54 protein-coding genes (2 of these 54 cut by a window edge) are annotated in these 57,671 nt (G+C 61.2%); 38 read left to right on the plus strand and 16 right to left on the minus strand.

Annotation, left to right across the window (positions count from 1 at the left end):
• Positions 1-36: the final stretch of an ABC transporter permease gene (locus tag BS630_RS32825; RefSeq protein ID WP_077980800.1), read on the plus strand. It extends 876 nt beyond the left edge of the window; only the last 36 of its 912 coding nucleotides appear in the window; the start codon falls outside the window, past its left edge; its stop codon occupies positions 34-36.
• Positions 37-77: 41 nt separating this feature from the next.
• Here BS630_RS32825 and BS630_RS32830 read toward each other — a convergent pair whose 3' ends face one another.
• Complete coding sequence (locus tag BS630_RS32830; RefSeq protein WP_077980801.1) at positions 78-611, minus strand: NUDIX hydrolase; 534 nt, start codon at positions 609-611, stop codon at positions 78-80.
• 97 nt (positions 612-708) lie between these two features.
• On the opposite strand from BS630_RS32830, the gene BS630_RS32835 reads away from it, so the two are divergent.
• The 5 genes from BS630_RS32835 (at position 709) to BS630_RS32860 (ending at position 5,897) form a co-directional block, all read left to right on the plus strand.
• The gene (locus tag BS630_RS32835) at positions 709-1,353 is read left to right on the plus strand and encodes a DUF47 domain-containing protein (RefSeq protein ID WP_077980802.1); all 645 of its coding nucleotides are present in this window, start codon (positions 709-711) and stop codon (positions 1,351-1,353) included.
• Entirely contained in the window at positions 1,353-2,357 is a 1,005-nt protein-coding gene (locus BS630_RS32840; RefSeq protein WP_025398337.1) for an inorganic phosphate transporter, read from the plus strand. Before BS630_RS32835 ends, BS630_RS32840 begins: the two co-directional genes overlap by 1 nt.
• Before the next feature lie 468 nt (positions 2,358-2,825).
• Positions 2,826-4,139, plus strand: a complete 1,314-nt coding sequence (locus BS630_RS32850) for a CmpA/NrtA family ABC transporter substrate-binding protein (protein WP_025398336.1) — start codon at positions 2,826-2,828, stop codon at positions 4,137-4,139.
• Positions 4,140-4,194: 55 nt separating this feature from the next.
• Positions 4,195-5,088, plus strand: a complete 894-nt coding sequence (gene ntrB, locus BS630_RS32855; RefSeq protein ID WP_077980803.1) for a nitrate ABC transporter permease — start codon at positions 4,195-4,197, stop codon at positions 5,086-5,088.
• Positions 5,089-5,099: 11 nt separating this feature from the next.
• A complete protein-coding gene (locus BS630_RS32860) occupies positions 5,100-5,897 on the plus strand; it encodes an ABC transporter ATP-binding protein (RefSeq protein ID WP_020047901.1) in 798 nt (265 codons plus the stop codon).
• 83 nt (positions 5,898-5,980) lie between these two features.
• On the opposite strand, the gene BS630_RS32865 is transcribed toward BS630_RS32860, so the two are convergent.
• A complete protein-coding gene (locus BS630_RS32865; RefSeq protein WP_077980804.1) occupies positions 5,981-6,655 on the minus strand; it encodes a GntR family transcriptional regulator in 675 nt (224 codons plus the stop codon).
• A gap of 340 nt (positions 6,656-6,995) precedes the next feature.
• Here BS630_RS32865 and BS630_RS32875 point away from each other — a divergent pair, with 340 nt between their 5' ends.
• Genes BS630_RS32875 through BS630_RS32915 form a run of 9 tightly spaced genes read left to right on the plus strand, consistent with a single transcriptional unit; the run spans position 6,996 to position 15,560 of the window.
• The gene (locus tag BS630_RS32875) at positions 6,996-8,123 is read left to right on the plus strand and encodes a BMP family ABC transporter substrate-binding protein (protein ID WP_077980806.1); all 1,128 of its coding nucleotides are present in this window, start codon (positions 6,996-6,998) and stop codon (positions 8,121-8,123) included.
• A 20-nt stretch (positions 8,124-8,143) separates the two neighbouring features.
• The gene (locus tag BS630_RS32880) at positions 8,144-9,271 is read left to right on the plus strand and encodes an ABC transporter permease (RefSeq protein WP_077980807.1); all 1,128 of its coding nucleotides are present in this window, start codon (positions 8,144-8,146) and stop codon (positions 9,269-9,271) included.
• Positions 9,271-10,197, plus strand: coding sequence for an ABC transporter permease (locus tag BS630_RS32885; protein WP_077980808.1), 927 nt, complete (start codon positions 9,271-9,273; stop codon positions 10,195-10,197). The genes BS630_RS32880 and BS630_RS32885 overlap by 1 nt, the downstream gene beginning before the upstream one ends.
• 12 nt (positions 10,198-10,209) lie before the next feature.
• Entirely contained in the window at positions 10,210-11,226 is a 1,017-nt protein-coding gene (locus tag BS630_RS32890; RefSeq protein WP_077980809.1) for a formamidase, read from the plus strand.
• Between the two features lie 11 nt (positions 11,227-11,237).
• Positions 11,238-11,939, plus strand: a complete 702-nt coding sequence (gene biuH / locus BS630_RS32895) for a biuret amidohydrolase (RefSeq protein WP_077980810.1) — start codon at positions 11,238-11,240, stop codon at positions 11,937-11,939.
• Positions 11,939-12,994, plus strand: coding sequence for a cyanuric acid amidohydrolase (gene atzD / locus BS630_RS32900; protein WP_077980811.1), 1,056 nt, complete (start codon positions 11,939-11,941; stop codon positions 12,992-12,994). Before biuH ends, atzD begins: the two co-directional genes overlap by 1 nt.
• A 1-nt stretch (position 12,995) precedes the next feature.
• Entirely contained in the window at positions 12,996-14,546 is a 1,551-nt protein-coding gene (locus tag BS630_RS32905) for an ABC transporter ATP-binding protein (RefSeq protein ID WP_077980812.1), read from the plus strand.
• Positions 14,546-15,214: a cysteine hydrolase family protein gene (locus BS630_RS32910; RefSeq protein ID WP_077980813.1), complete on the plus strand. Its 669-nt coding sequence runs from the start codon at positions 14,546-14,548 to the stop codon at positions 15,212-15,214. Before BS630_RS32905 ends, BS630_RS32910 begins: the two co-directional genes overlap by 1 nt.
• On the plus strand, positions 15,207-15,560 hold the full coding sequence (locus BS630_RS32915) for a cupin domain-containing protein (protein ID WP_077980814.1): 354 nt from the start codon (positions 15,207-15,209) through the stop codon (positions 15,558-15,560). The genes BS630_RS32910 and BS630_RS32915 overlap by 8 nt, the downstream gene beginning before the upstream one ends.
• Before the next feature lie 51 nt (positions 15,561-15,611).
• Here the strand turns inward: BS630_RS32915 and BS630_RS32920 are convergent, their stop codons facing one another.
• The 4 genes from BS630_RS32920 to BS630_RS32935 form a co-directional block, all read right to left on the minus strand.
• The gene (locus tag BS630_RS32920; protein ID WP_077980815.1) at positions 15,612-16,403 is read right to left on the minus strand and encodes an amino acid ABC transporter ATP-binding protein; all 792 of its coding nucleotides are present in this window, start codon (positions 16,401-16,403) and stop codon (positions 15,612-15,614) included.
• Positions 16,400-17,068, minus strand: coding sequence for an amino acid ABC transporter permease (locus BS630_RS32925; RefSeq protein WP_025398322.1), 669 nt, complete (start codon positions 17,066-17,068; stop codon positions 16,400-16,402). The genes BS630_RS32920 and BS630_RS32925 overlap by 4 nt, the downstream gene beginning before the upstream one ends.
• Positions 17,065-17,706 (minus strand): amino acid ABC transporter permease, encoded by a 642-nt coding sequence (locus BS630_RS32930; protein ID WP_077980816.1) that lies wholly within the window; start codon positions 17,704-17,706, stop codon positions 17,065-17,067. Before BS630_RS32930 ends, BS630_RS32925 begins: the two co-directional genes overlap by 4 nt.
• Positions 17,707-17,804: 98 nt before the next feature.
• A complete protein-coding gene (locus BS630_RS32935) occupies positions 17,805-18,632 on the minus strand; it encodes a transporter substrate-binding domain-containing protein (protein ID WP_025398320.1) in 828 nt (275 codons plus the stop codon).
• 226 nt (positions 18,633-18,858) lie between these two features.
• On the opposite strand from BS630_RS32935, the gene hutC reads away from it, so the two are divergent.
• The 4 genes from hutC (at position 18,859) to BS630_RS32955 (ending at position 22,639) form a co-directional block, all read left to right on the plus strand.
• The gene (hutC, locus tag BS630_RS32940) at positions 18,859-19,566 is read left to right on the plus strand and encodes a histidine utilization transcriptional repressor HutC (protein ID WP_077980817.1); all 708 of its coding nucleotides are present in this window, start codon (positions 18,859-18,861) and stop codon (positions 19,564-19,566) included.
• A 29-nt stretch (positions 19,567-19,595) separates the two neighbouring features.
• Entirely contained in the window at positions 19,596-20,528 is a 933-nt protein-coding gene (locus tag BS630_RS32945) for a LysR family transcriptional regulator (protein WP_077980818.1), read from the plus strand.
• 219 nt (positions 20,529-20,747) lie between these two features.
• Positions 20,748-22,103 carry an LLM class flavin-dependent oxidoreductase gene (locus tag BS630_RS32950; RefSeq protein ID WP_077980819.1) on the plus strand — a complete coding sequence of 452 codons (1,356 nt, stop codon included), beginning with the start codon at positions 20,748-20,750 and terminating at the stop codon, positions 22,101-22,103.
• Positions 22,100-22,639: a flavin reductase family protein gene (locus BS630_RS32955; protein ID WP_025398316.1), complete on the plus strand. Its 540-nt coding sequence runs from the start codon at positions 22,100-22,102 to the stop codon at positions 22,637-22,639. Before BS630_RS32950 ends, BS630_RS32955 begins: the two co-directional genes overlap by 4 nt.
• Here BS630_RS32955 and BS630_RS32960 read toward each other — a convergent pair.
• The gene (locus tag BS630_RS32960; RefSeq protein WP_077980820.1) at positions 22,616-23,779 is read right to left on the minus strand and encodes an aminotransferase; all 1,164 of its coding nucleotides are present in this window, start codon (positions 23,777-23,779) and stop codon (positions 22,616-22,618) included. The genes BS630_RS32955 and BS630_RS32960 overlap by 24 nt on opposite strands.
• Before the next feature lie 96 nt (positions 23,780-23,875).
• Between BS630_RS32960 and speB the strand changes: the two genes are divergently transcribed.
• Positions 23,876-24,931 carry an agmatinase gene (speB, locus tag BS630_RS32965; protein ID WP_077980821.1) on the plus strand — a complete coding sequence of 352 codons (1,056 nt, stop codon included), beginning with the start codon at positions 23,876-23,878 and terminating at the stop codon, positions 24,929-24,931.
• Positions 24,932-25,023: 92 nt separating this feature from the next.
• On the opposite strand, the gene BS630_RS32970 is transcribed toward speB, so the two are convergent.
• A complete protein-coding gene (locus BS630_RS32970) occupies positions 25,024-25,608 on the minus strand; it encodes a cysteine hydrolase family protein (RefSeq protein ID WP_077980966.1) in 585 nt (194 codons plus the stop codon).
• An 80-nt stretch (positions 25,609-25,688) separates the two neighbouring features.
• Entirely contained in the window at positions 25,689-28,082 is a 2,394-nt protein-coding gene (locus BS630_RS32975) for a putative bifunctional diguanylate cyclase/phosphodiesterase (protein ID WP_077980822.1), read from the minus strand.
• Between the two features lie 103 nt (positions 28,083-28,185).
• Between BS630_RS32975 and BS630_RS32980 the strand changes: the two genes are divergently transcribed.
• On the plus strand, positions 28,186-28,992 hold the full coding sequence (locus tag BS630_RS32980) for an ABC transporter substrate-binding protein (RefSeq protein WP_077980823.1): 807 nt from the start codon (positions 28,186-28,188) through the stop codon (positions 28,990-28,992).
• Positions 28,993-29,081: 89 nt separating this feature from the next.
• Here the strand turns inward: BS630_RS32980 and fdhA are convergent, their stop codons facing one another.
• Positions 29,082-30,272 (minus strand): formaldehyde dehydrogenase, glutathione-independent, encoded by a 1,191-nt coding sequence (gene fdhA, locus BS630_RS32985; protein WP_020047878.1) that lies wholly within the window; start codon positions 30,270-30,272, stop codon positions 29,082-29,084.
• Positions 30,273-30,590: 318 nt separating this feature from the next.
• A complete protein-coding gene (locus BS630_RS32990; protein ID WP_077980967.1) occupies positions 30,591-31,496 on the minus strand; it encodes a DMT family transporter in 906 nt (301 codons plus the stop codon).
• Between the two features lie 113 nt (positions 31,497-31,609).
• On the opposite strand from BS630_RS32990, the gene BS630_RS32995 reads away from it, so the two are divergent.
• Complete coding sequence (locus tag BS630_RS32995) at positions 31,610-32,485, plus strand: LysR substrate-binding domain-containing protein (RefSeq protein ID WP_025398309.1); 876 nt, start codon at positions 31,610-31,612, stop codon at positions 32,483-32,485.
• Here the strand turns inward: BS630_RS32995 and BS630_RS33000 are convergent.
• Positions 32,460-33,518 (minus strand): GlxA family transcriptional regulator, encoded by a 1,059-nt coding sequence (locus BS630_RS33000; RefSeq protein ID WP_077980824.1) that lies wholly within the window; start codon positions 33,516-33,518, stop codon positions 32,460-32,462. The genes BS630_RS32995 and BS630_RS33000 overlap by 26 nt on opposite strands.
• Before the next feature lie 40 nt (positions 33,519-33,558).
• Between BS630_RS33000 and bcoG the strand changes: the two genes are divergently transcribed.
• The 10 genes from bcoG (at position 33,559) to BS630_RS33050 (ending at position 47,293) form a co-directional block, all read left to right on the plus strand.
• Positions 33,559-34,461: a 3-dehydrocarnitine:acetyl-CoA trimethylamine transferase BcoG gene (gene bcoG / locus BS630_RS33005; protein ID WP_077980825.1), complete on the plus strand. Its 903-nt coding sequence runs from the start codon at positions 33,559-33,561 to the stop codon at positions 34,459-34,461.
• 7 nt (positions 34,462-34,468) lie between these two features.
• A complete protein-coding gene (locus tag BS630_RS33010) occupies positions 34,469-35,959 on the plus strand; it encodes a carnitine 3-dehydrogenase (protein ID WP_077980826.1) in 1,491 nt (496 codons plus the stop codon).
• A gap of 10 nt (positions 35,960-35,969) precedes the next feature.
• Positions 35,970-37,130, plus strand: a complete 1,161-nt coding sequence (locus tag BS630_RS33015) for an acyl-CoA dehydrogenase family protein (RefSeq protein ID WP_077980827.1) — start codon at positions 35,970-35,972, stop codon at positions 37,128-37,130.
• 4 nt (positions 37,131-37,134) lie between these two features.
• The gene (locus BS630_RS33020) at positions 37,135-39,189 is read left to right on the plus strand and encodes an acetate--CoA ligase family protein (RefSeq protein WP_077980828.1); all 2,055 of its coding nucleotides are present in this window, start codon (positions 37,135-37,137) and stop codon (positions 39,187-39,189) included.
• A 6-nt stretch (positions 39,190-39,195) separates the two neighbouring features.
• Positions 39,196-39,978, plus strand: coding sequence for a carnitinyl-CoA dehydratase (locus BS630_RS33025; protein WP_077980829.1), 783 nt, complete (start codon positions 39,196-39,198; stop codon positions 39,976-39,978).
• 118 nt (positions 39,979-40,096) lie between these two features.
• The gene (locus BS630_RS33030; protein ID WP_077980830.1) at positions 40,097-41,686 is read left to right on the plus strand and encodes an ABC transporter substrate-binding protein; all 1,590 of its coding nucleotides are present in this window, start codon (positions 40,097-40,099) and stop codon (positions 41,684-41,686) included.
• 97 nt (positions 41,687-41,783) lie between these two features.
• On the plus strand, positions 41,784-42,791 hold the full coding sequence (locus tag BS630_RS33035) for an ABC transporter permease (protein ID WP_077980831.1): 1,008 nt from the start codon (positions 41,784-41,786) through the stop codon (positions 42,789-42,791).
• Positions 42,788-43,615: an ABC transporter permease gene (locus tag BS630_RS33040; protein WP_020047866.1), complete on the plus strand. Its 828-nt coding sequence runs from the start codon at positions 42,788-42,790 to the stop codon at positions 43,613-43,615. The genes BS630_RS33035 and BS630_RS33040 overlap by 4 nt, the downstream gene beginning before the upstream one ends.
• Positions 43,608-45,239 (plus strand): ABC transporter ATP-binding protein, encoded by a 1,632-nt coding sequence (locus tag BS630_RS33045; protein WP_077980832.1) that lies wholly within the window; start codon positions 43,608-43,610, stop codon positions 45,237-45,239. Before BS630_RS33040 ends, BS630_RS33045 begins: the two co-directional genes overlap by 8 nt.
• Before the next feature lie 50 nt (positions 45,240-45,289).
• The gene (locus BS630_RS33050; protein WP_077980833.1) at positions 45,290-47,293 is read left to right on the plus strand and encodes a CocE/NonD family hydrolase; all 2,004 of its coding nucleotides are present in this window, start codon (positions 45,290-45,292) and stop codon (positions 47,291-47,293) included.
• A 7-nt stretch (positions 47,294-47,300) separates the two neighbouring features.
• Here the strand turns inward: BS630_RS33050 and BS630_RS33055 are convergent, their stop codons facing one another.
• Positions 47,301-48,212 (minus strand): alpha/beta hydrolase, encoded by a 912-nt coding sequence (locus BS630_RS33055; protein WP_077980834.1) that lies wholly within the window; start codon positions 48,210-48,212, stop codon positions 47,301-47,303.
• Between the two features lie 224 nt (positions 48,213-48,436).
• Here BS630_RS33055 and BS630_RS33060 point away from each other — a divergent pair, with 224 nt between their 5' ends.
• Both BS630_RS33060 and BS630_RS33065 read left to right on the plus strand, forming a co-directional pair.
• A complete protein-coding gene (locus BS630_RS33060) occupies positions 48,437-48,961 on the plus strand; it encodes an RNA polymerase sigma factor (protein WP_025398296.1) in 525 nt (174 codons plus the stop codon).
• Positions 48,958-51,105 (plus strand): vWA domain-containing protein, encoded by a 2,148-nt coding sequence (locus tag BS630_RS33065; RefSeq protein ID WP_077980835.1) that lies wholly within the window; start codon positions 48,958-48,960, stop codon positions 51,103-51,105. Before BS630_RS33060 ends, BS630_RS33065 begins: the two co-directional genes overlap by 4 nt.
• Positions 51,106-51,168: 63 nt before the next feature.
• Here BS630_RS33065 and BS630_RS33070 read toward each other — a convergent pair whose 3' ends face one another.
• The gene (locus BS630_RS33070; RefSeq protein WP_077980836.1) at positions 51,169-52,095 is read right to left on the minus strand and encodes an SMP-30/gluconolactonase/LRE family protein; all 927 of its coding nucleotides are present in this window, start codon (positions 52,093-52,095) and stop codon (positions 51,169-51,171) included.
• 225 nt (positions 52,096-52,320) lie between these two features.
• Here BS630_RS33070 and BS630_RS33075 point away from each other — a divergent pair, with 225 nt between their 5' ends.
• Positions 52,321-53,397, plus strand: a complete 1,077-nt coding sequence (locus BS630_RS33075) for a LacI family DNA-binding transcriptional regulator (protein ID WP_077980837.1) — start codon at positions 52,321-52,323, stop codon at positions 53,395-53,397.
• Positions 53,398-53,505: 108 nt separating this feature from the next.
• On the opposite strand, the gene BS630_RS33080 is transcribed toward BS630_RS33075, so the two are convergent.
• Together BS630_RS33080 and BS630_RS33085 are read right to left on the minus strand one after the other, a co-directional pair.
• A complete protein-coding gene (locus BS630_RS33080) occupies positions 53,506-54,537 on the minus strand; it encodes an L-idonate 5-dehydrogenase (RefSeq protein ID WP_077980838.1) in 1,032 nt (343 codons plus the stop codon).
• A 10-nt stretch (positions 54,538-54,547) separates the two neighbouring features.
• Entirely contained in the window at positions 54,548-55,489 is a 942-nt protein-coding gene (locus BS630_RS33085) for a 2-hydroxyacid dehydrogenase (RefSeq protein ID WP_077980839.1), read from the minus strand.
• A gap of 135 nt (positions 55,490-55,624) precedes the next feature.
• Between BS630_RS33085 and BS630_RS33090 the strand changes: the two genes are divergently transcribed.
• The 3 genes in view from BS630_RS33090 to BS630_RS33100 are tightly spaced (at most 13 nt apart) and all read left to right on the plus strand, a layout consistent with a single transcriptional unit that may run on beyond the window.
• Positions 55,625-56,389, plus strand: a complete 765-nt coding sequence (locus BS630_RS33090; protein ID WP_077980840.1) for an SDR family oxidoreductase — start codon at positions 55,625-55,627, stop codon at positions 56,387-56,389.
• A gap of 13 nt (positions 56,390-56,402) precedes the next feature.
• A complete protein-coding gene (locus BS630_RS33095) occupies positions 56,403-56,960 on the plus strand; it encodes a gluconokinase (RefSeq protein ID WP_077980841.1) in 558 nt (185 codons plus the stop codon).
• Positions 56,950-57,671: the 5' portion of an NAD(P)-dependent oxidoreductase gene (locus BS630_RS33100; protein ID WP_077980842.1), read on the plus strand. Its footprint extends 172 nt past the window's final position; only the first 722 of its 894 coding nucleotides appear in the window; its start codon is at positions 56,950-56,952; its stop codon lies beyond the right edge, outside the window. Before BS630_RS33095 ends, BS630_RS33100 begins: the two co-directional genes overlap by 11 nt.

A 57,671-nucleotide genomic window follows, 5' to 3' on the forward strand; every position in this document is an offset into this window, starting at 1 on the left:
GGCGTCGCTTCGCTCGGCGAACCATTCGAGCGATAAAGACGCGCGGCGCTGTAACGCGTCGGCGAAGAAGCCTGTGGTCAGCCGCGATCGCGTTTCCTGCGGCCGTGCGCCTCAAATTGGACGAGCAGCGACTTGAGTTCTATCTCGCGAACGCGTCTTGCCGCTTCATCCGGGCTGACCCATTCGAGAATACGCTGACCCCGCTCCTTGAAATCGCCGCTGATGTCCGTGACTTCAATCTGAAACATGTCGACGATACAGGGCGCCACATCGCCATTGTCGAGTTCTTTCAGATAAGTATAGCGGCCGACCGGCTTCTTCTTCACCACCCCGCGCACGCCTGCCTCCTCCCAGGCCTCGATTGCTGCTGCTTCGAAAGGCTTTTTCCCTTTCATCGGCCACCCTTTCGGGATGACCCAGCGCCCACTCTCGCGCGATGTGATCACCAGGATTTCGACCTCGGATCCGGCATTGCCGTGGCGGAAGCAAATAGCGCCGTATTGTTGACGGAATGCACCGACGAACAGCGTATCAGGAACAGCGGCGAGCTGCCGCAGCAGCGGCTGGGACTTGTCCGGTCGAGGCTTCCTGCTTTTTTTGCTCGCCGTCATAACGAATGAATTACCGAATTTGATTGTTGCTTCAATTGCCTGGGCGTGTTTATGACAGATTTATGACAATCGGCCGCACGAGGAAGGTTTCCCAGGCATGATGAGCATTTTTCGCAAGCTGATGCCACGGGAAGACAGATTCTTTGAGATGTTTTCCAAGCACTCGAAGACCGTCGTTGCCGCCGCGCACGCCCTCGATCAACTCCTGAAGGGCAATGAGGTTGAGAAAAACTGCGATCGTATCGTCGCATTGGAAAACGAGGCGGACGATGTCACGCGTGAGGTTCTTCTTGCCGTTCGACGAAGCTTCATCACGCCCTTCGACCGGGGTGACATCAAGGACCTCATTCAGTCGATGGATGATGCGATCGATATGATGCACAAGGCAGTCAAGACGATCCGTTTGTTCGAGCAATCGAGCTTCGAACCGCTCATGCAGCAGATGGGCAGCGAAATCGTCAAGGCGGCAAACCTTGTCGCGGAAGCGATACCTCTCCTCGACAGATTGGGAGCAAATGCGCAGCGTCTCACGGCCATCGCGGAGGAAGTCACCCGAGTGGAGGGACGTTCCGATGAGCTCTACGACCAGGGTTTGAAGGATCTGTTCTTGCGTCATGGCGCCAGCGGCAATGCGATGGCCTACATGATCGGAAGCGAAATCTACGGAGAGCTAGAAAAAGTCGTCGACCGCTTCGAGGATGTCGCCAATGAAATCAGCGGCATTCTCATCGAGAACGTCTGATGGATGCCTCCCTCGCTCTGCCGCTGCTGGTCGGCCTGGTCGTTATCGCCCTGTTCTTCGACTTTCTCAATGGTCTGCATGACGCGGCCAATTCGATCGCCACGATCGTCTCCACCCGCGTCCTGCGGCCACAATATGCCGTCGCCTGGGCGGCGTTCTTCAATTTCATCGCATTCCTGTTCTTCGGCCTGCATGTCGCCGAAACACTGGGGACCGGCATCATCGATCCTGCGATCGTTTCGCCTCAACTGATCTTCGCAGCACTCATGGGCGCGATCATCTGGAATATCATCACCTGGATTTTCGGGATTCCGTCGAGCTCGTCGCATGCGCTTGTCGGTGGGCTGGTGGGGGCCGGTCTGGCAAAGGTGGGCTTCAACTCGATCGTCTGGAACGGCCTTCTAAAAACCGTCGGTGCAATTTTCGTGTCGCCAGCCATCGGCTTTCTACTTGCCCTGGTGCTGGTGCTCGCCGTCTCCTGGTTATTCGTCCGGCAAACGCCGTTTGCGGTGGATCGCACATTTCGCGTCATGCAATTCGTGTCCGCTTCGCTCTATTCGCTTGGCCACGGCGGAAACGATGCGCAGAAGACGATGGGCATCATCGCGGTGCTCTTGTTCAGTCAGGGATATCTTGGCCCGACCTTCTACGTGCCTTTCTGGGTGGTCATTACCTGCCAGTCGGCAATGGCTCTCGGGACGCTCTTTGGCGGATGGCGGATCGTTCATACCATGGGGTCGAAGATCACCCGACTCAACCCCATGCAAGGTTTCTGCGCAGAGACAGGCGGAGCGTTGACACTCTTCGGAGCAACGTGGCTCGGTATTCCCGTTTCGACGACGCATACCATCACCGGAGCAATCGTCGGAGTGGGCGCGGCTCGTCGTGTCTCAGCCGTGCGCTGGGGATTGGCAGGGAACATCGTGATAGCCTGGATCGTCACGATGCCGGCAGCTGCGGCAATATCCGCAGCGTTCTACGGCCTCGTATCCTTGCTGCAATGAAATGAGGGGATGGCGAGGCCAATCGCCACGCGCTGACGTTCCCCTCCCGACCTTTCCCGGTGGCAATACGGACGAATAAGGCGGGCAGAATCCGCTCTGCGGTCTGCGTGATCGCGACTTCCATATTGCGTGCACTGCACAAATAGAGCGCTCCCATGGCTGTGATTACGTTAGCAATCGCACAAAACAGAAGCAGAAAATAACAAAGCCTAATAAATAAGCACCCATCAATTCTTCGCATTTCTCCTTTTGCTTCATGCCGTTATCAATAGCTATCGAATTTGGCACAATGCTTGCAGGTTCTGAGAAGCATCGGTCAATGGCGACCGGCGCAGATAGGCGCGGCATAAGCGCCTACAATAGACACCGACGTCGCAAGGTCTTTGCTCCGGGATTCTCCCATCCCTGGACGCAATTTCCGGCGGCGTTTTTTTGTGTCCAAATTCAGCCAGCAGAGGGAACCTGCGCATGACAAAGAATTTGCAGACTGGGATTTCGACAACCGGCATGACCCGCCGCAGCATGCTCAAGACGACCGCAGCGGCTGCCCTCATCGGCGCCGTCAAGGCTGCCTTTCCGTCCGGCGCCTTCGCAGCCGGAGCTGGCCCTGAGGTGAAAGGTGCCAAGCTCGGCTTTATCGCGCTCACGGATTCCGCACCGCTCATCATCGCCAAGGAAAAGGGCTTCTTCGACAAGCATGGCCTTCCGGAAACGGATGTGGCCAAGCAGGCATCCTGGGGTGCGACCCGCGACAATCTCGTGCTGGGCGGTGCAGCAAACGGCATTGACGGTGCCCATATCCTGTCGCCGCTCCCATATCTCATGCATACCGGCAAGGTGACGCAGAACAATAAGCCGGTGCCGATGGCGATCCTCGCCCGGCTCAACCTCGACAGCCAGGGTATTTCCGTCGCCAAGGAATATGCCGAGACGGGCGTGCAGCTGGATTCCTCCAAGCTGAAGGCCGCGTTCGAGAAAAAGAAGGCGGAGGGCAAGGAGATCAAGGCTGCCATGACCTTCCCGGGCGGCACCCATGACCTCTGGATCCGCTACTGGCTCGCTGCCGGCGGCATCGATCCGAACAAAGACGTTTCGACCATCGTCGTGCCGCCGCCGCAGATGGTTGCCAACATGAAAGTCGGCAACATGGACGTCTTCTGTGTGGGCGAACCGTGGAACGAGCAACTCGTCAACCAGGGCATCGGCTTTACCGCAGCCACCACCGGCGAGCTCTGGAAGGGTCATCCTGAAAAGGCGCTCGGACTGCGCGCCGATTGGATCGAAAAGAATCCCAATGCTGCCAAGGCCCTGCTGATGGCCGTCATGGAGGCTCAGCAGTGGTGCGAAAGCATGGACAACAAGGCGGAGATGGCTGACATTCTCGGCAAGCGCCAATGGTTCAACGTTCCGACCAAGGACGTGCTCGGCCGGCTCAAGGGCGACATCAATTATGGCAACGGCCGCGATGTCAAGGCCACCGACCTCTATATGAAGTTCTGGAAAGACGGCGCCTCCTATCCGTTCAAGAGCCACGATAGCTGGTTCATGACGGAAAACATCCGCTGGGGAAATCTGCCGGCGACTACCGACATCAAGGCGCTGGTCAACCAGGTGAACCGCGAAGACATCTGGCGCGAGGCCGCCAAGGATCTTGGCGTCGCGGCGGCCGATATTCCCGCATCGTCTTCTCGCGGTAAGGAGACTTTCTTCGACGGCAAGGTCTTCGACCCTGAAAATCCCTCGGCCTATCTCGACAGCCTTTCGATCAAGGCTGTCTCCTGACCCGCTCCGGCGCGCGACGGCGCGCCGGCCTTTCATTCACGTGAGGAGCACGTTGATGTCCGCCCTGGCAAATAAAGAAAATCCCTCCACGGTCGCCACTGCCACGCCGGCGGCAAAAGTTCTGCCATTTTCCGGCAAACACGGATCGCGGATCGATTTTCGTCGAGCGGCACTGACCGCCCTTCGTAATGTCGTTCCGCCAGTCGTCGTGCTGGCACTCATCCTGCTCGTCTGGCAGGTGCTCTGTTCGTCGGCGGACGCGTCTTTGCCCTCGCCGCATCGGGTCTGGCAGGATAGCTATGACCTGATCGCCTATCCGTTTTTCAACTATGGCTCCCAGGATATCGGGCTCGGCTGGCGCGTGCTCATTTCGCTGCAGCGCGTTCTCTATGGCTTCGGGCTTGCCGCGGTCACCGGCGTCATCATCGGTGCGATCATCGGCCAGTCAGTCTGGGCGATGCGTGGCCTCGATCCGATCTTCCAGGTGCTGCGCACGGTTCCGCCGCTCGCCTGGCTGCCACTGTCGCTCGCAGCCTTCCAGGATTCCAACCCCTCGGCGATCTTCGTGATCTTCATTACGTCGATCTGGCCGGTGATTATCAACACCGCCGTCGGCGTCCGCAATATCCCGCAGGATTACCGCAATGTCGCCGAGGTGCTGCGCCTCAACCAGTTCGAGTTTTTCTGGAAGATCATGCTGCCTTCGGCAGCGCCTTACATCTTCACAGGCCTCAGGATCGGCGTCGGCCTCTCCTGGCTCGCCATCGTCGCGGCCGAAATGCTGACGGGCGGCGTCGGCATCGGCTTCTTCATCTGGGACGCATGGAACTCGTCGCGCCTTCCGGACATCATCGTCGCGCTCGCCTATATCGGCATCGTCGGCTTCGCCCTCGACAAGCTGGTGGTAGCACTCGGCAAACTCATCACCCGCGGCGCCATGGCCAACTGAGGAGCGCACCTATGAACGCCTATCTGAAACTCGACCATATCGACAAACATTTCGATCGGGGCGGCGTGCGCGCCGAGGTCCTGAAGGACATCAACCTGACGATTTCCGCGGGCGAATTCGTCTCGATCATCGGCCATTCGGGCTGCGGCAAGTCCACCCTGCTCAACCTCATCGCCGGCCTGACGCCGGTTTCGGCAGGCGCCGTGCTGCTTGAAAACCGTGAGGTCAACGGACCCGGTCCGGAGCGCGCCGTCGTCTTCCAGAACCACTCGCTGCTGCCCTGGCTGACGGTCTACGAAAACGTCAATCTCGCCGTCTCCAAACTCTTCAACCGAACGAAGACCAAGGCCGAGCGGCATGAGTGGGTGATGGCCAACCTCGACCTCGTGCAGATGGCGCATGCGAGGGATAAGCGGCCTTCGGAAATTTCAGGCGGCATGAAACAGCGCGTCGGCATCGCCCGCGCGCTTGCAATGGAACCGAAAATCCTGCTGCTCGACGAACCCTTCGGTGCGCTCGATGCGCTGACCCGCGCCCATCTTCAGGACGCCGTGATGGAAATCCACGCTCGCCTCGGCAACACGATGGTGATGATCACCCATGATGTCGATGAGGCGGTGCTGCTGTCCGATCGCATCGTGATGATGACCAACGGCCCGGCGGCCCGCATCGGCGAAGTGCTCGATGTGACCATGCCCCGTCCCCGCAATCGCATCGAACTCGCCTCCGACCGGACATATCTCAAATGCCGTGAAGCCGTGCTGAAGTTCCTCTACGAACGCCACCGCTTCATCGAAGCGGCGGAGTAGAGACCGGGACATAACCTCGGCGTTTGCCGGTCGTGGTCTTCTCGCCTTCGTAGCGGCGCCTGATTTCAGGCGTCGCGCCCTCTTTACTCCCCGGGCGTTGCAAAGACCGCGCTGGCATCGCTGACAATTTCCACATGGGAATATGCCGCCTGCCCTGCGGCGGTGGCGTCCGCGCGCATGATCGCGGTGACGATCCGGCCGTGCTCCTCATAGGATTTTGCCAGACGCCCGGGCAGGCGGAACTGCGCCCGCCGAAAAGGCGCAAGCCGCGCCCGTGTCTGAGTCACCATCTCGAAGACATGATCATTATGCGCGCCGCGATAAAGCCGGGTATGAAATTCGGTATTGTGCGCCGAATATTCTTCTTCCGCGCCGGCATGCACGAGCCTCACCGATCCCCGATGCTCCAGCTCTAGCGCGCGCCGTTCATCAACCGTCATACGCTCGGCCGAGAGCCTGGCGCAGATCGCTTCGAGCTCCGCCATCGCCTCGAACATCGAATGCAGATAAGCCTCGGTGACATTGGTCACGACGGCACTGCGGTTCGGCTCGCGCGCAATCAATCCCATGGCACCCAGCTCACGCAGAGCCTCGCGCACCGGCGTGCGCGAAACGTCGAAACGAGCCGCAAGCGACACCTCGTCCAGCTTCGCGCCCGGCAGGAGTTCACCCGTAACGATCATGTCGGCAATCGACCGCACCATCTGTTCGACGGTGGTCCCGGTACGGATCACTTCTCTGCGCCTAGTCTGCTTCACGATACGAATCTGCTCACGTCAACACTCTGCATACAGATGACGTTCGAGACTGGATAAGTCAAATCGGGCGGCGAAGATATTGTTAAATTTTCGCTTTCTGATGCACGAGATACCTCTGATAACTCGACTTTGTGCCAACCACGCAGTCACAATGAATAAGAAATATCTATTGATTACTTTTTGCGCAAGAATTCGATCAATCTGTATGCACTTTGCAATGAGCAAATCTTGCGGCAGCGGATAAACTATAAAAAACAATAGATTAATTTTTGGCACATGCATTGCATGCACTTTTCTGTACCCGTTCACAATCGGCCCAGCGCCGCAAGGAGCATTTCCGATGACCAAACTCCTTTCCATGAACCGCCGCAATTTCCTCCAGGCTTCCGCTGCCGGTGCGCTTGCCGGCGCCATGCCGGGCCTGATCGCCTCCTCCGCCGCAGCCCAGACCGCGTTGACCGTCGGCTTCATCTATGTCGGCCCCAAGGACGACTACGGCTATAACCAAGCGCATGCCGAAGGTGCGGCCGTCATCAAGGCGATGCCGGGTGTGACGCTGGTCGAAGAAGAGAACGTGCCGGAGACCGTCGACGTCCAGAAGACGATGGAATCCATGATCAACCTGGATGGCGCGACCCTGCTCTTTCCGACCTCCTTCGGCTACTTCGACCCACATATGCTGGCCGTGGCCGCCAAACATCCCGACATCCAGTTCCGCCACTGCGGCGGCCTCTGGCAGGAAGGCAAGAACCCAGCCAATACGGGCTCCTATTTCGGCTATATCTTCCAGGGCCAGTATCTGAACGGCATTGCCGCCGGCCATGCGACGAAGAGCAAGAAGATCGGCTTCGTCGCCGCAAAGCCGATCCCGCAGGTTCTGCAGAATATCAACGCCTTCCTGCTTGGCGCGCGCGCAGTCGATCCTGGTATCACCTGCCAGGTGATCTTCACCGGCGAATGGTCGCTCGCCGTCAAGGAGGCCGAAGCCACCAATGCGCTGGTCGACCAGGGCGCCGACGTCATCACCTGCCACGTCGACAGCCCCAAAGTGGTTGTCGAGACGGCTGCCGGCCGCGGCGCCTTCGTCTGCGGCTATCACGCCAACCAGAGCCCGCTTGCTCCCGAAAAATACCTCACCGGCGCCGAATGGGCCTGGGGCAACGTCTACGGCGACTTCGTCAAGAAGGCGCAGGCCGGCGAAAAGCTCGGCAACTTCGTGCGTGGCGGCCTCAAGGACGGCTTCGTGAAGATGAGCGCGCTCGGCCCCGGTGTGTCCGCCGAGGGCCGCAAGGCCTTCGAAGCCACGCAGGCCGACATGATGAAGGGCGGCTTCTCGGTCTTCAAGGGACCGTTGAAGGACAACAAGGGCGACACCGTCGTGGCTGCCGACAAGAGCTACGCCGAAGACGCGATCGAGCTCGAAAGCATGAATTATCTGGTCGAGGGCGTTGTCGGGTCCACGGCGTAAACCGCGAAGGGAGAAGCGCCATGACCATCGAGGCCAATGATCCCGCAATAGCCATCGTGGAAAAACCGGTTTCCCTGCGCCCCGTCCTCGAATGGTTCGCGCGGCGGGCCGAGCCTGTTGTCATCGGCCTCGCGGCCATACTGATCGGTCTTGCACTCTTCTCCCTCTTCATTCTGGCGGTCGGCAAGTCGCCGGCCACCCTCTTCCAACTGATGTACACCGGCGGCTTCGGCAGCTGGTTTTCGGTGCAGAACAGCTTAAGTCGTGCCGCACCCCTTCTCCTGACGGCACTCTGCGTCGCCCTGCCTGCCCGTCTCGGCCTCGTCATCATCGGCGGGGAAGGAGCGGTCGTGCTGGGCGGCGTTGCCGCCGCAGCCATGGCTCTGCCACTCGCCGGCACCGCGCCTGTCTTCCTCACGCTCATCCTGATGGCGATCGCCGCCATGGTGGCCGGCGGCATCTGGATCGGCCTTGCCGGTTTCCTGCGCCACTATCGCGGCGTCAACGAAACCATCTCGTCGCTGCTGCTCTCCTATATCGCCATTGCCCTGATGAACCAGTTCGTCGAAGGGCTGCTGCGCGATCCGGCAAGTCTCAACAAGCCGTCGACCAGGCCGTTGCCGGCGGAATATATGCTCGGCAATATTCCCGGCATGGACGTGCATTGGGGCCTGGTCATCGGCATCCTCGCCTGTGTGGTCTCCTGGATCGTGATCGAGGCCACGAGCTACGGTTTTGCCGCCCGCATCGCCGGCGGCAACGTGCGCGCCGCCCAGATCCAGGGACTGCCGGTCGGCAAGCTGATCGTCGGATTTACCGCGCTTGCAGGCAGTTTTGCCGGCCTGGCGGGCATGATCGAAGTGGCGGCAGTGCAGGGAAGTGCCAACGCCTCGCTTGCCGCCGGCTACGGTTATACCGGCATCCTCGTCGCCTTCCTCGCCAGGCACAATCCGCTGGCGATCATTCCGGTGGCGATCCTGCTCGGCGGCATCGACGCCTCGGGCGGCCTCATCCAGCGGCGCATGGGCCTGCCGGATGCGACGGTTCTGGTGCTGCAGGGCACGCTCTTCATCGTCATTCTGTTCTGCGAGACCTTCTACGGCCGCTTCAAGATCTTCAATCCCGACCTCTGGAAAAGGAGCCTCTGATGGAAGAGACAGGCATCGGCATCTGGGGCGTGCCGCTGGCGATCTTCGCAGGCGCCATCCGCGTTTCCACCCCCTTCATCTTCGTCAGCCTTGGCGAGGCGATCACCGAACGCTCCGGCCGCATCAATCTCGGCCTGGAAGGCACGCTCGTCTTCGGCGCCATGACGGCCTATGCGGTGGCCGTCATGACCGGATCACCGACCCTCGGCGTGCTGGCCGCAATGATGGCGGGCGCGATCTTCGGCCTCATCCACGGTTGGATCTGCAAGTTCCCGAAGGTCAACGACATCGCCATCGGCATCGCCATGATGCAGTTTGGTCTCGGCATGGCGTTTTTCCTCGGCAAATCCTTCATCCAGCCGGTGGCGCCGAAACTGCCCTCGATCCCGCTCGGCGGCTGGTCGAACATTCCGCAGATCCAGGCGGCGCTCAATATCAACGTGCTGTTCTTCATCGGCGCGGCACTTGCCCTCTTCCTGTTCTGGGCCTTCAAGAATACGAGAATCGGCCTGATCCTGCGCGTTGTCGGCGACAGCACCGACGCGGCCCGGGCCATGGGCATCCATCCGGACCGGGTTCGCCTGCTGGCGACGGCAGTGGGCGGTTCGCTGGCGGCAATCGGCGGCGCCTATCTCTCGCTCTACTACCCAGGCTCGTGGAACGAAGGCATTTCGTCGGGCCAGGGCCTGATGGCCGTGGCCCTCGTCATCTTCGCCCGCTGGAACCCGATCGGTTGTTTCCTCGCTGCCCTGCTTTTCGGCGGCGCTGGTGCGCTCGGCCCGGCGCTGCAATCGGTCGGCGTCACACAAGGCTATTACCTTTTCTACGCCGCGCCTTACGTGCTCACCCTCGTCATCCTGATCGCCACCTCCTCGCCCACCCGCTCGCTCGCCGGTGCGCCGGGTGCGCTGTCGCTCACGAAATAACGGAGCTTTCCGATGAACGGACTTGGCGGTCTCAACAAATCCGAACACGGCGTCGGCATCGGCCTCGTTCAGCTCCAGCTGCCGGTGACCGTCACCAAAGCGGACTTGGCAAAACAGACGCAGGTGATCGTCGATCTGGTGGCCAAGGCGCGGCGCAACCAGCCGGGCATGGACCTCGTCGTCTTTCCCGAATACGCGCTGCACGGCCTCTCCATGGACATCAATCCGGAGATCATGTGCACGCTCGACGGGCCGGAGGTCGCGGCGTTCAAGCAGGCCTGCAGGGACAACCGGATCTGGGGCTGCTTCTCGATCATGGAGCTCAATCCCGGTGGCATGCCCTATAATTCCGGCATCGTCATCGACGACCAGGGCGAGTTGAAGCTCTATTATCGCAAGATGCATCCGTGGATCCCCGTCGAGCCCTGGGAGCCCGGCGATCTTGGCATCCCTGTCATCGAGGGCCCCCGAGGCGCCAAGCTCGCGCTGATCATCTGCCATGACGGCATGTTCCCGGAGATGGCGCGCGAATGCGCCTATAAGGGCGCCGAAATCATGATCCGCACGGCCGGCTACACGGCGCCGATCCGCGACGCCTGGCGCTTCACCAACCAAGCCAACGCCTTCTGCAACCTGATGGTTACAGCCAATGTCTGCATGTGCGGCTCGGACGGCACCTTCGATTCCATGGGCGAAGGCATGATCTGCAATTTCGACGGCGCGATCATCGCCCACGGCACCTCCGGCCGCGTCAACGAGATCATCACCGCAGAGGTGCGCCCTGACCTGGTGCGCGAGGCCCGGCTCGGCTGGGGCGTGGAGAACAACATCTACCAGTTTGGCCATCGCGGCTATGTCGCCGTCGCCGGCGGCGCCCAGGATGCGCCTTACACCTACATGCACGACCTTGTCGCCGGCAAATACCGCCTGCCATGGGAAGACGAGATAAAGGTCAAGGACGGCACGTCCTGCGGATTTGACAAGCCGATGCGCCGCTACGGCGAACCCCTCAAACCTTCCGCGGAATAGGAGAGAGAATCATGGACGCGATGGTCGAAACCGAAGGACATTTTATCGACGCCGATCCGTATCCGTGGCCTTATAACGGCGCTCTGCGGCCTGATAACACCGCCCTCATCATCATCGACATGCAGACCGATTTCTGCGGCAAGGGTGGCTATGTCGACCATATGGGCTACGACCTGACGCTGGTGCAGGCGCCGATCGAACCGATCAAACGTGTGCTTGCCGCCATGCGGGCCAAGGGCTACCACATCATCCATACCCGCGAGGGCCACCGCCCCGACCTCGCCGATCTGCCGGCCAACAAACGCTGGCGCTCGCAGCGGATCGGCGCCGGCATCGGCGATCCCGGCCCCTGCGGCCGTATCCTGACGCGTGGCGAACCCGGCTGGGACATCATCCCCGAACTCTACCCGATCGAAGGCGAGACGATCATCGACAAGCCCGGCAAGGGTTCGTTCTGCGCCACCGACCTCGAACTCATCCTCAGCCAGAAGCGCATCGAAAACATTATCCTCACGGGAATCACCACCGATGTCTGCGTCTCGACGACGATGCGCGAGGCGAACGATCGCGGCTACGAATGCCTGCTGCTGGAAGACTGCTGTGGTGCGACCGACTACGGAAACCACCTCGCCGCCATCAAGATGGTGAAGATGCAGGGCGGCGTCTTCGGCTCAGTCTCCAATTCCGTGGCTCTAGTCGAGGCGCTGCCCTGATGCCGTCATTGCGTGCCCATGTCTTTCGCGTGCCAGCCGACGGCCCCGATGACGTTGCCGGCGTCGAGGCGCTCTTTGCCAGCGGCCTTCAGGCGAACAACGTCGTCGCCGTTCTCGGCAAGACGGAAGGCAACGGCTGCGTCAATGATTTTACCCGCGGTTATGCCACCCGCAGCTTCGAGACATTGTTCAGTAGATATGGCGTCGACGGCGTCTCGATCATCATGTCCGGCGGCACCGAGGGGGCGCTCTCGCCGCATTGGACGGTTTTTGCGCGTGAAACCGTAGAAACCCCGGGCGAACGGGCGCTGGCCATTGGTGTGTCGCGTACCCCCGCGCTGCCCCCCGAACATCTCGGGCGCCGGGAACAGATCCTGCTCGTTGCCGAAGGCGTGAAGTCCGCGATGAGGGATGCCGGCATCGATGATCCCGCCGATGTCCATTTCGTGCAGATCAAGTGTCCGCTGCTCACCTCGCGCCGGATTGCCGAGGCCGAGGCAGCAGGCAGGACGGTCGCAACCCACGACACGCTGAAATCCATGGGCCTCTCGCGCGGCGCTTCGGCTCTCGGCGTCGCCGTGGCACTCGGCGAGATAGATGCGACATCGATCGGCGATGCCGACATCTGCACACGTTTCGATCTCTTTTCCCGCTGCGCCTCAACCTCGTCCGGGGTCGAACTCACCGATCACGAAATCATCGTCCTCGGCATGAGCGCAAAATGGTCCGGTCCGCTGTCGATCGACCACGCGGTCATGCGGGATGCGATCGACGCGCATTCCGTCAGGAAAGCCCGCGAACGCCTGCCGGAAAACAGCCGGCTGGCGGCGGTTCTCGCCAAGGCCGAGCCGGACCCGTCCGGCAGGATCGACGGCAGGCGCCACACGATGCTCGATGACTCGGATATTGCAGGCACCCGCCATGCCCGTGCCTTCGTCGGCGGCGTTCTCGCCGGCATCTTCGGCATTACCGATCTCTATGTGTCCGGCGGCGCCGAACACCAGGGTCCGCCCGGCGGCGGTCCCGTCGCCATCATCGTCGAAAAGGAGCAATGAAGTGAGCACAGTCCGCGACACGCCCCTTCCGCAAGCCGGCAAGGCCGTCGGCATCGATACGCTCGGCATGGCCATGCGCTTCGGCTCGTTCACCGCGCTCGACAACGTTTCGATCGCCGTTCCGGCCGGCTCTTTTCACGCGCTTCTCGGCGAAAACGGCGCTGGCAAGTCGACGCTCGTCAAATGCATCATGGGCTTCTATCACGCCACGTCAGGCTCGCTGTCGGTCGATGGCCGCGAGGTGGCGGTCGCCTCACCCAAGGATGCCGCGGCCTATGGGCTCGGCATGGTCTACCAGCATTTCACACTGGTTCCCTCTCTGACCGGCGCGGAAAACCTGGTCATCAGCCGCACCGAAGTGCCCGCGGTGATCAACTGGGCCAGGGAACGCAAGGATCTGGCGGGTTTCATGGAGCGCATGCCGTTCAAGATCCCGCTCGACAGGCCGGTGAGCGAGCTTGCGGCCGGCGAAAAGCAGAAGCTCGAAATCGTCAAGCAGCTCTATCTCGGCCGCTCCTTCCTGGTGCTCGACGAGCCGACCTCGGTGCTGACGCCGGCCGAAGCCGATGAGATGCTCGGCATCGTGCGCGGGATGACCGAGCGCGGCGAGCTCACCGTGCTGATGATTTCCCACAAGTTCCACGAGGTGACGAAGTTCGCTGATGCCGTCTCGATCCTGCGGCGCGGCAAGCTGGTCGGCACCGGCAAGGTCGGCGAGCTCTCCACCGCCGAGATGGCGGCGATGATGATCGGCGACGTCAAGCTCGCCGAGCTCGACAGCCGTCTGCCGGTGGCGGAAGCGGCCAAATCCGTGCTCACTGTAAGCCAGGTGAAAGCTCCGGATCGCTCCGGCCTGAAGACGATCGAGATCGACGCGCTGACGGTCCGCGCCGGCGAGATCGTCGGCATCGCCGGCATATCGGGTAACGGCCAGAAGGAGCTGACGGAAATTCTGGCCGGCCAGCGCCCGACCGATAGCGGCGAGGTCATGGTCAATGGCGAGACTTACGGCGCCACCCGTGGGGAAACCCGCAAGAACAAGGTGCGTTTCATCCCCGAAGAGCCGTTGCAGAATGCCTGCGCACCCAAGATGACCGTGAGCGAGAACCTTGCGTTCCGCACCTTCGACTTGAAGCTGGACGGCAAGGACGCGATCTGGCTGAACAAGGGCAGCATGAAGAAGCGTGCCTCGGCGCTGATCTCCGACTTCAAGGTCAAGACGGCCTCTTCCTCCTCACCGATCGCAGCGCTTTCGGGCGGTAACGTGCAGCGGGCGGTGCTCGCCCGCGAACTGACGGGCGAGGTCGATCTGCTGATCGTCTCGAACCCTTGTTTCGGCCTCGATTTCTCGGCCGTTGCCGAAATCCGCGCCCGCATCATGAAAGCACGCAATTTAGGTGCCGCCGTGCTGCTGCTTTCCGAAGACCTCGACGAACTGCTCGAGATGTCCGACCGCATCATGGTCATTTCGGAAGGCAGGCTGGTTTACGAGACACCGGCGCGCTCGGCCGATATCGGCGTGATCGGCGCCCACATGGCGGGGCATCATTGATGATGGGGATCAAGGCAGAACCTTTCGCCTTTCCGGTGAAGCACGATGAGCTCGCCCTCATCGTCATCGACATGCAGCGCGATTTCGCCGAGCCGGGCGGCTTCGGTGCCAGCCTCGGCAATGATGTCAGCCGTATCACCAGGATCGTGCCCGATGTCAAACGCCTGATCCAGGGCTTCCGCAATGCCGGCCTGCCTGTGATCCATACGATGGAGTGCCACCGGCCTGATCTCTCCGACTTGCCGCCGGCCAAACGCGACCGCGGCAATCCTTCGCTCAGGATCGGCGACGAGGGCCCGATGGGCCGCATCCTGATCTCGGGCGAACCCGGCACGGCAATTCTTCCGGAACTGGCTCCCGTGAAGGGCGAGGTCGTCATCGAAAAACCCGGCAAGGGCGCCTTCTATGCGACCGAACTCGGCACCGTGCTGCAGCAGAAGGGCATCAAGCAGCTCGTCTTTGCCGGTGTCACCACCGAAGTCTGCGTGCAAACGACGATGCGCGAAGCAAACGACCGCGGCTATGAATGTCTTCTCGCCGAGGAGGCAACGGAAAGCTATTTCCCCGAATTCAAAGCCGCAGCCATTGCCATGATCCGTGCCCAGGGCGCGATCGTTGGCTGGACCGCCCATGTCGACGACATTCTGGAAAGCATCGCCCATGCCTGAAACGACCCACGAACGCCTGACGTCAGGCGGCTGGAAGGAGTTGGAATTCGGCCCTTTCCGCGATGCTGTCACCATTCACTGGATCCGCCCCTTCGAAGGCGATCAGCCAGGCGTGGCGCTGTTGAAATATGAGCCCGGCGCCTCTGTTCCCCGCCATCGCCACGAGGGGCTCGAGACCATCCTGGTGCTCGATGGCGTTCAATCCGACGAGACGGGCGATTACGCCAGCGGCAGTTACATCGTCAACGCGCCGGGCAGCGAACACTCGGTCTGGAGCGAGACCGGCTGTATCGTGCTCATCCAGTGGGACCGGCCCGTGAAAATACTCGAAGAGGAGATTGCCTGAACCCGGCAACCGCCTTGGAGATTGGCCCGACGATCCACAAGGACATGAACGTCACAGCAGCATCGAGGCTCCGCGATCGATATAGGTATCCAGGAATTGCTCGAGCCGGGGGTTTCTCGGTCGCTTGAAGACTTCCTGCGGCGGACCGGTGAACAGCACCTTGCCGTGATCGAGAAAGACGATCTGCTGGCCGACCGTTGCGGCAAATCCGATCTCGTGGGAGACTACGACCATCGTCATGCCCTCGGCGGCGAGATCGCGCATGACGTTCAGCACTTCGCCGGTCAACTCAGGATCGAGTGACGACGTCGGCTCGTCAAAGAGCATGATCTTTGGGTTGAGGGCAAGCGCCCGGGCAATAGCGACGCGCTGTTGCTGCCCTCCCGAGAGCTGCGACGGATAGTGCCTTGCCCTGCCCGCCAGGCCGACCTTGACGAGCTGGGCCATTGCCCGCTCCTCGGCATCCTTACGGCCCATCTTGTGAACGGTCTTCAGCGCTTCGCTGACATTGCCGAGCGCCGTCATATGCGGCCAGAGATTGAACTGCTGAAAAACCATGCCGATCTGTGATCGGATCCGCCGGTTCACCGCCGCCGGCACCCGCTCACGGACGCCCTTGGCGTTTTCCGCAAAGCCAAGCACCTCGCCATTGACGGTAATAGTCCCCTCGGTCGATTCCTCGAGAAAGGCCATACAGCGCAGCAGCGTACTCTTGCCGGAACCCGACGGGCCGATGACGCAGGAAACCTGCCCCTGAACGATATCGAGGTCGATGCCGTGCAGCACGGTGGAGCCGCCGAAGGTCTTGACGAGATTTTTGACTGCGATCGCAGGAACGCTCATATGTTGAAAAACCTGAATCTGGTGAGTTTCGTTTCGGCGAGATGACCGAGCCATCCGGTGATTTCGACCAAGGCCCAGTAGAACAGGGCGAGCACGAAGAGCGCTTCGACGAAAGCATATTGCTGCGAGCCGATGGCGCTCAGCGTCGCCGTCAACTCCGGCACGGTGATGATGGATAGCACGGCCGTCTCCTTCATGAGGATGATCGTCATGTTGACCGAAGGCGGCAACACCAGCATGGTCATCTCCGGCAGCAATATGCGTCGGATAATCTGTCCTTGCGTCAGGCCAACGCATATCCCGGCTTCGATATGTCCCTTCGGGACGGCGGCAAAGCCCGAGCGGAATATCTCACTGAAATAAGCCGCGCCGTAGATGGAAAGGCCGATGACGCCTGCCGGGATCGGATCGAGAGACAATCCGACGAATGGCCCGCCGTAGTAGACGAGGAATATCTGAATCAGGAAGGGCGTGCCGCGGAGCACCGCGATGACAATGCCGAACGCCTTGTCCAGGATCACCCCGCCAAAACGTCTGGCGACGGCGACAAGGAAGCCGAGCACGGCAGCGGCCGGGGTGGTGATGATCCAGATGATGATGGTGACCCATGCACCGCTGAGGATTTCCGGCAAGTTGCTGAAGATCACATTGATGTCGAAGGTCATCGCGGCACTCCAGGCAGGGAGCGTTCGATCAGGCCGCCCGCAAGGGCAACGATCCAATTGATGACGAGATAGATGAGCCCGGCGGAAGCGAAAATCTCGAGCGGCAGGAAGGTACTGCCCGCAAGGTCCTGGGCCATGCGCGTCAACTCGACGACCCCGACGACCGAGACCAGCGAAGACGCTTTCAGGATAAGGATTGCTTCGTTGACGAGCGCCGGAAAGGTCAGGCGCAGGGCGATCGGCGCCTTGATGCGGCGGAAGATCTGAACGGGTGTCATGCCGACCATTTCGCCAGACTCGACAAGGCCAGTCGGAACACTGGAAAATCCGCCGCGCAGATTTTCAGCCTGATAGGCAGCGGTACACAGCGAAAGACCAATGATGGCCGCAACGATGCTCGGCACGTTGATGCCGATCGCCGGCAGCAGGTTATAGATTAACAGCAGTTGCACCAGCAGCGGCACGCCACGAAAGAAACTGATGAAAATCCGCGCCTGCAGCGCCAGGAGCCGTTGCCGCGACAGCAGCATGGCGGAAACGATGATGGCGATCGCAAAGCCGATCAGGATAGAAACCACGCTGATCGTCACCGTGTAGATCGCGGCTTGCAGAAGCAGTTCGAAAAGTTTGATGGACATGGACGGTATTTGCCTGGGCGCTGCGGCCGTGAACTCCGATGCCACGGCGGATTGCGCCCCAACCACGGGCGGGGCGCGTTCGTTTCACCGGCAGCTAATCAGAATGCCGGGTCCTTGACAGCATCAGGTGTATCAAAAGATGCACCGAACCACTTCTTCTGCAGCTCAGCCATGCGTCCATCTGCCTTGATCTTGAGCATCGCGGCATCGATCGCGTCCATCAGAGGCGCATGATCGGCATCCTTGAGGCCGATGAAGCCGAAATAGGACTTCTTGCCAAATGGCGGCTGGACGACTTCGAACGTGCCCTTTCGCTGGCTGGCGACGAAGGCGATATTGGGCAGCGAATTGGCAACGCCGGCAATGCGGCCGGCTGCAAGATCGGCGTAGGATTCGGTAAAGGCGGGATATTCGCGCACATCGACCGTGGTCGGTAGCGTCTCGGAGAATTCCTTCAACTGGTCGAGCTGAGCAGTTGCCTTGCCGACGCCGATCTTCTTGCCGGCAATATCTTCCGGCTTGCTGATCGTCGTATCGCCGGCCTTCTTCAGGATCGCAATTGTCGCTTCGGCGATCGGCGGCGTGAAGCGATAGCGCTCCAAGCGCTTCTTGGTGATCGTCGCAGGACCTGCGACGACATCGAACTTGCCGGCCTCAAGCGCCGGGAAGACGCCATCCCAGGGAAGCGCCACCCACTCGATCTTGACGCCGAGTTCCTTGCCGATCTCGGCAAAGAGGTCGACGTTCAGGCCTGTGTGTTCACCGGCGTCGATATAGTCGAACGGTGCGAAAGCCGTTTCGGTGCCAACCTTGAGGGTGCCGGCTGCCTTGACGGCTGCCAGCGTGTCGGCTGCATGGGCGGAAACGGCTGCTCCGATGAGGAACGCAGCGCCGACCAGACCCTTCAGCAGTGAATGTGCCTTCATGATCATCTCTCCAGTTTTTATTCCCCCGGCGGAGGAGTTTTGTTCCCGACTTCGATTTTCCTCGGCACGGATTTCTATGCTCCGCTTTTGACTATACAAATAGATATAGGCTGGCCTAGAGTGTCAATGTAAAAGACGAGGAACGCAAAATTTGTGCCGGATGGCGTCGATCTCGCTGGCGTGCTGTTCCGCATTTGTGATCGCTGACGCCGGATGAGGTGCGGACTTGGTGTCGATTTACCAGCGTATTTTCACGGATATCGAGACGAAGATCATCAGCGGTGATTGGCGGCCCGGCGACCGCATTCCCGTCGAGCACGAGCTGGTGACCGAATATCGGTGTTCGCGCATGACGGTCAGCAAGGCGCTGTCGGCGCTGGCCGAACGCGGCATGATCGTCAGGCGGCGAAAGACCGGTTCGTTTGTCGCATCGCCCCAGATCGACCGCACCGTGATGGATATCCAGGATATCAGCACCGAAGCGGAACTGGCCGGGCACGAACACCGCTTCGAAATCCTCGCCCGCACGGTCGAGCGCCTTGGAGAGGCGGAGGCGCAGCAGCTGTCGGAGCCTCCCGATGCAGAAGTCCTCAGGCTTCAATGCCTGCATATCGTCGATGGCAGACCGAATGCCATCGAGCGGCGGATCATCATGCTCGATGCCGTGCCACGGGCGAGAGAAGAGAGCTTCGCCTCGATCCCGCCCGGCAAATGGCTGCTTGAGCAGGTCCCCTGGTCCAAGGCCAAACATGTCATTCGTGCCGTCTCGGCCGATACCGTGACGGCCCGGATCCTGCAGACGGAGAGGGGCGAGGCCTGCCTGAGCCTGATCCGCCAGACCTGGCAGAACGGGCGCACGGTGACATATGTCGAGATTACCCATCCAGGCGATCGCTTCCAATTTGCAGGGACGTTTCACCCGACGGCAATTTGAGCTGGCAAAAATCACGAGAGGCTCCGTAAGTGACCGATGAGCGCTTCAAGGCGATCCCGCTGAAAAGTTTGCAGGCGTTCGAGGCGGTGGGGCGCTGCGGCGGCGTGACGGCGGCAGCCCTCGAGCTCAAGGTGTCGCCGGGGGCCATCAGCCAGCAGATCCGCAAGATCGAAAGCTTTCTTGGAATTTCGCTTCTGGAGCGCAGCGGACGAACCGTCGAGCTGACCGCCTGGGGCCGGCTCTACCATCAGGAGATATCGAAGGGGTTCGAGCAATTTGCGCTCGCCGGGCAATTGTTGGAAAAGGCGCGCAACGAGACGGCGCTGGTGCTCAGTGCGCTTTCCTCCGTTGTCAACAAATGGATCGGCAGGCGCATCTTCGACTGGCAGGCGCTTCATCCCGACGTTCCAGTGAGAATTATCGGACGCGATAAGGAGCCCCGGATCGGCTTCGACGATGTTGATTTCCGCGTCAGCTACGGATCGGACGTGCTGCAGCACGAACATTATACCGAACTGTTTCGCGATTGGGTGGTGCCTGCCTGTTCGCCGGCGCTGATGCGGGATCGCGCGCATGCGGCGCGCGATCTCTTCGAACAGCCCCTCCTCCATGTCGAGTGGGAACGGCACTTCACTCCCTACCCGAGTTGGGCGGAGTTTGCCGCCAAGGCCGGGGTCTCCTTCGATGCGGCAACGCCGGGCCTCTCCTTCACCCTGTCGAGCAGTGCGATTGACGCCGCCGTCAACAAGCGCGGTGTCGTTCTCGCGCAGATGTCGATGATATCAGATGAGCTCGAGGCGCAAACGCTCGTCATTCCCGTCGACCTGCGCATTGCTCTGCGGGAAAGCTATTTTCTCGCCTGGGATCGGGCGGCCTTGCAGAAGCCCTACGGGCGCGAATTCCGCGATTGGCTCATTGCTATTTCCCGTCAGCAGGCCCTGGCGTCCGCGCCTGCTGGATAATTTCTCAAATCGGAATCGATTTGAGAAATTATGCACCGATTCAAAAATGTTACAGCGTCCTTTGCGCGTCAGAAAAGACGCGCGGCACTGTAAGCCGATACTTTAGAAAAACTAAAACGGAACTCAGCTGCGCGATGTTGATGAAAAATTGCGCCTGGCGATAATTTGCGCAGTCGCCCCCCACCGTTGGCGGCGTGGCCGACATAGCAGGAGAGCTCGATGGCGCGAACTGACAAGATGAAACTCGGGACTTTCGTCTATACGTTCGGCTTTCATCCCGCCTCCTGGCTGCATCCGGAAAGTGACGTCAACGGCGCCAACGACTTCGCTCATCTGCTCGATGTCGCCAAACGATCGGAGGCGGCCAAATTCGATTTCATGTTCATGGCGGATTCTCCTGCCGCCGCCGTCGGCGATCCGAAGGCGCTTGCCCGCATCCCGACCAAGATGAACCGTTTCGAACCGCTCTCGCTGCTTTCGGCTCTGGCCGTCACCACCAACGATCTCGGTCTCGTGGCGACGGTCTCGACGAGTTACTACGAGCCATACAATGTCGCGCGCCTGTTCGCCTCGATCGACCATTTGAGCAAGGGGCGCGTCTGCTGGAATGTCGTTACCTCCGATCACGATGAAACCGGCTACAACTTCAATCGCGAGGGGCTCGACCCGCATGCATTGCGTTACGAACGCGGCAACGAGTTCGTCGATGTCGTATTCGGCCTCTGGGACAGCTTCGAGGAAGGCGCGCTGCTTCTCGACCGCGAAAACGGTGTCTACTATGACAAGGACAAGCACCACACGCTCAATCACAAAGGCAAGCACTTCCAGGTTCGCGGTCCCCTCAACATCGCGCGGACGCCCCAGGGCCGCCCCGTGATTGCCCAGGCGGGCGGTTCGGAACCCGGAATGGACATGGCGGCGCGCACGGCCGAGATCGTCTTCAGCCTCGCATCGAATATCGACCGGAACCGGGCCTTTTACGAAAACGTCAAACGCCGGATGCCCGCCCATGGGCGCGATCCCGACGACCTGAAAATCATGCCGGGCATCGTCATCAACGTCGGTGAAACCGAAGCCGAGGCAAAGGCGAAGGTGGACTATCTGATCGACAAGATGCATCCAGATGTCGGCCGGCTGATGCTCTCCGAATTCCTGGAAGCGGACCTGCGCGATGTCGCTCTCGACAAGCCCTTCCCCATGGATCGGCTGCCGGCGGCGCCGAAGGGATCACGCGCCTTGTTCGACGAGTTGGTCGATTTCGTCAGAAGCGGCCGCACCGTCGGCGAACTTATCCGGCACTATGCCGAGAAGCATACCGGAAATGGCATGACGGGGACGCCGGCCCAGATTGCCGACTTCATGGAGGAATGGTTCGAGACGCGCGCCGCCGACGGCTTCATCCTGATGTTCCCCACCTTGCCGTCCAGCCTCGACGACTTCGTGCGGCTGGTCCTGCCGGAGCTTCGCCGCCGCGGGTTGTTCCGTGAGGAATATGAGGGCAAGACCTTGCGCGAGAACCTCGGCCTTTCAATGCCTGTCAACCGCTTTGTCAAAACGAAAGAGCCGGCCCGATGAGTGTCGAGGCTCTGATCAGCGAAGCGGACTTCAAGCTTTCGATGCGTCATCTGGCGGGTGCCGTCAGCGTGATTACGGTCGGCGACGGGCAACACCGCACCGGCTTCACGGCAACGTCGGTCTCCTCGCTTTCGGCGGAGTTGCCGTCCGTCATCGTCAGCGTCAACCGAGCATCTTCCTCATGGCCGGCGTTGCAGCGGTACGGCTGCTTCTGCGTTAACGTGCTCGCCGCCGACCAGCAGCAGGTGGCGCAATCCTTTGCCGGTCTTGACGGGCGAAAGGGCGCCGAACGCTACGGCGATGCGGGATGGTATCGCCTCAAGACCGGCGCGGCGGCCCTTGAAAATGCCCTGACGGTCCTGGACTGCAAGCTCGAAACCGCATTCCACTACAATTCCCACGCTATTTTGGTCGGACATGTCTGCGCGATGGAAATCCGGCAGGGCATAGGGCCGCTGCTATATTGGCGCGGCGGCTATCATGAACTTCCGGCGGAGGTTGATCAAAAGGGTCTAGCGAAGGCGCTCGGACAATAGTCCTATCGAGGCGACATCCGCATTGGCAAAAGCAAGTCTGAGGTAGCGCTCCTGCCCCTCCCCGAAATAGCCGCCGGGTAAACAGACGATGCCGGATTCCTTGGCAAGTTTTTCGGCAACCTCGGAAGACGATCGATCGGCGTGAGGATGACGGACAAAAGCGAAGTAGGCGCCGATTGCTCCGATCTGCCAATCCGGCAGCCCGGAAAAAACCTGCCTCAACGCCTCCGCCCGGCGAGCGATCTCCAGCCGGTTGCCGGCCCGCCAGTCGGCGAGCGCTGGGATCGCCGATGCAACGGCGATCTGAGCCGACCGCGGCGCGCAGATCTGCATATTGTCCATCACCTTGGCGATTTCGGTGATGAGTTTGGGCCCTGCCGTGATCGCGCCCAGTCGATGACCGGGAATGCAGAAGGATTTCGAAAAGCTGTAGAGAAGGACGAGCGTCTCCTCCCAGCCCGGCTCGGAGAGAAGAGAGTGCGGCCGTCCGTCATCCTCGCCAAGGAAATCGCGATAGGTTTCATCGAGGATCAGCCAGGCGCCATACTTCCGGCAAAGCACAAAAAGCTCGTGAAGCAGGCTTGGTGGATACACCGCTCCGGTGGGATTATTGGGTGTCACGACGGCAAGCACCTTCGCGCCCGCCGCAAGGGCTGCCTCGGCTGAACCCGGATCGGGAAGAAAGCCGCCAGCGGGGTCGCAATCGACTAACCGGCGCCCGATTCCCAGCATCGATAGCGTCGTGTCGTGATTGAAATAGAAGGGATTGGTCAGCGCGACCGTATCGCCGGCGCCCGCAAGCGCGATTGCCGCACACATGAACGCCTGATTGCAGCCGGCGGTAATATGAATATTGCCGGCGGAAAGGGCGGCACCGTAAAGCTCGGCAACGTGAGCCGCGTAGGCCTTGCGCAATAAAGGTTCACCCTCGATCGGCCCGTAACCCGTCATCGCCTGTTGTCCGGCCGCCTCGGCAAGAAGCCGAAGCATCTCCGGATGCGCGGGATAGCCGGGAACGGCTTGCGACAGATCGATGAGCGGCCCTTTTTCCCCCTTGTATTCGCGGCTCCAGGCGACGACGGAAGGAATGGGCGGGGCAGAGAGGCGGGCAACGAGCGAGTTGGGTTTTGCAGCGATCATATCGATTTCTCTTTGATACTGATTGCTACAACGATACCAATTGCTTTCTCAACCTCTTTGTCTGACGAGACGGACCTGAAGCGGAGACACATGCATATGGTGTGGGACCAAACGCGGCTCGAACAGCTGCGCGCAGAATTTGCAGATGCCAATGGCGGCGAGATATTCGACGAGAAGTTTCGGAAAGTGGCGGAGAAGATCATCTCCAAGAACGGCACGAGACTCGCGCCCTATGCCGGAATACCGACCTTTCTCAGCGCGCCTTACATGCCGGTCGCGGCCGATGATCCGGATTTCGGCAATCTCCAGGTTGCAATCACCGGAATCCCCATGGATCTTGGCGTCACCAATCGTCCAGGCTCGCGATTTGGACCAAGAGCACTTCGCGCCATCGAAAGGATCGGCCCCTACAATCACGTCCTCGCCACGGCGCCGGTCTTCGATCTTCGGGTCGCCGACATTGGCGACGTATCGTTCCAAAGCCGTTACCGGCTGGAACTCAGCCACGACGACATCGAAATGCGCATCGGCCAGATCGTCGATGCCGGCGTGGCCCCGCTTTCCGTCGGAGGCGACCATTCCATCAGCCACCCGATTTTGAAGGCCATCGGTCGGCAGCAGCCGGTCGGCCTCATTCATATCGATGCTCATTGCGATACAAGCGGCGCCTTCGATCAGACGAAGTTTCATCACGGCGGGCCGTTCCGCAATGCGGTGCTGGACGGCGCGCTCGATCCGACAAGGACGATCCAGATCGGCATCCGTGGTTCGGCGGAATATTTATGGGAATTCTCCTATGCGTCGGGAATGACCGTGATCCACGCAGAGGAGATCAGCGGAATGGGGATTGCGGCCGTCATTGCCAAGGCAAAATCCATCGTCGGCGACGGCCCGACCTATCTTTCCTTCGACGTCGACAGCCTCGATCCGAGCTTTGCGCCCGGCACGGGCACGCCCGAGGTCGGTGGATTGACCACACGTGAAGTCCTTGAACTGATACGCGGGCTGAAAGGGATCAACCTGGTGGGTGGTGACGTCGTCGAAGTTGCCCCGCAATATGACGCAACGACCAACACAGCACACGCCGCAGCACAGGTGCTCTTTGAGATCCTGAGCCTCATGGTGTTTAGTCCCTCGATCGGCAAACGCTGAGGCCGACCTCTCGGTCATCTCTGGCAATTGACCGGATGGGCCAAGACCATGTCGTTCGCGCAAAACCGCCGCACAGTTTTGCGCGACATGCTTTAACCAACGCCCCTCAAAAACTCTTCGGTTTCGATGAGTTCGAGCTGCACGGAAAACCGATCGTGCAGAAGTTCCAGTGACGCGTCATGCGTATCGTCGGCGCCGCTGCAGACGGCGTCCTTGAGCACGATGACACGATAGCCGAGATCGATGGCGCCGAGCGTCGTGGCAAGCACGCAGACGTCGGTTTCCCCGCCGGTTACGACCAGCGTATCGACCCGCTCGGATTGAAGAATCGCGTGCAGGCGACCGTCGATCCAAGGGGAATAGGTGCGTTTGTCGAAATACCTTGCCGGCGGAACCAACGCCGCCAGCGATGACGCCAGATCGCTCAAGCCGCGCGGAAGGTGTTCGCCCGTCATCATCCACCATTTCCGGTAATAATCCCGCCATTTCCCCGGCATATCGTCCGCACGCTCTGGTGGCAGGAAGCGGGTAAAGATCGTTCGCGATGGGTGCCGTCCGGCCAGCTCTTCGATCTGCGGAGAGACCCGCGCCATCCAGGGGACGTGCCACGGCGTGTCTTCGGCAAACATCCGCTGCATGTCGACGCAAAGGTGCCGCCACTCGCCGAGCTCGCCCATCAGATCCTCCATCCGGTCTTCGGGGCGTCAACTGTCGCACGGGTCGAAAGTTCCCCTGGCCAGTGGAAGATCAGAGCCTCTTACGCGACGGCGCCTGGAGTAATCGTCAGCAATTCGGCGGTGCTCTCAGCATTCCGGAAACAGTCAAGTTCGTGCAGAGGAACAGGTTTGGAGAAGAAGTAGCCTTGGAGGTCGGTGCAGCCGAGGGCGGCCAGAAAGTCGCGTTGATATTCGGTTTCGACCCCTTCGGCGGTCGTCGAAATACCGAGGTTGCGGCTGAGCGCGACGATGGCGCCGATGATTGCCGCCCCGTTGGCTTTCATACCGAGCTGTGAGACGAAGGATCGATCGATCTTGATGCGGTCGATATCGAAGCGCACCAGATGGCTGAGGCATGAAAAGCCGGTTCCGAAATCGTCGAGCGAAACCTGAACGCCCCGGCTGCGCAGCGACTTCAGCACCGTATAAACGTCCGAGTTGTCCTCGATGAGCGAGGACTCGGTAAGCTCGAGCTCGAGCCGGGACGGCGGCAGGCCGCTCTCCTCAAGCACGGCGAAGACTTCCTCAGCGAAATTCGGTCTTCTCAACTGGGCAGGCGACACGTTGACCGCAACAAACGTGTCTTCCGGCCATTTGCAGGCGGCTCTGCAGGCTTCGCGCAAGACCCAGAAACCGAGAGCGTCGATGAGGCCGCCTTCCTCGGCGACGGGGATGAAGCTGGCAGGCGTCAATAGTCCGCGCTGGCTGTGACGCCAACGCACCAGAGCCTCCGCGCCCGACGCCGCATATCCTGCCTCAGCGCGATGGACCGTTTGGTAATAGACCTCGAGCGATCCGAAGTCCGGCCTGTTTACGATCGGGTCGGAGTGCGGACCGTCAGCGTCTGAGGCGGTGCCTTTGGCCAGAACTTCCCGCAATTCGTTCTTGAGAATGTCGCGCGCATTCCTGCCGCCGTCCATGGACGGTGAATAGAGACGCCACTGGCCTCTGCCCCCCATCTTTGCCTCGTACAGCGCGACGTCGGCGTAGCGCATGATGTCATCGGCATTCCGCCCGGCATCCGGGACGACGGTCACGCCGATCGAGCCGCCGACACGCGCGACTGCCTCGCCGCTCAAAAGCGGGAAGGGCTTGCCAAGTTCGGCAACGATTGCTTCGCAGATTGCCGGCAAAACGTAGTCATGATCCTTGATATCCCGGAGAAGCAGGGCGAACTCGTCGCCTCCGAGCCGGGCCAGCGTGTCGCCCGGGCGAAGCTGGGAGCGGATCCGTTCCGCAGCCATCCTGATGAGTTCATCGCCGGCGGCGTGGCCGAACGTGTCGTTCACGGCTTTGAAGCGGTCGAGGTCGAGGAGCGCGACGGCCGAGCGCTCGGTCGAATTCTGCGTCTCGGCCAGGCACTCGTCGAACCTCATGGCGAACAAGGCTCGGTTGGGCAGATCCGTGAGCACATCATGCAAGGCAAGCTGCCTTGCATGCAGCTCGCTTTTCCTCAACTCGCCGAGACTGCTTCGCAGGCGCACCAGCAAGACCGAGAACAGGATCGCGATCACCAAGGCGGCAACTGAAAGCGCCGGCATCAATCGGCCGATCACCCTCGAACCTGGAAGATCGGGCCGCCATACGATGAAGCCGATCGGTTCGCCGTTTGCCGTGGCGTCGATCTGGAACGCAACCTCGTTTTCGTCTGCATCGGCCGTGCGCGCGAAGCGGGCGCCGTTAAGGCCCTGTTCCCGGCTCAATTCATCCAACGCCGCACCATCGATAAAACGCACGACGATCAGGAATTGCCGCATCGGCTGCTGCTGTCCCCCGGCAACCTCGTTGATGGCGACGGCGCCCACGATCGTCGGCCGGCCCTCCAGCCGCATCAGGTTGGCCAAAGCACGGTTGGAACGCGCGGCGTTGGCAAGGCGGGCTTCCATTGAGGACGGCGTTCGTTCGTTCAAAGCCGTGCTTCGCCTGACCCCAAGACGGGCATCCTTAAGGAGAGGCAAAAAGAGAGGCTTCATCCAGCGGTATCGCTTCTCCGTTTGAGCGTCCGCCAGCATGAGCAGTTGAGCCTTGTCATCGACGACAAAGGCCTGATCGTAGCCGAAGGCAGACATCGCCGTCTGGCTGATCGCACTCCCGGCTGCCGCCGTCAAAACGGCATCGAGGCTGGAGGAGCCTTCGGTCGCCAGGGCGGCAGGATAAACACGTGCGAGGTAACCATTGCCGAACTGCCCGATAACATGTGCGACTTGATCGACCTGTTCCCGCAGGCGGGCATTCACAAGCTGGCGCTGTCGATCGAGGGCGGCAGCGTCGCTCTCGGTTCCTGCCCAGAGCGCCGAAAGCACGACAAGTCCGATCGCTCCAAGCCCGCTGACGGCAATCAGAAACAGAATTCTTCCCGAAGCGATCCAGGATTGCTGAAACGTGTTGGAGCTGGAAGGAACAACGATGTGCAAGCGTAGACCCCTGAACACCACGACATGGGCGCATTCGTCGACGCTAACAAAGAAGCGTTCACGTAGAATTAAAGGCTGCGGCGCACTATGGGCGAGATCGAATACGCTCAAGGAGCACCCGACGATGTTGCGCATATCCATTCAGACTATACTGCGCGGAGCGCTGATGGCGGGCGGGATGGGTATCCTACTGGCCGCGACCTCGCCTCTTGAGGTGGCCGCGCAAGATCGCACGCCCATGAGAGTTGCCGTCGAAGGTGCGTTTCCGCCCTTCAACTACCTCGATGCCAACAACAAGCTTCAGGGATTCGACATCGATATCGCCAATGCGCTCTGCGAGGTCGGCAAGTTCGAATGCCAGTTCATCATCGAGAAGTGGGACGACATAATTCCCAATCTCGTCGCCGATAAATACGACGCGATCATCTCGTCCATGTCGATGAGCCTCGAGCGGCGTCAAAAGGTTGCCTTCACGGAGAAATACTACAACAGCCCCTCCGTGTTCATCGCTCGGAAGGATTCGCCGTTCAGCGATGTCAGCCCTGCTGGCCTCAACGGCAAGATCCTCGGGGTGACGTCGTCGACGGCGCAGGAATCCTACGCCAACCATGTCTATCCGGAAATGAAAAAGAAGGTCTTCCGGTCTTCGCCTGAATTGTACAAGGGGTTGTCGGACGGCAGCGTCGATATCATCCTGGAGGACAAACTCGCCATCTACGACTGGATCGCCAACACCAAGGCGGGAACCTGTTGCGAGTTCAAAGGGCCGGATCTGGTCGACGTCATATACTTCGGCGAAGGTGCCGGGATCGCGCTCCGCCTGGATGACAAGGAGCGTCTGACGCGCCTGAACGAAGCGCTGAAGAGCATCAAGGCCGACGGGACCTACGATATGATCAACGCAAAATATTTCCCGTTCAGCATCCAGTAGTTCGCCATTCAAATTGTCATGTGACAAATGCGGGATGGCCGGCTTTCCGCCGGCCATCCCTGTCAGCTAAAATTCCTCGGTCGTAATCGCTATGCGGCTTTCGCCACCTCTCCGTGCGGATCGAGGACATATTTTGTCGCCGCTCCCTGGTCGAAGCTCTCATATCCATTGGCGGCATCGTCGAGCGGGATGACCTTGGCGTTGACGATATCGGCAATTGGCAGCCGGTCGTGGAGGATCGCCTGCATGAGCTGACGATTATATTTGATCACCGGAGTCTGGCCTGTGTGGAAGGACTGCGCCTTGGCCCATCCGAGGCCGAAACGGAGCGAAAGATTGCCGTGTTTGGCGGCGTTGTCGACGGCGCCCGGATCCTCGGTCACGTAAAGGCCGGGAATGCCGATCGAACCCGCCGCGCGGGTAATCTCCATCATCTGATTGAGCACGATCGCCGGCTGTTCCCCGCCCGAGTGGCCGCGTGCCTCGAAGCCGACCGCATCGATGGCGCTGTCCACCTCGTTGGTTCCAACGACCTGCGCGATCATGTCGCCAAGACGGTCGCTCTTCGACAGGTCGATCGGTTCGAAACCAACCTTCGCCGCATGCGCCAGGCGGTCCTTGTTGAAATCACCGATCATCACGACTGCAGCGCCGAGAATGCGAGCTGAAGCCGCAGCCGCAAGGCCGACCGGGCCGGCGCCGGCGACATAGACGGTCGAGCCGACCCCAACGCCTGCACGCACTGCGCCATGGAAGCCGGTGGGCAGAATGTCGGAGAGCATGGTGAGATCGCGGATCTTCGCCATCGCCTTGTCCCGATCAGGGATTTTCAGCAGGTTGAAATCTGCGTAGGGAATGGTGACGTAGCGTGCCTGTCCGCCGATCCAGCCCCCCATGTCGACATAACCGTAAGCACCGCCGGCGCGGGCCGGGTTTACCGTCAGGCAGACACCGGTATCCTGAGACTTGCAGCAGCGGCAACGGCCGCAGGCGACATTGAAGGGCACCGAGACGATATCGCCGATGTCGAGCATCTCGACGTCGATGCCTTTCTCGATAATCTCGCCGGTGATTTCATGACCGAGGACCAGGCCCGGCATCGCCGTCGTGCGGCCGCGGACCATGTGCTGATCGGAGCCGCAGATATTGGTCGATATCACCTTCAGGATGACGCCGTGTTCAATGCGGCGGCCGTCGGGCGCTTCCAGCTTCGGATCGTCGATGTCGCGGACTTCGACCTTGCCCGGCCGGAGATAAACGACGCCTCTATTTTTGCTCATGGATTCCTCCCACTTGTTTGAATGCCTCGATCTGCAACCGATGCAGTCGATGGCAACTTCCCTCTGGACTGCCTCCTCCGCAGCCCGGTGTCCACAACACAGGATATTGGTTCATTTCGCCAGTTTGCGAGATAGCGCCTTGAACACCACAAACAAACCATGCCTGACGGAAAACAGCGATCAAGAAAGCGACATGGGCGCAACCCAAAGACGACAGTCGGCAAAGTCGCAATAGCGCTGCGTAGCGGAAATAATTGATCCCGCGAATACGGCGGTTTTCCGGATCGTCCGGGAAGATTTGATCGCCGCCTAAAGGCTTTACGCGCGATGCGGCCGGCGGCTGCGGTTGACGTCGATGGCTGTGTGCCAGAGCACGGCTCCAAGGATGATCGCACCGCCGAAAAAGGTGGCAACGGGCGGCTGCTCGGAAAACAACAACCAGACCCAGAAGGGTGTGAGCACGATTTCCATCGTGCCGATCAGCGCCGCCTCCGCCGGCGGCATTCGCTTCGCCCCGGCAAGGAAGAGCACCAGCGCGAGAGAGAAATTGGTCGCGCCGAAAGCAGCAAGGACGATCCAGTTGTGGAGGTCGAGCGAGCCGACCGAACCGAACGGAGCAAAGATAACCAGCGTCAGGAAGGCGCTGACCACGGTCGGCGGCAGGCTCGGCACATCAGGACTAACGCGCGGAATGATGATGACGAGCGCGAAGGACGCCGTCATGCCGAGCGCCAGCAGGTCGCCCCAACCGGTACCGCCGCCGATCGACGAGGCGACGATGACCGCAACGCCGAGGAGCGAGATGCCGCCTGCAATCAGCGTCCGCCTGGAGACCCTCTCCCGGAGGATGACCCAGCCGAGCAACGCTGCGATGAAAGGCGCGGTCGCATAGATCATCGTCACATTGGCGACGGTGGTCATGTAGAGCGCCCCGATGAAGCATACCTGACTGAAGGTCTGGCATGCGATCATAGCAAGACCGGACGGATGGAAGACGGATCGCCATTGCTGCCGTGACATGCCCCCTTCGAGGAAAAAGCAGGGGATCAGCAGAAACAGGCCGCCGAACAACGACCGCCAGGCGATCGCCGTCCATACGTCGGTCGTCAGGAGCCGCGAATAGACGCCGCTCGCGCTCCAGGCAAGCGTCGCGGCAATGATGAGAAGCACACCCTTCTCGTGCTCGCTGCCTGCGAGGCGTCTGGACGGATTTTCAATGGTCACGCAGATATTCTCAAAGAAGGAAGTCGAACGCGGCTCCTTTTTGCACCAGGAATTGACATCGGACAAACGAATAGTAGAGATGACTACCATCGATTTTTTCTATGGCTATTCCGATGCACGAGCCGATTGAGAGCGACCTGCTGAGAACCTTCCTGGTCGTTGCCGAGACATCCAATTTCTCCGCCGCCGCGCAGCGCATCGGGCGGACGCAGTCGGCCGTCAGCACCCAGATTAAGAGGCTCGAGCAGACGATCGGCGAAACGCTTTTCGATCGCGGCGCCCGCGGCGTGCTGCTCACGCGCCCGGGCATCCAACTCGTGCCCTACGCCCGCAGGATCATCGACCTCTTGAACGAGGCGGCTGCGACGATTCGCAGCAAGCCGCTGGATGGACCGGTACGCATCGGAATTCCCGAGGAATACAGCCAGACGGTGCTGCCGGCGGCCCTTGCGGCTTTCGCCGTCCGCCACCCGGCCGTCGAGGTCACTGTGTCCTGCGACTACACGGTCCGCAACCTGGCCGCCCTCGAGCGGGACGAGCTCGATCTGGCCGTCGTTTTTGACTGGAGCGACGAGACCAAAGGCGAGGTCATCTGCATTGATCCCACGGTCTGGGTCACATCGATGGTCCATCGGCTGCACGATATCGATCCCCTGCCGATTGCGATCTATCGCAATTCCACCTGGTGCCGCGATTTTGCGCTCCGGTCGCTGGAGCAGACCGGCCGCAACTACCGGATCGCGTTTATCGCCGATACGGGCTCCGGGTTGAAGAATGCCGTCATCGCCGGTCTTGCCGTCACCACGCTTTCCCGCAGCAACATCCCGCCCGGCTGCCGGGAACTCACCGCCGAAGATGGTTTCCCGCCGGTCGATTCCTCCAAGGTCGTGCTGCGCCGAAGCACCTATCGTTCCAGCGAAGCCGTCCGGGAACTAGCTGAAATGATACGGGACGCGTTCCAGCCTATCCCAGCACCTGCGATGACGTGATGCGGCGGCGCAAGCGGCGGCGGGTCTCGGACGGGCTCTCCGAAAAATTCGCCCTATAGCTTCTCGCAAAGGCTGAGGCCGAGTTGAAGCCGGTCGCCGCCGCGATGTCGGCGAAGGAGGCCGTCGTCTCGATCACCTTGCGGCGGGCCGCATTCAAGCGCAGCGCGAGATAATGCACATGCGGCGGCGCGCCGATACTCTGCTGGAAGAGATCCTGCAGATGCCGGGCGCTGATGCCCACCCTGCGGGCGAGCCGCGTGAGAATCAGAGGCTGCTCGATATGCTCCTCCATTAGTCGCACCGCTTGCGCAACACGGGGATCGTGCATGCGCAGTCCGGCCGAGGCTGCGGAAAGAGGCTCATCGGTATGGAAGGACGGCTGCTCGTAACGGAATAGCCGGCTGACCTCGAGCGCCAGCGAATAGCCTTGCCGTTGCCGGATCACCTCCAGCATCAGGTCGACGGTCGGAAGCGAACCCGAGGTCGTCAGGCGCTTGCCGTCGATGACGAAGCGATCCTTGACGGCCTGTACCTCAGGATAGGTCAGCGCAAAATCCTCATAGTCTTCCCAGTGGACGGTGGCCTGCAACCCGTCGAGCAGGCTGGCTTCGGCCAGCAGCCATGTGCCGGACTCGATGCCGGCAATCACCGTGCGATAGCGGGCAGCCTGGGAGAGCTGCATCTTCAGCGCCGGGGTCGCGCTGCGCCGCCAGTTGTAACTGGCCAGCACAAACAGCGGCGCATCCTCGGTCGTCGCCTTGAAAGCGCCTCGCGCGGGCACGGCGATATTGCTGGTGGTCAGGACCGGCGCTCCGTCCGGCGTCAGCAGCCGCCAGCGATAGAGCTCGCTGCCGGAAATGCGGTTGGCGCCGCGCAACGGCTCGATGACCGAGGCGATCAGGATCAGGTTCGCATCCGGCAGGACGAGAAGGTCGATATCGAGCCGTTCCGTCGATCGCTGCAGCAAGATCACCTCCCTTGAGTTCCGATAATGTATGGATTGCTTCCGAAATTGCAACGCATCGCCGTCCATCCTGTCGCGTAATGGGGACAAGACGAGGGAGACCAAAAACATGCCTCTTGCGATGAACCGCGATGTCTTTATCACCTGCGCCGTTACCGGTGCCGGCGATACGGTTTCCAGATCCAATCACGTGCCGATCACTCCCAAGCAGATCGCCGATTCCGCCATCGACGCGGCAAAGGCTGGTGCTGCGGTCGTTCACTGTCATGTCCGCGACCCGGAAACGGGTGCCGCCAGCCGCCGCAACGACCTCTACAGGGAAGTCACCGACCGCATCCGCTCGGCCGATATCGACGTCGTCCTCAATCTCACTGCCGGCATGGGCGGGGACCTGATCTTCGGGGATGTCGAAAAGCCGCTTCCCCTCAATCCAAAGGGAACGGATATGGCGGGCGCTACCGAGCGCGTCAGCCATGTCGCCGAATGCCTGCCTGAAATCTGCACGCTCGACTGCGGCACGATGAACTTCAATCTCGGCGACTATGTCATGACCAACACGCCGGCCATGCTGCGGGCGATGGCGAAGAAGATGACGGATCTCGGCGTGCGCCCCGAGATCGAGGCCTTCGATACCGGCCATCTCTGGTTTGCCAAGCAGCTTGCCGAGGAAGGCCTGATCGAAGACCCGGTGCTGATCCAGCTCTGCATGGGCATTCCGTGGGGCGCGCCCGACGATCTCAACACTTTCATGGCGATGGTCAATAACGTGCCCGCGAGTTGGACCTTCTCGGCCTTTTCGATTGGCCGCAACGCCATGGCCTATCCGGCGGCGGCCGTTCTCGCCGGCGGCAACGTGCGCGTCGGCCTGGAGGACAACCTCTTTGTCGGCAAGGGCCAGCTCGCCACCAATGCCGACCTCGTCGAAAAGGCCGTGCAGGTGGTCGAAGGCATGGGTGCGCGGATCATCGGTCCGGAAGACGTTCGCAAGAAACTCAAACTGACGAAGCGCTGAGGACGGCATGACTGGGATCAACAAGGCGGCTTGTATCGGCGGCGGCGTCATCGGCGGCGGATGGATCGCGCGTTTTCTGCTGGCCGGCATCGACGTGAACGTGTTCGATCCGCATCCGGAAGCGAGCCGCATCGTCGGCGAAGTGCTCGCCAACGCTGAAAAAGCCTATGCCATGCTGACCGGAGCACCCCTGCCGCCCCGCGGCAGGCTGACCTTCTGCACGACGCTCGAGGAGGCCGTCGCCGGCGCCGACTGGATTCAGGAAAGCGTGCCGGAAAGGCTCGACCTCAAGCGCGGTGTGCTGACTGAGATCGATGCTGTGGCGCGGCCGGACGCCCTGATCGGCTCTTCCACGTCAGGCCTGCTGCCGACCGATCTGCAGCGCGACATGAAGCATCCCCAGCGCCTCTTCGTCGCTCACCCCTATAATCCCGTCTATCTGCTGCCGCTCGTCGAAATCGTTGGCGGCGAAAAGACCTCGGCGGCGACCATCCGGGCGGCGATGGTAAGACTGGCTCCGATCGGCATGAAGGGCGTCCACATCGCCAAGGAGATCGAGGCCTTTGTCGGCGACCGGCTGCTCGAAGCGCTCTGGCGCGAGGCCCTGTGGCTGATCCACGACGATATTTGCACCGTCGAGACGCTTGATGACGTCATCCGCTACTCCTTCGGCCTGCGCTGGGCGCAGATGGGTCTGTTCCAGACCTACCGCATCGCCGGCGGCGAGGCCGGCATGCGCCACTTCCTCGCCCAGTTCGGCCCCTGCCTTGCCTGGCCCTGGACCAAGCTTACCGATGTCGTCGATCTCGACGATGCACTGATCGAAAAGATCGGCCGGCAATCCGACGAACAGGCGGCTGGCCTGTCGATCCGTGAACTCGAACGCATCCGCGACGAAAACCTTGTCGGCATCCTGCAGGCCCTGAAGGGCGGCGATGGCGGCAGGGGCTGGGGCGCCGGCAAGCTGCTGAAGGACTTCGAGCAATCGCTCTGGGCAGCAGGCGGCAGAGCGACCACCTCTTTCGACCCGTCGAAGCCGTTGAAGCTCGTCGAGACGAAGGTCAGCCCTGCCTGGGTCGACTATAACGGCCATATGACCGAACACCGCTACCTGCAGGTTTTTGGCGATACCTCAGATGCGCTGCTGCGCCTGATCGGCGTCGATCTCGCCTATGTCGAGGCGGGGCAGAGCTATTACACGGTGGAAACCCACATCCGTCATCTCGGCGAGGCGAAGCTCGGCCAGGCGATCCATTCGACCTGCCAGGTCCTTGATGTCGACGAGAAGCGGCTGCACGTCTTCCACACGCTTCATGATACGGCGACGGGCGAGGCGCTTGCCACGGCCGAGCACATGTTGCTGCATGTCGACAGTAAGGCCGGCAAGGCCGTGCCGGCGCCGGCTGATATCATCGACAAGGCGAAGGCGATCGCCAGAGCCCATGCGGAGTTGGCAGCGCCCGAAGGCGCCGGCCGTCACGTCGGCCAGAGGCGGTAGGAGGATCGGCATGGATTTCGGACTGAGCGAAGAACAGGAAATGATCGTCGAGACGGTCCGCGCCTTCGTCGAGACCGAAATCTATCCGCATGAAAACGAGGTCGAGCGCAGCGGCATCGTCCCGCCGGAGCTCGGAGTCGAGATCCGGCGCAAATGCGTCGATCTTGGCTTCTACGCCTGCAATTTCCCGGAAGAAGTCGGCGGCGCCGGCCTCGACCATGTCACCTTCACGCTGGTCGAGCGGGAGCTCGGGCGCGGTTCCCTCGGGCTGACGGTTTTCTTCGGCCGGCCCTCCGGCATCCTGATGGCCTGCGAGGGCGAGCAGCGCGAGCGCTATCTCCTGCCTGCGGTGCGCGGCGAGAAGATCGATGCGCTTGCCATCACCGAGCCGGACGCCGGTTCCGATATGCGCGGCATGAAATGCGCCGCCCGCCGCGACGGCAGCGATTTCGTCCTCAACGGCACGAAACATTTCATCTCGCATGCCGATGTCGCCGATTTCGTCATTGTCTTTGCCGCGACGGGCGAGGAGGAAACGCCGAAAGGTATCAAGAAGAAGATCACCGCCTTCCTGGTGGATCGCGGCACGCCGGGTTTCGAGATCCTCAAGGGCTACGATTCCGTTTCGCATCGCGGCTACCACAACTCAACGCTCAGCTTCGACGATTGCCGGATTCCCGAAGCCCAAGTGCTGGGCGAGGTGCATCGCGGCTTCGATATCGCCAATCAATGGCTCTACGGCACGCGGTTGACGGTGGCCGCCACCTGCGTCGGGCGGGCGCGGCGCGTCTTCGACATGACGCTGCCCTATGCCGCAGAGCGCAAGCAGTTCGGCAAGCCGATCGGCGCCAATCAGGGCGTGTCGTTCAAGCTTGCCGACATGATCACCGAGATCGATGCGGCCGACTGGCTGACCCTTGCCGCCGCCTGGCAGGTCGATGCCGGCCGCCCCGCAGACCGGCAGATCGCCTCGGCCAAACTCTACTCATCCGAAATGCTGGCCCGCGTCACCGATGAAGCGATTCAGATCTTCGGCGGCATGGGCCTGATGGACGACCTGCCGCTCGCCCGCTTCTGGCGCGATGCGCGCGTCGAGCGTATCTGGGACGGCACCTCCGAAATCCAGCGGCATATCATCAGCCGCGATCTGCTTCGACCTTTGGGAGCGTGAGCCGATGATATCTAGCTCGCTCGACCGCCTGCTCAGACCGCAAACGATCGCCGTCTTCGGCGGCCGTGTGGCGCGCAGGGTGATCGAGCAGTGCGACCGCATGGGCTTTGCCGGCGAGATCTGGCCCGTTCATCCCAAACTCGACGAAGTGCTCGGGCGGCCCTGCTACCGCTGCGTATCCGATCTGCCCTCGGCGCCAGACGCCGCCTTCGTCGGCGTCAATAGGACTCTGACCGTCGAGATCGTCCGCAGCCTTTCTGAGGCCGGTGCCGGCGGGGCGGTCTGTTATTCATCGGGCTTCAGCGAGGCGACGGATGAACTCGGCGACGGCGCCGAGCTGCAGCAGGCCCTTTTGCAGGCGGCGGGCGACATGCCGATCCTCGGGCCGAATTGCTACGGCTTTATCAACGGTCTCGACGGTGCGTTGCTCTGGCCTGACCAGCATGGCATGCAGCGCATCGAACGCGGCGTTGCGATCCTCACGCAGTCCTCCAATATCGCCATCAACCTGACCATGCAGACCCGCGGCCTGCCGATCGCCTATGTGGTCACCGCAGGCAATCAGGCGCAGACATCGCTTGCCGATGTCGCCTGCTCACTGATCGACGATCCGCGCGTCACGGCACTCGGCCTTCATGTCGAAGGCTTCGGGGATCTCTCGGCACTCGAACGCCTGGCCGCCCTTGCCCGGCGGTCGAAAAAGCCGGTCGTCGTGCTGAAGGTCGGCAGGTCCGAGCAGGCAAAACGCGCGGCGGTGTCGCACACCGCCTCGCTTGCCGGCAGCGATGCCGTCGCCGATGCCGTGCTCGCCCGCCTCGGCCTCGGCCGTGTCCGGACCTTGCCGGCACTGCTCGAAACCCTGAAGCTGCTGCATGTCGCCGGGCCTCTCGCAAGCCATTCGATCTCGTCGATGAGCTGTTCCGGAGGCGAAGCCTCGCTGATGGCGGATGCCGCCGTCGGTCGCAACGTGGAATTTCCCGCGCTGCAGCCAAAACAATTGCCACGGCTGCGGCGCGTTCTGGGCGAGATGGTGACGCTGTCCAATCCGCTCGATTACCACACCTTCGTCTGGGGCGATCTCGCACGCCAGACCGAAGCCTTCAGCGCCATGTTCGAGGGCGGCTATGCGCTTAATCTCGTCGTCCTCGATTTTCCGCGCGGTGACCGCTGCGATGCGTCCGAATGGGCGATGACGGCAGACGCGGTGATTGCGGCTGCCGCCGCAAGCGGTGCGCTGGCCGGCCTTCTGGCGACCCTTCCGGAAAACATGCCGGAGCCTATCGCCGAGCGGATGATGGCAAATGGCATCATTGCCTTCTGCGGTATCGACGAAGCTATCACGGCTGCGGACGTCGCCGCCGGCATCGGCCAGGCGTGGAATCGCCCGCCTCCCCTGCCGCTGCTCGACGTGTCCTCTATCGATGGCGAGATCGAGACGCTGACGGAGGCCGATGCCAAGGCTGAGCTTGCCGCCTTCGACCTTCCGGTTCCAAAGGGGCTGTTGGCCTCCTCTCCCGGGCAAGCGGCTGAGCAGGCCGAGCGGCTCGGTTTTCCCGTCGTGCTGAAAGCGCTCGGCATTGCCCACAAGACCGAGGCCGGGGCCGTTGTGCTCAACCTGGAGGATATTAAGGCAGTGTCGAATGCGGCGGCGGCCATGCCGCCGAATGCCGGTTATCTGGTCGAGAAGATGATCGATCCGCCGGTCGCCGAGCTCATTGTCGGCGCCATCCGCGACCCTGTCTTCGGATTGTCGCTCACGCTTGGAGCGGGAGGAATCTTTGTTGAATTGCTTGAGGATTCCGTCATCTTGCCACTTCCGGCGACGAAAACCGACATTCACGCGGCGATTTCACGCCTCAAGCTGGCGAAATTGATCTATGGCTATCGCGGGCGGCCGAAAGGCGATCTCGACGCCGCGGTTGCCGCTATCGCAGCAGCGTCAGATTATGTCGTAAAGAATGCGGCATGCCTGGAGGAACTGGACATTAATCCATTGATGGTTCTTCCCGAAGGGCATGGCGTTATTGCAGTCGATGCTCTGATACGGCGGAGGAGGTAGCATAGGTTGAGCGATCCCATTCGCACACGACTTAACGACGGAGTGCTCGAAGTCGTCATCGACCGGCCGAAGGCGAATGCCATCGACCTTGTGACCAGCCGTGCCCTGGGGTTGATCTTCCAAGATTTCCGCGACGATCCAACGCTGCGCGTCGCCATCGTGACAGGCGCCGGCGAGAAGTTTTTCTGTGCCGGATGGGATCTCAAGGCTGCGGCATCAGGCGATGCGGTCTACGGAGATTATGGCGTCGGCGGCTTCGGCGGGCTGCAGGAACTGCGCGACCTCAACAAGCCGGTCATTTGTGCGGTGAACGGCATCTGTTGCGGCGGTGGACTGGAGATCGCGCTATCGACCGACCTGATCATTGCCGCCGAGCATGCGAGTTTCGCTCTGCCGGAAATCCGCTCCGGCACGGTTGCCGATGCGGCCTCGATCAAGCTGCCGAAACGCATCCCCTATCACATAGCCATGGACATGCTTTTGACGGGACGCTGGCTCGACGTTCACGAGGCGCATCGCTGGGGTTTCGTCAACGAGATCCTACCGGCCGATCGGCTGATGGAAAGAGCCTGGGAGCTTGCCCGGCTGCTCGCGAGCGGTCCGACGCTCGTTTATGCGGCCATCAAGGAAATCGTCCGCGAGGCGGAGGGTTCGACGTTCCAGACTGCCATGAACAAGATCACCAAGCGGCAGTTTGCGACGGTCGACAGGCTCTATGCGAGCGAGGACCAATTGGAAGGCGCACGGGCTTTCGCCGAGAAGCGAAGCCCCATTTGGAAAGGAAAATAACCAGGCGGCAGCAACCGCACTGTTTTCCCGCATGATGCGGGCACCGGAGGGGGAGAGGAAACCGCCTGCGGACCAGCCCGGAAGTTCTGTCAACGCACCATAAAGAAGGAACAGGGGAATGAACGACTACACCAAATATCTCGCAAGCCGTGTCACCGCCGGCGGGCTCAGCCGCCGCGAATTCATGGGACGCGCCATGGCGGCCGGCATCACACTTGCCGTCGCCGACAAGCTCTTCACCGAAAGTGCCGAAGCCGCCGAACCGAAGCGCGGCGGCCACCTGAAGCTCGGCCTCGAAGGCGGTGCAGCCACCGATTCGAAGGACCCGGCGAAGTTCCTGTCGCAGGTCATGTTCTGCATCGGCCGCTGCTGGGGCGACATGCTGGTCGAATCCGATCCGCTGACGGGTGCCGCCGTGCCCTCACTCGCCGAATCCTGGGAGCCCTCGAAGGATGCTGTCACCTGGACCTTCAAGATCCGCAAGGGCGTCAAGTTCCACGATGGCAAGGAACTGACGATCGACGACGTCGTTGCGACGCTGAAACGTCACACCGATGCGAAGTCGGAATCCGGTGCGCTGGGTGTTCTCGGCTCGATCAAGGAGATCAAGGCCGACGGCGGCAATCTCGTGCTGACGCTCAGCGAAGGCAATGCCGACATGCCGCTGCTGCTGTCGGACTACCATCTGGTTATCCAGCCGAACGGCGGCGTCGACGATCCTCTCGCCTCGATCGGCACCGGCCCCTACAAGATGACGAGCTTCGAGCCCGGCGTCCGCGCCACCTTCGAAAAGAACAAGGACGACTGGCGTACCGACCGAGGCTATGTCGATTCGATCGAAATCATCGGCATGAATGATGCGACCGCCCGCATCGCGGCCCTGTCGTCCGGCCAGGTGCACTATATCAACCGCGTCGACCCGAAGACCGTCAACCTCCTGAAGCGCGCCCCGAACGTCGAGATTCTCTCGACCGCCGGCCGCGGCCACTACGTCTTCATCATGCATTGCGACAAGGCGCCGTTCGACAACAACGACCTGCGCCTCGCCCTGAAATACGCCATGGACCGCGAGACCATGGTCGAGAAGATCCTCGGCGGTTACGGCAAGGTCGGCAACGACTTCCCGATCAATAGCACCTATGCACTGTTTCCGGAGGGCATCGAGCAGCGCGTTTACGATCCTGACAAGGCTGCCTTCCACTACAAGAAGTCGGGCCATAGCGGTTCGGTGCTTCTGCGCACCTCCGAGGTCGCCTTCCCCGGCGGTGTCGATGCAGCCGTCCTCTACCAGGAGAGCTGCAAGAAGGCCGGCATCGAGATCGAGGTCAAGCGCGAACCGGGCGACGGCTACTGGACCAATGTCTGGAACGTCCAGCCCTTCTCGACCTCCTACTGGGGTGGCCGTCCGACCCAGGACCAGATGTATTCCACCGCCTATCTCTCGACGGCGGACTGGAACGACACCAAGTTCAAGCGTCCTGACTTCGACAAGCTGCTGCTGGAGGCCCGCTCCGAACTTGATGAAGCCAAGCGCAAGGACATGTATCGCACCATGGCGATGACGGTGCGCGACGAAGGTGGGGTAATCCTGCCGATGTTCAACGATTTCGTGAACGCCTCCACCAAGCAGGTGAAGGGTTATGTCCATGACATCGGCAACGACATGTCGAACGGTTACGTCGCGACCCGCGTCTGGCTGGACGCCTGAGGGCATGGGGGCGTTTGCCCCTCCGATCTCCAACGAAGCCTGGACCGTGGGATGAAAACCCGCGGTCCTCCCGACGTTTTAGCGCGAGGTCCTCGCCATGACCAATCCTGCCCCAAGCAATATCTTGCCCGGCCTCGGGTTTCGGCAGCGTTTTCCGCTGCTTGCCCTTATCCTTGAGCGCTTCTTGCTCAGCATCGTCCTGCTCTTTGCCGTTTCCATCGTGATCTTCGGCGGCCTGGAAGCCCTGCCCGGCGATTTTGCGACCACCTATCTCGGCCAGTCGGCAACACCGCAGGCGGTTGCCAATATTCGAGAGGACCTCGGGCTGAACCGCCCGATCACCACGCGTTACGTCGAATGGCTCGGCAACGCCGTCCAGGGTGACTTCGGCACCTCCTGGGCCAGCAAGAATTCGGTGAGCGAACAGATTGGCAAGCGCCTTGGCAATTCGCTCTTCCTGGCGGGTTTCGCGGCCGTGATATCAGTACCGCTCGCCGTCGGGCTCGGCATGTTGTCGGTGCATTTCCGCAACCGCCTGCCGGATAAGATCATCAACGTCATCTCACTTGCGGCCATCTCGCTGCCGGAATTCTTCGTCGGCTACCTGCTGATCCTGTTCTTCGCGGTCAAGTTCGGCGTGGCCACCTTTCCGGCGACGGTCTATGACAGCATGGGTTTCGTCGAGCGGTTGAAGGCAATCGCGCTGCCGACGGCGACGCTTGTGCTTGTCGTACTCGCGCATATGATGCGGATGACGCGGGCTGCAATCCTCTCCGTCATGTCGTCGGCCTATATGGAGACCGCGGAGCTGAAAGGCCTTGGCGCCTTCCGCTCGATCGTCAAGCATGCCGCCCCCAATGCGCTCGCGCCGATCATCAACGTCATCGCATTGACGCTTGCCTATCTCGTGGTCGGCGTCGTCGTCGTCGAAGTGGTCTTCGTCTATCCCGGCATGGGGCAGTACATGGTCGATGCGGTCACCGTGCGTGACATGCCTGTCGTGCAGGCCTGCGGCCTGATCTTCGCGGCCGTCTATATCTTCCTGAACATGACCGCCGATATTCTCGCGATTATCGCCAATCCCAGGCTGAGGCATCCGCGATGAGATTAAGAGACATTCCCATCACCGCCTGGATCGGCATGGCCGGTATCGTCATCGCCTTCATCTTCGCAATCTTCGCACCATGGATCGCTCCTTATGGCGAGACGCAGGTCGTCGGCGACGTCTGGCAGATGCCGGATGATCAATATATCTTCGGTCTCGACAATCTCGGCCGCGACATCTTCTCGCGGCTGATCTACGGCGCACGCACGACGCTGGTGGTCGCGTCCGCCGCCACCGTCATCTCCTTCTCGCTCGGCATCATCCTGAGCTTCACCGCCGCCGTCTCGCGCGGCGTGGTCGACACTGTCCTCTCACGCTTCAACGATTTGATGATGTCGATCCCGACGCTGATCTTCGCACTGGTGGTATTGGCGGTGCTGCCGCAAAACATCGTCGTGCTGATCCTTGTCATGGCGATCCTCGATTCCACCCGCGTCTATCGTCTCGGCCGTGCCGTGGCGCTTGATGTCGCGGTGATGGAGTTCGTCGAGGCTGCGACGCTGCGCGGCGAAGGCAAGCTCTGGATCATCTTCCGCGAAATCCTGCCGAACACGCTGTCGCCGCTGCTTGCCGAATTCGGCCTGCGCTTCGCCTTCTCGATCCTGTTCCTCTCGACGCTTTCCTTCCTCGGCCTCGGCATTCAGCCGCCCGCGGCCGATTGGGGCGGCATGGTCAAGGACAACAAGGACGGCATCATCTTCGGTATCTCGGCAGCGCTGGTGCCGGGCACCGCGATTGCGACACTTGCCGTCTGCGTCAACCTCGTCGTTGACTGGCTCCTGAAACGCACATCCAGCCTCAAGGGAGGGCGCGGCGATGCCTGAGCTTCTTTCCGTTCGCAATCTGAAGATCGAAGCAACCAGCTATCCGCCGGGTGAACCGCCGAAGCGAGTGACGATCGTCGACGGCGTTTCCTTCGACCTGCAAAAGGGCAAGGTCCTCGGCCTGATCGGGGAATCGGGCGCCGGCAAGTCGACGATCGGCCTGTCGGCACTTGCCTATGGCCGGGGCGGCGCCGAAATCACCGGCGGCGAGGTGCGGCTCGACGGCACCGATCTCCTGGCGCTTGGCAAGAACGGCATCCGGAAAATTCGCGGCGCACGGGTCTGCTATGTCGCGCAGTCGGCGGCGGCCGCCTTCAATCCGGCGCACAGGCTCGGCGATCAAGTGATCGAAGCGTCGGTCAAGCATGGCTTGATGAGCAAGGAGGAGGCGCGCAAACGGGCGCTTTATCTGTTCGGGGTTCTCGGCCTGCCCAATCCCGAAACCTTCGGCGAGCGCTTTCCCCACCAGGTCTCCGGCGGCCAGCTGCAGCGGGCGATGACCGCGATGGCGCTCTGCTCCAATCCCGAACTCATCGTCTTCGACGAGCCGACGACGGCGCTCGACGTCACCACGCAGATCGACGTGCTGGCGGCGATCAAGCATGCCATCGAGGAAACGCACACCGCCGCTCTCTACATCACTCATGACCTGGCCGTCGTCGCCCAGATTTCGGACGACATCATGGTCCTGCGTTATGGCAAGCAGGTCGAATATGGCAGTGTCCAGCAGATCATCGAGACGCCACGGGAAGACTATACCCGCGCCCTCGTCAGTGTCAGGCAGGCTTATCGCGAGGGAGCGGCCGACCAGTCTGCAGCACTGCTCAAGGTGGAAAATATCAGTGCCGAATATTCCAACGGCTTCAAAGTGCTGCACGATGTCACGCTGCACGTGCCGAAGGGGCAGACGCTCGCGGTGGTCGGCGAATCCGGTTCGGGCAAATCGACCCTGGCGCGCGTCATCACCGGCCTGTTGCCGCCGAGCAGCGGGCGCATCGTCTTTGATGGCAAGCCGCTGATGCCTGATCTCAAGAACCGGCCGAACGATGACCTCCGGCGCATCCAGCTGATCTATCAGATGGCGGATACGGCGATGAACCCGCGGCAGACGGTGCGCGACATCATCGGCCGCCCGCTGACCTTCTATTATGGCCTGAGAGGTGCCGAGAAGACCGCCCGGGTGAAGGAGCTGCTCGATCAGATCGAGATGGGCAAGGGCTTCGTCGATCGTTACCCTGCCGAACTATCCGGCGGCCAGAAGCAACGCGTGGCGATCGCGAGAGCACTTGCTGCCAAGCCCGAGCTCATCCTCTGCGACGAGCCGACCTCGGCGCTCGATCCACTTGTAGCGGAAGGTATCCTCAAGCTGCTGCTGCGCCTGCAGGAAGAAGAGCAGCTGTCCTATGTCTTCATCACCCACGACATCGCAATCGTCCGGGCAATCGCCGACAGCGTGGCGGTGATGCATCGCGGCAAGCTGGTGCGGTTCGGTCCGAAATCGACGGCGCTGTCGCCGCCGTTTGACGATTACACCGATCTGCTGTTGAAATCCGTACCGGAAATGGAAATCGGCTGGCTGGAAAGGGTGCTTGCCACGCGTCGCATGGAGAGCGCCGGTAACTGACTTGACGAGGGTAAACCTTCGTCTCATGCAATGTGCATCAAGGAATGAGCATGACCTCGCGCGGCTTCACCACCATCGAGAATGAATGGATCGTACTGAAGGATGGGACACGGCTTGCAGCACGCATCTGGATGCCGGATGGCGCGAGCGAAGATCCCGTTCCCGCCGTTTTCGAATTCCTGCCCTATCGCAAGCGGGACGGAACCAGTCTCCGGGACGAGTCGACCTATCCGGTATTCGCGGCATCAGGCATTGCCGGCGTGCGTGTCGATATCCGCGGATCCGGAGAATCCGACGGGGTCATCGACGGCGAATATACCGAAAGCGAGCTTGCCAATGCCTGCGAGTTGATCGCCTGGATTGCCGCGCAGCCATGGTCGAATGGCGCGGTCGGCATGATGGGCATCTCCTGGGGCGGCTTCAACAGCCTGCAGGTCGCAGCATTGCGCCCGCCGGCGCTGAAGGCGGTCATCTCGATCGCCTCGACCGTCGACCGCTACAATGACGACATCCACTACAAGAACGGCTGCCATCTCTCCGCCCAGCTCTCATGGGCGGCGACGATGCTCGGCTACCAGTCGCGGCCGCCCGACCCTTCACTCGTCGGCGAACGCTGGAAGGAAATGTGGCTGGAACGCCTGGCAGGCGAACCCTTCTTCATGGAGGAGTGGCTGGCCCACCAGCGGCGCGACGATTTCTGGCGTCACGGATCGATCTCGGAGGATTTTTCGAGCGTGCAAATCCCGGCGCTGGTGATCGCCGGGTGGGCTGACGGCTACCGCAATACGCCGCTAATGGCGGTCGAAGGCCTGGGTGACAAGGCGAAGGCGCTGATCGGCCCCTGGGTCCACAAATATCCGCATTTTGCCTGGCCGAAGCCGCGCACCGATTTTCATGGCGAGGCAATTGCCTGGTGGAACAGATGGCTGCGGGGCGAGGACAATGGGATCGACAAGCTGCCGCAGGCCCGCGCCTATATTCTCGATGCCATCCGCCCTGCCCCGCGACGCGACAGCGATCCGGGTTTCTGGGTCGCCAAGGACGTCTGGTCGCCGCCGCGGATGCAGTGCTTCTATGTCGAGCAGTTCGGCAAGCTGACGGAAGGCATGCCGATTCCGCACGCGCCCGAACATCCCGTCTATCTCCGCTCTCCGCTCGACACCGGGACCGCATCGGGTGAATATTTCACGCTGAAACCCGATGCGGAAATGGCGATCGATCAACGCTCGGACGATGCCGGCTCGCTGGTCTTCGATACGATGCCGCTTGCGAGGGATCACGACTATCTCGGCCGGCCGGTGCTCACGCTTGCGCTGCGGTCTCGGGCGGCGGGCGGAAATCTCTGCGCCCGGCTCGTCGATGTCCATCCCGATGGCACGGCAACGCGTGTCGCCTTCGGCGTTATCAATCTTACCCACCGCGACGGCAATGCCGATCCCAAGCCGCTGACACCGGGCGAGACGGTGCCGATCCGGCTCGTGCTCGATGCCTGCGGTTATCGCTTCCGCAAGGGCCATCGCGTCCGGCTTTCGTTGTCCACCGCATATTGGCCGATGATCCTGCCGCCGCCTGATGACGACGGCATCGACATCGATATCGCCGCACTCGGCCTGGGGCTGCCGATGCTCGGCGAGCACCGGCGGATCGACATCAAGGAGCCGGCCAATCCCGATCCCTTGCCGAAATACATCGAGCATGCGGGCGCCGTAACGAAGCGGCAGGTCGCCCGCGATCTCTCAGCCGCCCGAACGGACTATCACATCCACGAGGATACCGGGCTCACCGAACACCCTGAGACAGGCCTCTCGACCCGGCAATTGCGCGAAGAAGTCTGGTCGATTTCACCCGATAATCCCCAGTCGATGACCGGGACCTCGACCTGGACCTGCGACATGCGCCGCCCCGGCTGGTTCGTGCGGACTGTCGCGACCGCGCGTATTGCCTGCACCGGCACCGATTGGGTCATCAGCGCTGTCGTCACCGCCTTCGAGGATGACGTGCAGATCTTCGAAAAGGTCTTTGCGGAAAAGTGGATCGCGCGCGACCTGATGTGATCGGTAGCTAAGCCGCTGCAAAACGCCTTATGGCCTCGCAGACGGCGCGGAAGCCGTCGCGGGCGCCATCGCTCATGTGGCGGGCGCGCAGCCAGGCATGCACCATCTGCGGCTCCTCCCTGAACCAGACTTCGACGCCCTCCGCGGTGAGCCGGGCGGCATAGTGCCGGCCGTCGTCCCGGAGCGGATCGAAATGCGCGACCGTGATGAAGGCCGGCGGCAGCCCGGCAAGCGAAGCTGCCTGCAGCGGCTCGGCGATCTCATTGCCTGCCGGCGCCTGCAGGATTTCGCGATAATAGGCGACATCCGCCGTCGTCAGGCCCGGCGCCGCGGCCATTTCGATGTAAGAGCCTGCGGCAAGGTCACCGCCAAGCGCCGGATAGATCAGAACTTGGCCGACGACTCCGGACAGGCCCTCGTCGCGCGCGCGCAATGCAAGGCCCGCCGCCAGATTGGCCCCGGCGCTGTCGCCGATCAGCACGACCTTGCTGTTGGCGGAAAGCAGATGTTTCGACACGGTAAAGCCGTCATCCGTCTGGGCCGGCCAGCGATATTCAGGGGCCAGCCGGTAATCGACCGAAACAAGTTCCGCGCCGGCAAAATCGGCGATCTCGGCGCAGATGGCATGATGGCTCTCGAGCGAACCGACAACAAAGCCGCCGCCATGAAGATAGAGCAGAATGGTGCGTGTGCTGATTTTCCGTGGACGGTAGCGGCGGATCGGTATGCGCTGGAGCATGCCGTCCGCAAAGATCATCTCCGGGGGCAGCGGGCGGTCGAAACGCGCGCAGAGAGCGTCGTACCAATGTCGCTGCTGTTCGATCGATGCTTGAACGGCGTCTGGCGGATAGAAGGAATCGCAAATCGCCAGAAACTGCAGGATGCCCCTTTCGGTGGGGACAGGCGGTTGAGCGGACATGGAGGTCCTTTCGCGATTTGGGACATGACAGATCATGTCCCTGGCCGACTCTGTCCTCATCATGCGCCTCTGTGACGCGGACGATCTGTCTGGCCGCGACCCATGGATGTCGCGGCTTTCAAAATTCGCAATAATTTTTTCATCGCCGACCCAAGGAAAGTCATCCGAGAAACGTCTCAATCTCGAAATAGCATCTTGCTGGATAGCATGGGGTAGGTGCGGAATTGGACGCAGAGCTCATAGAACGAGCGCAGGGCGGCGACCGGGAGGCCTTCGGGCAACTGGTCTCGCGCCATTATGAATTCGTCCATGCAACGGCGTGGCGGTGGTCGGGCAGTTCCACCGATGCCGACGACATCGCCCAGGAGGTCTGCGTCAAGCTCGGCGCGGCGATCCGCAGCTTTCGCGGCGCCAGCCGCTTCAGGACATGGCTCTATACACTGACGCTGAACGCTGCCCGCGACCATAGACGCAAGCTTGCACGAGAGGAGCAGACATTCCGCGCTTACGCCGCCGAACCGCTGCAGGATGCGCCTGATGGAAATGACGACGAGCTATCGAGCGAATTATGGGCCGCCGTGCGCGCCTTGCCGGAAAGACAATGCGACGCCGTGCTGCTCGTTTACGGCGAAGGTCTCAGCCATTCGGGTGCTGCCGATGTCATGGGCTGCTCGGAAGCGACTGTGTCCTGGCAGGTTCATGAGGCGCGCAAGAGGCTGAAGGCCGTGCTCGGCAAGGAAGAGGTATGACCGTGGACAAGGAACTCGAAAAGCTCTCCCGCCTGACACCGCCGGCCGCGACGCCGGAGGCGCGCGCGCGTGCGCTTGCTGCCGCGATGCAGGCCTTCGACACCGCAGAAAATAATGCGCCGGCTGCCCAAGGAAATGCGGAAGGCTGGCGTCAAAGCTCCATCATCAACTGGATATGGAGCCCTGCCATGAACAAGAAATTCCTCGCCGGTTCAGCCCTTGCGACACTGCTCGTCATCCCCGCCGCCGGTTATATGGCGATCGAACTGACCCGCAACGGATTGCCGATCACCGACCAGACCGAGATCGCCGGCAACCTTTCGAAGAATAATGCGCCGAAACCGATCGGCGAAGCGGCGCGCCAGTCTGCGAAACCCATTACGGTTGTGCCTCAGCTTCGGCCGGCACCCCCCGAAACGAGCGGACTTGCCGAACAACCCGCTGCTGACAGCGCGCCAGCTTTGCGGGACAAGGAACAGCAAGCCGCCGCGAAATCGGCTGCGTCGCAGCTCCCTGATTTCAGCGCCGACGAGATATCCACTCTCCTGAATAAATCGGAAGGTTCTGCCGCTGCACTCGGAGGGGCCAAACGCTCCGTGCCTGCCGCTCCCGGCATCGTTCCCCAGCAGCAGTTGGCCGAACCGATGGCCGCCGTTGCTCCCTCGCCTGTGCCGCCTGCGGAGGGGCGTGTGCAAATTCAGCTCGATCCCAACCGCGAGCGGTTTGCCAATGCTGCGGCCAATCCGATCAAGAGCGTCGCGACGGATCCGGTCTCGACCTTCGCCGCCGATGTCGACAGCGCGTCCTATGCCTTCGTCCGCCGGTCATTGACGGGCGGGGCGATGCCCGATCCGCAATCGGTTCGGGTCGAGGAGATGATCAATTATTTCCCCTATGACTGGCCAGGCCCTGACAATGCCGACCAGGCGTTCAAGGCGACGGTGACTGTCATGCCGACCCCGTGGAACCACGACACGGAATTGATGCATGTGGCGATCAAGGGCTATGACATCGCGCCGGCGACCACGCCGCACGCCAATCTGATCTTCCTGATCGACGTGTCGGGCTCGATGGACGAGCCGGACAAGCTGCCGCTGCTGAAGAGCGCCTTCCGGCTGCTGGTCAACAGGCTGAAACCCGACGATACCGTCTCGATCGTCACCTATGCCGGCAATGCCGGCACGGTGCTCCAGCCGACACGCGTGGCGGAGAAATCGAAGATCCTGTCGGCGATCGACAGGCTGGAGCCCGGAGGTTCGACCGGCGGCGCCGAAGGCATCGAGGCGGCCTATGACCTTGCCAAACAGGCCTTTGTCAAGGACGGCGTCAACCGGGTGATGCTGGCGACCGATGGCGACTTCAATGTCGGCCCGTCGAGCGATGAGGATTTGAAGCGCATCATCGAGGAAAGACGCAAGGACGGTATCTTCCTCACTGTTCTCGGTTTCGGGCGGGGCAATCTCAACGATTCCCTGATGCAGACGCTGGTGCAGAACGGCAACGGCAGCGCTGCCTATATCGACACCTTGGCCGAGGCGCAAAAGACGCTGGTCGAAGAGGCCGGATCGACGCTGTTTCCGATCGCCAGCGACGTCAAGTTCCAGGTCGAGTTCAACCCGGAACGGATCGCCGAGTACCGCTTGATCGGCTACGAGACCAGGGCGCTGAACCGCGAGGATTTCAACAATGACCGCGTCGATGCCGGCGATATCGGCTCCGGCCACAGCGTCACGGCGATTTACGAGATTACGCCCAAGGGAAGCCCCGCGGTGATGAATGACGGCCTGCGTTATGGCGCCGCCGATCAGGTGCCGCCCAAGACCTCCGACAGCGCCCATCAAGGCGAGCTTGCCTTCGTCAAGATGCGCTACAAGCGGCCGGGCGAGGACAAAAGCGCCCTCATCACCACGCCTGTCAACGATGGCAACGCGGTCGCCACCGTCGATGCCGCGCCGCAGGATGTCCGCTTCTCGGTGGCCGTCGCTGCCTTTGGTCAGAAACTCAGCCATGTCGCGGCCGTCGACACCTATTCCTACCAGGCGATTGCCGATCTCGCCGCGGCATCGCGAGGCACTGACGCCTTCGGCTACAGGTCGGATTTTCTTGGCCTCGTTCGGCTGGCGGACGGCCTCAGTCAACGATGAGACAAGAGGCACAAAACTGACCAAACAAGAGGCCGTCCCAAAAGGGCGGCCTCTGCTGAGTGATCATCCCAGTCGCGACCCGTTGGCGGTGAGATAAACGGCATAGACAGACGTGCTTGCGGTGATGAAGAGGCGGTTCAACTTCTCGCCGCCGAAAGCAACGTTGGAGACAAGCTCGGGAATATGGATCTTGCCGATCAACGTTCCATCCGGATCGTAAGCGTGCACACCATCGCCGGCGCTCGTCCATATCCTGCCCTTCCGATCGACGCGAAAACCATCGAACAGGCCTGAGGCACATTCTGCGAAAACGCCGAGATCGCTCAACCTTCCCTCATTCGAGACCGCGAGCTTTCTGATATGACGCGGACCGCCGGGCAGGTGCGTTGCCCCGGTATCGGCAACATAGAGCACCGTCTCGTCCGGGGAAAAGGCCAGTCCATTTGGCTTGACGAAATCGGAGGTCACCTGATCGGTTGTGCCTGTTGCCGGATCATGCCGGTATACATGGCATCCGCCGATTTCCGCGTCGCCATAATCGCCCTCGTAGTCATGGAGGATGCCGTAGCTCGGGTCGGTGAACCAGATGGTCCCATCGGACTTGACGGTGACGTCGTTTGGGGAATTGAGCCGTTTGCCTGCAATTCGATCGGCCAGAACGGTGATCCTGCCGTCGAATTCCGTGCGCGTTACACGGCGCGTCAGATGCTCGCAGGTGATCAGCCGGCCCTGATTGTCGACAGTGTTGCCATTCGAGTTGTTGCTGGGCGAGCGGAATACCGATGTGTGCCCGCTGGTATCGTCATAACGCATCATGCGGTCGTTGGGGATATCCGAGAAAACCAGATACCGCCCGGCGGCAAACCAGGCCGGCCCCTCCAGCCAGCGCCCGCCCGTCCAAAGACGCTCGACGCGAGCGTGACCGACGAAGCAGCTTTCAAAGCGAGGGTCGAGAACCTCAAACCCCGTCCCGTCAATTTGCCCGAACAAGATGCTCCTCCACTTCACAAAAATTGTTATCGATATCATCTTGCCGCGTTTTAACGACTTCGTACAGATGCCGATCTGCCAGCCTCTGCGAAAATTCCCAGGTAATCGTGGTTTCTCGACGTTAGAATGGTGTATTCTTGTAATAATATCGATTGTAGGATGATAGCGATAACTTTATCGTGTCTTGAATTATCCAATCAGGAAGCCTTGTGAAAGCGGAGACCAGTGAAAAACGAGGATGAGCCGAAAGACAAACGTCTCAAGCCGGGAGATGCTCAAAAGCTGACGATGGCGGAGGTCGCCAAATATGTCGGCGTTTCCGCCATGACCGTTTCGCGTGCCTTTCGCCAGGATGCGAGCGTTTCCGAGGAGACTCGGAAGCGCATCATGGAGGCCGTCGACGCACTCGGCTATGTGCTCGACCTGTCTGCCGGCAGTCTTTCGTCAAGGCGAAGCGGCTTCATCGCCGCCCTGGTGCCCTCGATCAACAATTCGAATTTTTCCGACACTGCGCGGGGCATGACTGATGCACTTGAAAAGACCGGGCTTCAGCTCCTCCTCGGCTATACCGACTATTCGACGGAGAAAGAAGAAGAACTGATCGAGGCGATGCTGCGCCGCCGCCCGGAAGGCATCATCCTGACCGGTGGTTCGCACACGCCGCGCGCACGGCGCATGCTCGCGCAAGCCGACATTCCTGTTGTCGAGACGTGGGAGCTTCCGGAGGATCCGATCAATCAGGTTGTCGGTTTTTCCAACAGCGAGGCGATGGCCCTGCTGGTGCGGACACTTGCCAGTCAGGGATATCGGAAGTTCGGCTATATCGGCGGAACGACGGCGCGCGATACGCGCGGCAGCCAGCGGCGAAGCGGTTTCCAGAGAACAGTCGAAGAACTGGGCCTCGGACCAGGACGGATGATTTCCTTCGGCGTGCCGCCCATCACCATGGAACAGGGCGGCCAGGCGATCGTCAGCCTGCTGGAGCGCTGGCCGGACACGGAAGTGGTTCTTTGCGTCTCCGATCTTTCCGCCTTTGGCGCCATCATGGAATGCACGCGCCGGGGAATGAAGGTTCCAAGGGACATCGCCATTGCCGGTTTCGGCGATTATGAGATCTCGTCCATCTGTCATCCGCGCATCACCACCATCAACGTGGACTGTTATGGCATCGGCCGCCAGGCGGCCGCCCGCCTGCTGGATGCCCTCCATACCGGCGAGGCGACCGGCGATGAGATCACATTAACAGGCTACAAGGTTGTCTTGCGCGAAAGCACGGATCGCAACGGCGCGCCGACCGCTTAAGTACTGCAGCGCCGCGCGTCTTTTTCATATGCGCGGCGCTTTAACATTTTGAATTGTTGTATAATTTTATCCCTAAGCCAATTCCGATTTAAGGGATTATGCAGGAGATCAAAAGGCGATCTGGACTTTCATCGACTTGCTGCGATCACCCGCCAGTTCGAAGGCGGCGACGGCCTCTTCAATCCCAAACACACCCGTCAGCAGTGGCTTCAGATCGACGCGACGCGCGTTGATCAGTTCGACCGCGAGCGCAAATTCCTCGTGAAAACGGAATGTCCCGCGCATCTCGATTTCCTTCGCAACGATCATGTTCTGCGGAATGGAAACATCGCCGCCAAGGCCGAGTTGCACGAGAACGGCGCGGGGCTTAAGCGTCTCCAGGCCGGCGCGCACGGCCCTCTCATTGCCTGACGCCTCGAACATGACATCGAAGTATCCCTTGTCAGCGCTGTAAGCCGCAAGGTCGGCAGTATGCGTGGCAACGTTGATCGTTCGATCGGCGCCGTTGGTGCGGGCAATGGCCAGGACACTGTCCGTCACGTCGGTCGCGACGATCTCACGGGCGCCGAGGACGCGCGCGGCGACGATCGCCAACATCCCAATGGGGCCGCAACCGGTGACCAGCACCCGTTTGCCGAGCAGCGACCCGGCGCGGTTTGCCGCATGCAGCGTCACCGCAAAGGGTTCGGCAAAGGCTGCCTCATGGATGGAAATGCCGTCCGCGACCTTGTGGCATTGCCAACGCTCTGCCACCAGCCGCTGGCGAAAACCGCCCTGAATATGCGGCATCGGCATGGCGCTGCCGTAAAACCGCATGTTCAGGCAGTGGTTTTGCTGTCCCTTCAGGCAATATTGGCAATGGTTGCACGGCCGGCTCGGCGAAACCGCAACACGGTCTCCGACGGCAAGGTCGGCGACGCCGGAGCCGAGCGCCTTGACCGTTCCGGCGATCTCATGGCCGAGGATCATCGGTTCGCGCAGGCGAACGGTGCCGAAACCGCCATGATTGTAATAGTGCAGGTCGGAACCGCAGATGCCGCCGGCTTCGATGGCAATCTCCACCTGCCCGGCGCCCGCAACCTCCGGCTCGCGCTCTTCGATCCTCAGATCCTTGGCAGCATGAATGACGATGGCTTTCATATCGGGACCCTCACACGACGGGAGTTGGAAGCGCGCGACCTGCAAAATGCGCAGCGAGATTGTCTCTGACCAGTTGGCCCATGGCCTTGCGGGTCTCGACAGTGCCAGAGCCGTGATGGGGCTGCAACACGACGTTTTGAAGCGTCAAGAAACGTGCATCGATCCGGGGTTCGTTCAGGAAGACATCAAGGCCCGCAGCCTGAATAGTGCGGTCTTGAAGGGCCGCGATCAGCGCCTCTTCGTCGACGGTCGTCCCGCGCGAAACGTTGATCAAGATGCCGTTCGGACCGAGCGCTCTAAGTACCTCAGCATTGATGATCTTCACAGTCGCCTCCCCACCGGGGACGATGACGATCAGAAAATCGGCCCAAGCGGCAAGCGCGACCAGATCGGGCTCGTAGGTGTAGGCAACATCCTGGTGATCATGGCGGGCGAAATAGGAGATGTCGCAGCCGAAAGCGGCAGCCCTCTTGGCGATCGCCTTGCCGATCCGCCCCATGCCGGCGATCCCCACCTTCTTGCCCGAGACGCGCGTCACCAGCGGCATAGCGACACTGCCCCACTGGCCGGAGCGGACCAAAACATCGGCCTGCGGGATCTGCCTCGCCGTGGCAAGCAGCAGTCCGAGGGCGATATCGGCGACATCTTCGGTCAGCACATCGGGCGTGTTCGTGACGCGAATGCCGTTGGCGCGGGCATAGGACAAGTCGATTGCGTTGGTGCCGACGCCATAACAGGAGACGATTTCCAGATTCGGCAATTGCGCCATCAACTCTGCGGACGCTCCGAGTTCGCCGCGGGTGGCTATGGCGCGGATATCCTTGCCGACCCTGGAAATCAGCTCCTGCCGGTCTGCCGCTTCCCAGAGGCGATGGACGCGGTAGGTCGCCTCCAGATCTACCATGTCCCATTCCGGATAAGCTCCGGCCATCAAGATTTCTACCTCAGGCATTCCGTTTCCATCCCGCATTTTGACAGTTGATTATGTTATCGATAACATATAATTCGGAAAAGGGATGTCAAGTGAGTTTCACCGTCAGCGGCAGTTGAAGCCGTCACCCGCGGCGAAACCGGAGGAGCTATTTGCATGAAGAACTTGTTCGATCTTACCGGACGGCGTGCCCTGATCACCGGCTCGAGCCAGGGGATCGGCTATGCGCTGGCCGAAGGCCTGGCGAAGTATGGCGCCGAAGTCATCATCAACGGCCGCACGCCCGAAAGCGTCAACCGCGCGGTCGAGAGCCTCAAGGACCAAGGCCTGTCTGCCCATGCGGCGATCTTCGACGTGACCAGCAAGGACGCTGCCAAAGCGGGTATCGACGCAATCGAAGCCGATATCGGGCCGCTCGACATCCTGATCAACAATGCCGGCATGCAGTTTCGCACGCCGCTGGAAGATTTCCCGGCGGACAAGTGGGAGCTGCTGCTGACCACCAATATTTCGAGCGTGTTCTACGTCGGCCAGGCAGCGGCCAAACCCATGATCGCCCGGGGACAGGGCAAGATCATCAACATCGCCTCCGTGCAAAGCGAACTGGCGCGCCCCGGCATTGCTCCCTACACCGCGACCAAGGGCGCGGTGCGCAATCTGACCCGCGGCATGTGCGCCGACTGGGCCAAGTACGGCCTGCAGATCAACGCGATTGCGCCGGGCTATTTCAAGACGCCGCTCAACCAGGCGCTCGTCGACAATCCTGAGTTCTCGTCCTGGCTCGAGAAGCGGACGCCGGCCGGGCGCTGGGGCGATGTCGAGGAACTGGTCGGCGCCGCCGTTTTCCTGTCCGGCCGCGGTTCGTCCTTCATTAACGGGCACACGCTTTATGTCGACGGCGGCATCACGACCTGCCTCTGATAGAGGTGAGGCGATGGAACTCGGGAGAAAGGCACCGCCTCTAACGGTCGTCGTCATGGGGGTCAGCGGCTGCGGAAAATCTTCGGTTGGAGAGCATCTCGCCGCTCGAAACGGAGTGCCGTTTATGGAAGGTGACCAACTCCATCCTGCCGGAAATGTTGAGAAGATGGCGCAGGGCATACCGCTTGCTGACGACGACCGCCTGCCCTGGCTCGACCGGATCGGCGAGGAAATAAGGACCGCGCAACAAGTATCGCAAGGGCTGGTGATTTCCTGTTCGGCGCTGACGAGAAGCTATCGGGACAGGTTGAGGCAAGCGGCGGACGGGCATCTCGCCTTTGTTTTTTTGGAGGGATCCCGCGATCTGCTGCTGTCGCGGATGCAGGCCCGTCAGGGCCATTTCATGCCCGCGACTTTGCTCGACAGCCAGTTGCAGACGCTGGAGCCGCCGACCGGTGAAGCTAATGTCGTGACAGTGGCGATCGATAATGCGTTGGATGATATCGTGGCACTGGCTTGCAAGGGACTGAGCGGCATGGCCGTCAAGGGAGGAGATTATCATGCAGGATGACTACAGAGCAGATGTCGCCGTCATCGGTGCCGGCATCATGGGAACGGCGATCGTCACCCGATTGATCGAAACCGGGCATAAGGTATCGGTCTTCGACCTGGATACCGAAAAAGTTGCGGCTTTGCAGGCCAAGGGCGCGCGTCCGGCCGGCTCCGTGGAGGAAGCGGTCTCGCGGTCGGCGTTTTGTGTGCTCAGCCTCAATCACGCAAACATCGTCCGCGCTGTCGTCTTCGGCGAAAAGGGCGTTGCGGCGGCGGCGAATGCCGACAAGGTGCTGATCGATATGTCCTCGATCGACCCGGCCGACACGGCCGACATGGCGACGCGGCTGCGTCGAGAAACCGGCATGACATGGGTGGATTGCCCGCTTTCCGGCGGCGTGCCAGGTGCGCTGAGCGGACGCCTGACGATTATGGCCGGAGGCAGTGCTGAGGATTTCGAACGGGCACGCGTGGTGATGCGGCATCTTGCCGCCAACTACACGCTGATGGGTGTATCCGGCGCGGGGCAGACTACGAAGCTGATCAATCAATTGTTTTGCGCCGTGCTGTTTCAGGCCGTCGCGGAGGCGGTCAAGCTCGCTGAAGCCGGCGGCGTCGATCCGGCCGCCATTCCGGCCGCCCTTGCCGGCGGCAGGGCGGACAGCCGCATATTGCAGGAATTCATGGCGAAATTCGCCGCTCGGGATTTCTCGCCGACAGGCAGAATCGA

Origin of the sequence: Rhizobium laguerreae, assembly GCF_002008165.1 — a bacterium.
GTDB classification, from domain to species: Bacteria; Pseudomonadota; Alphaproteobacteria; order Rhizobiales; family Rhizobiaceae; genus Rhizobium; species Rhizobium laguerreae.

Excerpts from the sequence above, each read along its gene's own strand:
- BS630_RS32830 (WP_077980801.1), bottom strand. The coding sequence starts at position 611 with ATGACGGCGAGCAAAAAAAGCAGGAAGCCTCGACCGGACAAGTCCCAG.
- BS630_RS32835 (WP_077980802.1), top strand. The coding sequence starts at position 709 with ATGATGAGCATTTTTCGCAAGCTGATGCCACGGGAAGACAGATTCTTT.
- BS630_RS32840 (WP_025398337.1), top strand. The coding sequence starts at position 1,353 with ATGGATGCCTCCCTCGCTCTGCCGCTGCTGGTCGGCCTGGTCGTTATC.
- BS630_RS32850 (WP_025398336.1), top strand. The coding sequence starts at position 2,826 with ATGACAAAGAATTTGCAGACTGGGATTTCGACAACCGGCATGACCCGC.
- ntrB (WP_077980803.1), top strand. The coding sequence starts at position 4,195 with ATGTCCGCCCTGGCAAATAAAGAAAATCCCTCCACGGTCGCCACTGCC.
- BS630_RS32860 (WP_020047901.1), top strand. The coding sequence starts at position 5,100 with ATGAACGCCTATCTGAAACTCGACCATATCGACAAACATTTCGATCGG.
- BS630_RS32875 (WP_077980806.1), top strand. The coding sequence starts at position 6,996 with ATGACCAAACTCCTTTCCATGAACCGCCGCAATTTCCTCCAGGCTTCC.
- BS630_RS32880 (WP_077980807.1), top strand. The coding sequence starts at position 8,144 with ATGACCATCGAGGCCAATGATCCCGCAATAGCCATCGTGGAAAAACCG.
- BS630_RS32885 (WP_077980808.1), top strand. The coding sequence starts at position 9,271 with ATGGAAGAGACAGGCATCGGCATCTGGGGCGTGCCGCTGGCGATCTTC.
- BS630_RS32890 (WP_077980809.1), top strand. The coding sequence starts at position 10,210 with ATGAACGGACTTGGCGGTCTCAACAAATCCGAACACGGCGTCGGCATC.
- biuH (WP_077980810.1), top strand. The coding sequence starts at position 11,238 with ATGGACGCGATGGTCGAAACCGAAGGACATTTTATCGACGCCGATCCG.
- atzD (WP_077980811.1), top strand. The coding sequence starts at position 11,939 with ATGCCGTCATTGCGTGCCCATGTCTTTCGCGTGCCAGCCGACGGCCCC.
- BS630_RS32910 (WP_077980813.1), top strand. The coding sequence starts at position 14,546 with ATGATGGGGATCAAGGCAGAACCTTTCGCCTTTCCGGTGAAGCACGAT.
- BS630_RS32915 (WP_077980814.1), top strand. The coding sequence starts at position 15,207 with ATGCCTGAAACGACCCACGAACGCCTGACGTCAGGCGGCTGGAAGGAG.
- BS630_RS32920 (WP_077980815.1), bottom strand. The coding sequence starts at position 16,403 with ATGAGCGTTCCTGCGATCGCAGTCAAAAATCTCGTCAAGACCTTCGGC.
- BS630_RS32925 (WP_025398322.1), bottom strand. The coding sequence starts at position 17,068 with ATGACCTTCGACATCAATGTGATCTTCAGCAACTTGCCGGAAATCCTC.
- BS630_RS32930 (WP_077980816.1), bottom strand. The coding sequence starts at position 17,706 with ATGTCCATCAAACTTTTCGAACTGCTTCTGCAAGCCGCGATCTACACG.
- BS630_RS32935 (WP_025398320.1), bottom strand. The coding sequence starts at position 18,632 with ATGAAGGCACATTCACTGCTGAAGGGTCTGGTCGGCGCTGCGTTCCTC.
- BS630_RS32950 (WP_077980819.1), top strand. The coding sequence starts at position 20,748 with ATGGCGCGAACTGACAAGATGAAACTCGGGACTTTCGTCTATACGTTC.
- BS630_RS32955 (WP_025398316.1), top strand. The coding sequence starts at position 22,100 with ATGAGTGTCGAGGCTCTGATCAGCGAAGCGGACTTCAAGCTTTCGATG.
- BS630_RS32960 (WP_077980820.1), bottom strand. The coding sequence starts at position 23,779 with ATGATCGCTGCAAAACCCAACTCGCTCGTTGCCCGCCTCTCTGCCCCG.
- speB (WP_077980821.1), top strand. The coding sequence starts at position 23,876 with ATGGTGTGGGACCAAACGCGGCTCGAACAGCTGCGCGCAGAATTTGCA.
- BS630_RS32970 (WP_077980966.1), bottom strand. The coding sequence starts at position 25,608 with ATGGGCGAGCTCGGCGAGTGGCGGCACCTTTGCGTCGACATGCAGCGG.
- BS630_RS32980 (WP_077980823.1), top strand. The coding sequence starts at position 28,186 with ATGTTGCGCATATCCATTCAGACTATACTGCGCGGAGCGCTGATGGCG.
- fdhA (WP_020047878.1), bottom strand. The coding sequence starts at position 30,272 with ATGAGCAAAAATAGAGGCGTCGTTTATCTCCGGCCGGGCAAGGTCGAA.
- BS630_RS32995 (WP_025398309.1), top strand. The coding sequence starts at position 31,610 with ATGCACGAGCCGATTGAGAGCGACCTGCTGAGAACCTTCCTGGTCGTT.
- BS630_RS33000 (WP_077980824.1), bottom strand. The coding sequence starts at position 33,518 with ATGGACGGCGATGCGTTGCAATTTCGGAAGCAATCCATACATTATCGG.
- bcoG (WP_077980825.1), top strand. The coding sequence starts at position 33,559 with ATGCCTCTTGCGATGAACCGCGATGTCTTTATCACCTGCGCCGTTACC.
- BS630_RS33010 (WP_077980826.1), top strand. The coding sequence starts at position 34,469 with ATGACTGGGATCAACAAGGCGGCTTGTATCGGCGGCGGCGTCATCGGC.
- BS630_RS33015 (WP_077980827.1), top strand. The coding sequence starts at position 35,970 with ATGGATTTCGGACTGAGCGAAGAACAGGAAATGATCGTCGAGACGGTC.
- BS630_RS33020 (WP_077980828.1), top strand. The coding sequence starts at position 37,135 with ATGATATCTAGCTCGCTCGACCGCCTGCTCAGACCGCAAACGATCGCC.
- BS630_RS33030 (WP_077980830.1), top strand. The coding sequence starts at position 40,097 with ATGAACGACTACACCAAATATCTCGCAAGCCGTGTCACCGCCGGCGGG.
- BS630_RS33035 (WP_077980831.1), top strand. The coding sequence starts at position 41,784 with ATGACCAATCCTGCCCCAAGCAATATCTTGCCCGGCCTCGGGTTTCGG.
- BS630_RS33040 (WP_020047866.1), top strand. The coding sequence starts at position 42,788 with ATGAGATTAAGAGACATTCCCATCACCGCCTGGATCGGCATGGCCGGT.
- BS630_RS33045 (WP_077980832.1), top strand. The coding sequence starts at position 43,608 with ATGCCTGAGCTTCTTTCCGTTCGCAATCTGAAGATCGAAGCAACCAGC.
- BS630_RS33050 (WP_077980833.1), top strand. The coding sequence starts at position 45,290 with ATGACCTCGCGCGGCTTCACCACCATCGAGAATGAATGGATCGTACTG.
- BS630_RS33055 (WP_077980834.1), bottom strand. The coding sequence starts at position 48,212 with ATGTCCGCTCAACCGCCTGTCCCCACCGAAAGGGGCATCCTGCAGTTT.
- BS630_RS33065 (WP_077980835.1), top strand. The coding sequence starts at position 48,958 with ATGACCGTGGACAAGGAACTCGAAAAGCTCTCCCGCCTGACACCGCCG.
- BS630_RS33080 (WP_077980838.1), bottom strand. The coding sequence starts at position 54,537 with ATGAAAGCCATCGTCATTCATGCTGCCAAGGATCTGAGGATCGAAGAG.
- BS630_RS33085 (WP_077980839.1), bottom strand. The coding sequence starts at position 55,489 with ATGCCTGAGGTAGAAATCTTGATGGCCGGAGCTTATCCGGAATGGGAC.
- BS630_RS33090 (WP_077980840.1), top strand. The coding sequence starts at position 55,625 with ATGAAGAACTTGTTCGATCTTACCGGACGGCGTGCCCTGATCACCGGC.
- BS630_RS33095 (WP_077980841.1), top strand. The coding sequence starts at position 56,403 with ATGGAACTCGGGAGAAAGGCACCGCCTCTAACGGTCGTCGTCATGGGG.